At 63.1% G+C, this 55,264-nt stretch carries 58 protein-coding genes and 1 pseudogene (2 of these 59 running past the window's edge); 27 read left to right on the top strand and 32 right to left on the bottom strand.

The genetic code is table 11. The features are described from left to right. From FHT02_RS03210 to FHT02_RS03180, 7 genes are all read right to left on the bottom strand, one after another. A protein-coding gene (locus tag FHT02_RS03210; RefSeq protein ID WP_184084118.1) for a phage head closure protein crosses the window boundary here: on the bottom strand, nt 1-59 show its 5' portion. 256 nt of this gene lie to the left of the window's left edge; 59 of the gene's 315 nt are visible here — the first part of the coding sequence; it begins with the start codon at nt 57-59; the stop codon falls past the left edge of the window. Further along, nucleotides 56-334 carry a head-tail connector protein gene (locus tag FHT02_RS03205; protein WP_184084116.1) on the bottom strand — a complete coding sequence of 93 codons (279 nt, stop codon included), beginning with the start codon at nt 332-334 and terminating at the stop codon, nt 56-58. Before FHT02_RS03205 ends, FHT02_RS03210 begins: the two co-directional genes overlap by 4 nt. A gap of 651 nt (nt 335-985) precedes the next feature. After that, on the bottom strand, nt 986-2,143 hold the full coding sequence (locus FHT02_RS03200) for a phage major capsid protein (protein WP_184084114.1): 1,158 nt from the start codon (nt 2,141-2,143) through the stop codon (nt 986-988). Between the two features lie 91 nt (nt 2,144-2,234). Then, nucleotides 2,235-2,906, bottom strand: coding sequence for an HK97 family phage prohead protease (locus FHT02_RS03195; RefSeq protein ID WP_184084112.1), 672 nt, complete (start codon nt 2,904-2,906; stop codon nt 2,235-2,237). Next, nucleotides 2,903-4,177 (bottom strand): phage portal protein, encoded by a 1,275-nt coding sequence (locus tag FHT02_RS03190; protein ID WP_184084110.1) that lies wholly within the window; start codon nt 4,175-4,177, stop codon nt 2,903-2,905. Before FHT02_RS03190 ends, FHT02_RS03195 begins: the two co-directional genes overlap by 4 nt. 21 nt (nt 4,178-4,198) lie before the next feature. Continuing rightward, complete coding sequence (locus FHT02_RS03185) at nt 4,199-5,890, bottom strand: terminase TerL endonuclease subunit (protein WP_184084108.1); 1,692 nt, start codon at nt 5,888-5,890, stop codon at nt 4,199-4,201. A 2-nt stretch (nt 5,891-5,892) separates the two neighbouring features. After that, nucleotides 5,893-6,192 carry a hypothetical protein gene (locus tag FHT02_RS03180; protein WP_184084106.1) on the bottom strand — a complete coding sequence of 100 codons (300 nt, stop codon included), beginning with the start codon at nt 6,190-6,192 and terminating at the stop codon, nt 5,893-5,895. 132 nt (nt 6,193-6,324) lie between these two features. Here FHT02_RS03180 and FHT02_RS03175 point away from each other — a divergent pair, with 132 nt between their 5' ends. Beyond that, nucleotides 6,325-7,935, top strand: coding sequence for an AAA family ATPase (locus FHT02_RS03175; protein WP_184084104.1), 1,611 nt, complete (start codon nt 6,325-6,327; stop codon nt 7,933-7,935). A 72-nt stretch (nt 7,936-8,007) separates the two neighbouring features. Here the strand turns inward: FHT02_RS03175 and FHT02_RS03170 are convergent, their stop codons facing one another. Together FHT02_RS03170 and FHT02_RS22175 are read right to left on the bottom strand one after the other, a co-directional pair. Next, nucleotides 8,008-8,712, bottom strand: coding sequence for a hypothetical protein (locus FHT02_RS03170; protein ID WP_184084102.1), 705 nt, complete (start codon nt 8,710-8,712; stop codon nt 8,008-8,010). Between the two features lie 353 nt (nt 8,713-9,065). Next, nucleotides 9,066-9,362 (bottom strand): HNH endonuclease, encoded by a 297-nt coding sequence (locus FHT02_RS22175; RefSeq protein WP_184084100.1) that lies wholly within the window; start codon nt 9,360-9,362, stop codon nt 9,066-9,068. 159 nt (nt 9,363-9,521) lie between these two features. Here FHT02_RS22175 and FHT02_RS03160 point away from each other — a divergent pair, with 159 nt between their 5' ends. The 3 genes from FHT02_RS03160 (at nt 9,522) to FHT02_RS03150 (ending at nt 11,460) form a co-directional block, all read left to right on the top strand. Further along, on the top strand, nt 9,522-10,268 hold the full coding sequence (locus FHT02_RS03160; RefSeq protein ID WP_184084098.1) for a hypothetical protein: 747 nt from the start codon (nt 9,522-9,524) through the stop codon (nt 10,266-10,268). Between the two features lie 135 nt (nt 10,269-10,403). Beyond that, entirely contained in the window at nt 10,404-10,808 is a 405-nt protein-coding gene (locus tag FHT02_RS03155) for a hypothetical protein (protein WP_184084096.1), read from the top strand. A 106-nt stretch (nt 10,809-10,914) separates the two neighbouring features. Further along, nucleotides 10,915-11,460, top strand: coding sequence for a hypothetical protein (locus FHT02_RS03150; protein ID WP_184084094.1), 546 nt, complete (start codon nt 10,915-10,917; stop codon nt 11,458-11,460). Between the two features lie 53 nt (nt 11,461-11,513). Here FHT02_RS03150 and FHT02_RS03145 read toward each other — a convergent pair whose 3' ends face one another. Then, nucleotides 11,514-11,864 (bottom strand): DUF2958 domain-containing protein, encoded by a 351-nt coding sequence (locus FHT02_RS03145; protein WP_184084092.1) that lies wholly within the window; start codon nt 11,862-11,864, stop codon nt 11,514-11,516. Between the two features lie 181 nt (nt 11,865-12,045). Between FHT02_RS03145 and FHT02_RS03140 the strand changes: the two genes are divergently transcribed. Together FHT02_RS03140 and FHT02_RS03135 are read left to right on the top strand one after the other, a co-directional pair. Further along, nucleotides 12,046-12,222, top strand: a complete 177-nt coding sequence (locus tag FHT02_RS03140; protein ID WP_184084090.1) for a hypothetical protein — start codon at nt 12,046-12,048, stop codon at nt 12,220-12,222. A gap of 94 nt (nt 12,223-12,316) precedes the next feature. Beyond that, nucleotides 12,317-12,493, top strand: coding sequence for a hypothetical protein (locus FHT02_RS03135; RefSeq protein WP_184084088.1), 177 nt, complete (start codon nt 12,317-12,319; stop codon nt 12,491-12,493). Here FHT02_RS03135 and FHT02_RS03130 read toward each other — a convergent pair. Further along, entirely contained in the window at nt 12,490-14,184 is a 1,695-nt protein-coding gene (locus FHT02_RS03130) for a recombinase family protein (protein WP_184084086.1), read from the bottom strand. The genes FHT02_RS03135 and FHT02_RS03130 overlap by 4 nt on opposite strands. A 49-nt stretch (nt 14,185-14,233) precedes the next feature. Further along, nucleotides 14,234-14,497: pseudogene (locus FHT02_RS03125) on the bottom strand (PA0069 family radical SAM protein); the annotation flags it as partial. A 54-nt stretch (nt 14,498-14,551) separates the two neighbouring features. Between FHT02_RS03125 and FHT02_RS03120 the strand changes: the two are divergent. Beyond that, on the top strand, nt 14,552-14,890 hold the full coding sequence (locus FHT02_RS03120; RefSeq protein ID WP_184084084.1) for a VOC family protein: 339 nt from the start codon (nt 14,552-14,554) through the stop codon (nt 14,888-14,890). Between the two features lie 36 nt (nt 14,891-14,926). Here FHT02_RS03120 and moaB read toward each other — a convergent pair whose 3' ends face one another. Genes moaB through FHT02_RS03105 form a run of 3 tightly spaced genes read right to left on the bottom strand, consistent with a single transcriptional unit; the run spans nt 14,927 to nt 17,962 of the window. After that, complete coding sequence (gene moaB / locus FHT02_RS03115) at nt 14,927-15,454, bottom strand: molybdenum cofactor biosynthesis protein B (RefSeq protein WP_184084083.1); 528 nt, start codon at nt 15,452-15,454, stop codon at nt 14,927-14,929. After that, the gene (locus FHT02_RS03110) at nt 15,444-17,240 is read right to left on the bottom strand and encodes a lytic transglycosylase domain-containing protein (RefSeq protein ID WP_343056808.1); all 1,797 of its coding nucleotides are present in this window, start codon (nt 17,238-17,240) and stop codon (nt 15,444-15,446) included. Before FHT02_RS03110 ends, moaB begins: the two co-directional genes overlap by 11 nt. After that, complete coding sequence (locus tag FHT02_RS03105; protein WP_184084081.1) at nt 17,237-17,962, bottom strand: uracil-DNA glycosylase family protein; 726 nt, start codon at nt 17,960-17,962, stop codon at nt 17,237-17,239. The genes FHT02_RS03110 and FHT02_RS03105 overlap by 4 nt, the downstream gene beginning before the upstream one ends. A gap of 131 nt (nt 17,963-18,093) precedes the next feature. Here FHT02_RS03105 and FHT02_RS03100 point away from each other — a divergent pair, with 131 nt between their 5' ends. From FHT02_RS03100 to FHT02_RS03065, 8 genes are all read left to right on the top strand, one after another. Then, entirely contained in the window at nt 18,094-19,749 is a 1,656-nt protein-coding gene (locus tag FHT02_RS03100) for an electron transfer flavoprotein-ubiquinone oxidoreductase (protein WP_184084079.1), read from the top strand. A 10-nt stretch (nt 19,750-19,759) separates the two neighbouring features. Next, nucleotides 19,760-20,566 (top strand): 4-(cytidine 5'-diphospho)-2-C-methyl-D-erythritol kinase, encoded by an 807-nt coding sequence (locus tag FHT02_RS03095; RefSeq protein WP_184084077.1) that lies wholly within the window; start codon nt 19,760-19,762, stop codon nt 20,564-20,566. A gap of 150 nt (nt 20,567-20,716) precedes the next feature. Then, nucleotides 20,717-21,445, top strand: a complete 729-nt coding sequence (locus FHT02_RS03090) for an enoyl-CoA hydratase/isomerase family protein (protein WP_184084075.1) — start codon at nt 20,717-20,719, stop codon at nt 21,443-21,445. After that, nucleotides 21,442-22,176, top strand: coding sequence for an N-formylglutamate amidohydrolase (locus FHT02_RS03085; protein ID WP_184084073.1), 735 nt, complete (start codon nt 21,442-21,444; stop codon nt 22,174-22,176). The genes FHT02_RS03090 and FHT02_RS03085 overlap by 4 nt, the downstream gene beginning before the upstream one ends. Nucleotides 22,177-22,187: 11 nt before the next feature. Further along, nucleotides 22,188-23,909: a dihydroxy-acid dehydratase gene (gene ilvD / locus FHT02_RS03080; RefSeq protein WP_184084071.1), complete on the top strand. Its 1,722-nt coding sequence runs from the start codon at nt 22,188-22,190 to the stop codon at nt 23,907-23,909. A 39-nt stretch (nt 23,910-23,948) separates the two neighbouring features. Next, on the top strand, nt 23,949-24,347 hold the full coding sequence (locus FHT02_RS03075; RefSeq protein ID WP_343056807.1) for a hypothetical protein: 399 nt from the start codon (nt 23,949-23,951) through the stop codon (nt 24,345-24,347). Further along, nucleotides 24,344-25,747, top strand: coding sequence for an NAD(P)H-hydrate dehydratase (locus FHT02_RS03070; protein ID WP_184084067.1), 1,404 nt, complete (start codon nt 24,344-24,346; stop codon nt 25,745-25,747). The genes FHT02_RS03075 and FHT02_RS03070 overlap by 4 nt, the downstream gene beginning before the upstream one ends. After that, nucleotides 25,738-26,934, top strand: a complete 1,197-nt coding sequence (locus FHT02_RS03065) for a class I SAM-dependent RNA methyltransferase (protein ID WP_184084065.1) — start codon at nt 25,738-25,740, stop codon at nt 26,932-26,934. Before FHT02_RS03070 ends, FHT02_RS03065 begins: the two co-directional genes overlap by 10 nt. Here the strand turns inward: FHT02_RS03065 and truA are convergent. Together truA and fmt are read right to left on the bottom strand one after the other, a co-directional pair. Next, entirely contained in the window at nt 26,931-27,671 is a 741-nt protein-coding gene (gene truA / locus FHT02_RS03060; protein WP_184084064.1) for a tRNA pseudouridine(38-40) synthase TruA, read from the bottom strand. The genes FHT02_RS03065 and truA overlap by 4 nt on opposite strands. After that, nucleotides 27,668-28,573, bottom strand: coding sequence for a methionyl-tRNA formyltransferase (fmt, locus tag FHT02_RS03055; protein ID WP_184084062.1), 906 nt, complete (start codon nt 28,571-28,573; stop codon nt 27,668-27,670). Before fmt ends, truA begins: the two co-directional genes overlap by 4 nt. A 53-nt stretch (nt 28,574-28,626) precedes the next feature. Here fmt and recR point away from each other — a divergent pair, with 53 nt between their 5' ends. From recR to FHT02_RS03040, 3 genes are all read left to right on the top strand, one after another. Next, nucleotides 28,627-29,223, top strand: a complete 597-nt coding sequence (gene recR, locus FHT02_RS03050; protein ID WP_184084060.1) for a recombination mediator RecR — start codon at nt 28,627-28,629, stop codon at nt 29,221-29,223. A gap of 48 nt (nt 29,224-29,271) precedes the next feature. Continuing rightward, nucleotides 29,272-29,796 carry a peptide deformylase gene (def, locus tag FHT02_RS03045; RefSeq protein WP_184084058.1) on the top strand — a complete coding sequence of 175 codons (525 nt, stop codon included), beginning with the start codon at nt 29,272-29,274 and terminating at the stop codon, nt 29,794-29,796. Between the two features lie 94 nt (nt 29,797-29,890). After that, nucleotides 29,891-31,300 (top strand): DNA recombination protein RmuC, encoded by a 1,410-nt coding sequence (locus FHT02_RS03040; protein ID WP_184084056.1) that lies wholly within the window; start codon nt 29,891-29,893, stop codon nt 31,298-31,300. Nucleotides 31,301-31,339: 39 nt separating this feature from the next. Here the strand turns inward: FHT02_RS03040 and FHT02_RS03035 are convergent, their stop codons facing one another. From FHT02_RS03035 to FHT02_RS02990, 10 genes are all read right to left on the bottom strand, one after another. Next, nucleotides 31,340-32,020, bottom strand: a complete 681-nt coding sequence (locus FHT02_RS03035) for an META domain-containing protein (protein WP_184084054.1) — start codon at nt 32,018-32,020, stop codon at nt 31,340-31,342. A gap of 62 nt (nt 32,021-32,082) precedes the next feature. Next, a complete protein-coding gene (locus tag FHT02_RS03030; RefSeq protein WP_184084052.1) occupies nt 32,083-32,886 on the bottom strand; it encodes a TrmH family RNA methyltransferase in 804 nt (267 codons plus the stop codon). A gap of 49 nt (nt 32,887-32,935) precedes the next feature. Continuing rightward, complete coding sequence (locus FHT02_RS03025) at nt 32,936-33,208, bottom strand: HPr family phosphocarrier protein (protein WP_184084050.1); 273 nt, start codon at nt 33,206-33,208, stop codon at nt 32,936-32,938. Further along, complete coding sequence (locus tag FHT02_RS03020; RefSeq protein ID WP_184084048.1) at nt 33,205-33,612, bottom strand: PTS sugar transporter subunit IIA; 408 nt, start codon at nt 33,610-33,612, stop codon at nt 33,205-33,207. The genes FHT02_RS03025 and FHT02_RS03020 overlap by 4 nt, the downstream gene beginning before the upstream one ends. A gap of 1 nt (nt 33,613) precedes the next feature. Continuing rightward, the gene (gene rapZ, locus FHT02_RS03015; RefSeq protein WP_184084046.1) at nt 33,614-34,546 is read right to left on the bottom strand and encodes an RNase adapter RapZ; all 933 of its coding nucleotides are present in this window, start codon (nt 34,544-34,546) and stop codon (nt 33,614-33,616) included. Between the two features lie 135 nt (nt 34,547-34,681). After that, the gene (locus FHT02_RS03010) at nt 34,682-36,256 is read right to left on the bottom strand and encodes a sensor histidine kinase (RefSeq protein ID WP_184084044.1); all 1,575 of its coding nucleotides are present in this window, start codon (nt 36,254-36,256) and stop codon (nt 34,682-34,684) included. Then, on the bottom strand, nt 36,225-36,932 hold the full coding sequence (locus FHT02_RS03005) for a response regulator transcription factor (RefSeq protein ID WP_184084042.1): 708 nt from the start codon (nt 36,930-36,932) through the stop codon (nt 36,225-36,227). The genes FHT02_RS03010 and FHT02_RS03005 overlap by 32 nt, the downstream gene beginning before the upstream one ends. 106 nt (nt 36,933-37,038) lie before the next feature. After that, on the bottom strand, nt 37,039-38,853 hold the full coding sequence (locus FHT02_RS03000) for a DUF885 domain-containing protein (protein ID WP_184084040.1): 1,815 nt from the start codon (nt 38,851-38,853) through the stop codon (nt 37,039-37,041). Between the two features lie 18 nt (nt 38,854-38,871). Beyond that, the gene (locus FHT02_RS02995; protein WP_184084038.1) at nt 38,872-39,327 is read right to left on the bottom strand and encodes an NfeD family protein; all 456 of its coding nucleotides are present in this window, start codon (nt 39,325-39,327) and stop codon (nt 38,872-38,874) included. After that, entirely contained in the window at nt 39,327-40,313 is a 987-nt protein-coding gene (locus FHT02_RS02990) for an SPFH domain-containing protein (RefSeq protein WP_184084036.1), read from the bottom strand. Before FHT02_RS02990 ends, FHT02_RS02995 begins: the two co-directional genes overlap by 1 nt. Nucleotides 40,314-40,365: 52 nt before the next feature. On the opposite strand from FHT02_RS02990, the gene FHT02_RS02985 reads away from it, so the two are divergent. The 5 genes from FHT02_RS02985 to FHT02_RS02965 all read left to right on the top strand — a co-directional run bounded on the left by FHT02_RS02985 (nt 40,366) and on the right by FHT02_RS02965 (nt 45,629). Beyond that, on the top strand, nt 40,366-41,178 hold the full coding sequence (locus tag FHT02_RS02985; RefSeq protein WP_184084034.1) for an HpcH/HpaI aldolase/citrate lyase family protein: 813 nt from the start codon (nt 40,366-40,368) through the stop codon (nt 41,176-41,178). Between the two features lie 457 nt (nt 41,179-41,635). Then, a complete protein-coding gene (locus tag FHT02_RS02980) occupies nt 41,636-42,358 on the top strand; it encodes an ATP-grasp domain-containing protein (RefSeq protein WP_184084032.1) in 723 nt (240 codons plus the stop codon). Between the two features lie 86 nt (nt 42,359-42,444). Continuing rightward, the gene (gene guaB / locus FHT02_RS02975; protein WP_184084030.1) at nt 42,445-43,902 is read left to right on the top strand and encodes an IMP dehydrogenase; all 1,458 of its coding nucleotides are present in this window, start codon (nt 42,445-42,447) and stop codon (nt 43,900-43,902) included. A 3-nt stretch (nt 43,903-43,905) separates the two neighbouring features. Further along, a complete protein-coding gene (locus FHT02_RS02970) occupies nt 43,906-45,090 on the top strand; it encodes an RsmB/NOP family class I SAM-dependent RNA methyltransferase (RefSeq protein ID WP_184084028.1) in 1,185 nt (394 codons plus the stop codon). 32 nt (nt 45,091-45,122) lie between these two features. Next, nucleotides 45,123-45,629 (top strand): tetratricopeptide repeat protein, encoded by a 507-nt coding sequence (locus FHT02_RS02965; protein WP_184084026.1) that lies wholly within the window; start codon nt 45,123-45,125, stop codon nt 45,627-45,629. Here the strand turns inward: FHT02_RS02965 and rsmA are convergent. The 4 genes from rsmA to FHT02_RS02945 all read right to left on the bottom strand — a co-directional run bounded on the left by rsmA (nt 45,626) and on the right by FHT02_RS02945 (nt 51,229). Continuing rightward, entirely contained in the window at nt 45,626-46,441 is an 816-nt protein-coding gene (gene rsmA / locus FHT02_RS02960; RefSeq protein ID WP_184084024.1) for a 16S rRNA (adenine(1518)-N(6)/adenine(1519)-N(6))-dimethyltransferase RsmA, read from the bottom strand. The genes FHT02_RS02965 and rsmA overlap by 4 nt on opposite strands. Next, on the bottom strand, nt 46,438-47,460 hold the full coding sequence (gene pdxA / locus FHT02_RS02955; RefSeq protein WP_343056806.1) for a 4-hydroxythreonine-4-phosphate dehydrogenase PdxA: 1,023 nt from the start codon (nt 47,458-47,460) through the stop codon (nt 46,438-46,440). The genes rsmA and pdxA overlap by 4 nt, the downstream gene beginning before the upstream one ends. A 4-nt stretch (nt 47,461-47,464) precedes the next feature. Beyond that, nucleotides 47,465-48,838: a peptidylprolyl isomerase gene (locus tag FHT02_RS02950; RefSeq protein ID WP_184084263.1), complete on the bottom strand. Its 1,374-nt coding sequence runs from the start codon at nt 48,836-48,838 to the stop codon at nt 47,465-47,467. A gap of 87 nt (nt 48,839-48,925) precedes the next feature. Continuing rightward, the gene (locus tag FHT02_RS02945) at nt 48,926-51,229 is read right to left on the bottom strand and encodes an LPS-assembly protein LptD (protein WP_184084261.1); all 2,304 of its coding nucleotides are present in this window, start codon (nt 51,227-51,229) and stop codon (nt 48,926-48,928) included. Nucleotides 51,230-51,388: 159 nt separating this feature from the next. Here FHT02_RS02945 and FHT02_RS02940 point away from each other — a divergent pair, with 159 nt between their 5' ends. Continuing rightward, the gene (locus FHT02_RS02940; protein WP_184084020.1) at nt 51,389-51,829 is read left to right on the top strand and encodes a DNA polymerase III subunit chi; all 441 of its coding nucleotides are present in this window, start codon (nt 51,389-51,391) and stop codon (nt 51,827-51,829) included. A 3-nt stretch (nt 51,830-51,832) separates the two neighbouring features. On the opposite strand, the gene FHT02_RS02935 is transcribed toward FHT02_RS02940, so the two are convergent. Continuing rightward, nucleotides 51,833-52,129, bottom strand: a complete 297-nt coding sequence (locus FHT02_RS02935; protein WP_184084018.1) for a PilZ domain-containing protein — start codon at nt 52,127-52,129, stop codon at nt 51,833-51,835. 242 nt (nt 52,130-52,371) lie between these two features. Between FHT02_RS02935 and FHT02_RS02930 the strand changes: the two genes are divergently transcribed. The 3 genes from FHT02_RS02930 to FHT02_RS02920 all read left to right on the top strand — a co-directional run. After that, a complete protein-coding gene (locus FHT02_RS02930; protein WP_184084016.1) occupies nt 52,372-53,106 on the top strand; it encodes a response regulator transcription factor in 735 nt (244 codons plus the stop codon). Next, entirely contained in the window at nt 53,103-54,425 is a 1,323-nt protein-coding gene (locus tag FHT02_RS02925) for an ATP-binding protein (protein ID WP_184084014.1), read from the top strand. The genes FHT02_RS02930 and FHT02_RS02925 overlap by 4 nt, the downstream gene beginning before the upstream one ends. A gap of 269 nt (nt 54,426-54,694) precedes the next feature. After that, a protein-coding gene (locus tag FHT02_RS02920) for a SulP family inorganic anion transporter (RefSeq protein WP_184084012.1) crosses the window boundary here: on the top strand, nt 54,695-55,264 show its 5' portion. Its footprint extends 939 nt past the window's final position; the window shows 570 of its 1,509 coding nt (coding positions 1-570); it begins with the start codon at nt 54,695-54,697; its stop codon lies beyond the right edge, outside the window.

Here is a 55,264-nt window from a genome sequence, read left to right as displayed (position 1 = left end):
ACGCTGGTGGTGGCCGCTCGGATCGTAATGCGGTGGTTGAGGGAGCCCGCCGCGATCACAGGACGCTCGTCCTGAAAGGGTTCAGCAAGCGGTGGAAGGTCGCTACGCCGACCGTTTGACCTTCGCGGTTGGCGTAAAGGTCAGCGACGAAGACCGCGATTGCCTTCTTGATGCTGGAGGGGCACGTCTCAGGATCGAGCGTTAGGCCCGTATAAGCTGCGGCCTGCTCCTGAGCGGTGAGGATGAGGAGTTCAATCGCAGCGTCTTCTGCATCGCTGTCGATGCGGCACCAGTTCTTGACCTCGTCGGCGGTGATGATGAGACGGGTTTCCATCTCATACTTAGCAGAGACAGACGAAGCGGACGTTTAGTCTTGTTTAAGATCTGACATCCAGAAAGGCCGCGGGAGGCGTCTATGAGAATGGATGAGATCAAAGTCCCGATGGATCTAGACGGTCCCGGGTGCTACGTTTGGCGGCATGATGTAGCGGACCGCGCGATTTGGGAACTCACGGGCAACCACGGTTTGCACGTCTTGAAGGTGGGCTATTCAACAAACGTAGCTTTCAGGGCGGATGAAGGCGCACTTGGGCAACCTACCCTTAGAAGCCAAGGCAGCTACAAGCCATACGTGTATGCCAGCTTACCAGGTTGGAAGCCTTGGCGCTGTGCGAAGTGGACTGAACAGGAAACTTTGAAGGAACAGGAGGGGCGCTTGTCAGAGCATCTGAAAGCCCCGACGGATGAGCAGCGCGCTGCCATATACGCTAGGGTCTCACCAGGTATAACGAGAATACCTGCGGGCACTGAGATATTCCTGGGCTCGTTGGCAGATTTGGCCGCGCTGTTTCCATATTGTGCGCTAACGGGCGAGTGGAAGAGGGCCGTTTACGGGCCCATACAGAACGTTGAAAAGGTCGGGTTAAAGGTCCCGAGAGGACGCTAAGCCACTTAGGGCGGCCAATGTTGGCCGCCCCAAGCGTGTTTAAGCTTGGACGAGGAGCTTGATGAAAGCGTTCTTGTCCTTGACCATGCCGCCAACGCGCTTGGTGCTGTAAAACAGCACGAAAGGCTTCTTGGTGAACGGATCGCGCAGCACGCGAACGCCGATTCGATCAGCGATCAGGTAGCCCTGCTTGAAGTCACCGAAGAGGAGAGGCGACTTGCCAGCGGCAATCGCGTCCATTTCGCTGATTTCGGAGTGGGAGTAGCCTGCCAGGGTAGCTGGCTCGCCAGCGATGAGCGAAGGCTGCCAGATGTAGTTGCCGTTGCCGTCCTTGATGGTGCGGAGCGAAGCGGTCACTGCGGAAGCCGAAGCGAAGCGTGCGTTCTGACGATAAGCCGAGTTTAGGCCGTAGATCATCTTGAACACGAAGTCCGCATTGGCAGGCAGATCGGCAGCAACGCCGGTCTTGATCGAAGCAATACCAGCAGTGGTCATGATGCCCTGCGGCTTATTCACGCCATCGCCGTTCACGAACGCTGCGTTCTCCTTGATCGCGATTGCGCGAGCAACTTCCTCTGCCAGCAGTGCTTCCACGTTGACCGAGAGGTCATCGAGAGCGCGCTGCGAAACGCCTGGGTTTGCGTAGATTTCGCCCATTGGAACGCGGGTCTCAGCCAGGGCTGGGCCTGCGGTCTCTGGACGGGCATCGGTCTCACCAACCCAGCCTGCTTCAGTGCCGTGCAGGTTGGAGAGGAAGCGGTAGTCGTCGGTGGAGACGGAAACGACCGAAGCCAGTGCGCGCAGCGGGCTCAGGGTTTCCAGAGTGGTGAACAGGCCAGCTTCGACCTGCTTTGGCAGCAGATAGCCACCTTCAGCTGGAACGGCGGTGTTCATTGCCTTCTGCTCAAGCTCACCGAGGTTGCCGTCGATGCCCTTACGCATGAAGCTGTTGAAAGCGGCGTCATGTGCCTGCACGTCTGCGTTGGACTCAACTGCGCCGAGGCGGTTGGACTTCTTCGCCACGTCAGTGACGGAAGCCTGAAGTGCGCTCAGATCAGCGTTGATCTTGTCGAGCTTGTCGGTGGTAACGTAGTCTGCGCTGCCCTTGATCTCAATCTGAGCGAGGCGGCTGTCGTTAGTGTTCTTGAACTCCTCGAAAGCACTTGCGAGCGAGTTGATGTCGTTGAGATCGGCCATTATGGGCTCCTTTGTCTCGGTTGTTCACATGCAACCTCGTCAGCAGAATCCCTCCGTGCTTGGTTTGCTTTTTACTTATGCTTTGACGAATTTAGGCTGCGCGCATCTTGGCAGTCAGACTTGCAATGGCGGCACTCACAGCCTGCTTCTCAGCAAGTTCCTTCTTGCTCTCGAATTGGCTTGCGACTGCGATGCTCTCACTCTTGCTTAGGCCGCACTCGCGTAGAAGCTGCTCCAGATCGCGGACCCTTAGTTCTTCGACCAGGCTCTTGACCGCCTGAACACGAGCCTTCGCGTTTGCCGGTAGACCGACAACCGAAACCTCTACGATGTCCACTTCCTCAAGGGTGCGGCGCGGCTCGTCGGCTTTAGTGCCAAGCGTGAATTTAACTGGATAGAAGCCGATGGACAGGCCGGTGATTGCACCTGCCTTGAGTGCGACGTAAGTGTCACGACCCATGCTGGTGTCGAGTAGTTCACCCGATACCTTCAGGCCGTATCCATCTTCCACCATATCATTCCAGCGACCGATAGGCAGCGAGTTGAATGCGTCATGGTTCAGGAACATCATTGGCGACGTTCCAGCAGCCGCATGGACGGCTAGGCTCTTTGCGAATGCTCCCGGAGCGATGACATCGCCGTAGCTGTCTACGTTGCCAAAGACAGCGCCATAGCCGCTGAACACCATCTTACCGTCGGTGTCGTCTACGCTGTCGAATTTGCATTCGAGGCGGGCGACCGCCTTCTGTTCGATTGGGTTCACTTCTCTACCTCGTTATTGTTGTTGTTCTGAGAGGTGGCCGGGCTGGCCGAGTTCGGGGCTTTGTTCGCTCCGCCAAAGATGTTTGCAGCTGGTGCCAGCTGATCCGCCGTGGGATCGTTGCTGCGAGGCATGTCTTCCTTCGCGCGGACCTCGTTTGCGGTCATCGCGCCAATGGAGCGCATGGTCTGGTAGAAGGTGGCTCGCTCTGCGTGGCTGGCGCGTAGGAGTGCGTTTGCGCTCAACTTGATGCTGTAGCCGTCGAGCAATTCCTGGCGGGTAAGCAGTGAGACTTCCGCGCTCTGCTCAAAACGCTCATACCAGGGCATCAGCGTGTGCATGAGGTGGTTGAGGAAAAGCTGTTCAACCGATGCGTAGCTGGTCGCGCCGCTCTGCATGACCATGATCGGCTGCACACGGAAGAAGCGGCAAATCTCTTCGATCAGGAACTTGCGGTTCTCGATCCACTGCGCTTCGTTGGCGGTGCTGTGAACCGGAGTGAACTCCAGGTCGAAGGGCAGCATGATAGTCTTGTGGGCGTTCGTCGCGCCCGAGTGCTGCTCAGCCCACAGCTTCTTGATTTCGTTGCGCTGCTCCTGGGTCAGCTGTTGTGCGCCAGGGCGAGTGGTCAGCATGCCGCCTGGACGTGCGCCGTTCTCGAATAGCTTGCTTCCGAAGGTCTCGGTTGCCTGGGCCAGTCCGATGGTCTTGCAAGCCAGCTGAACCGCGTTCAGGCCGGTGATGCCGTCCAGGCTTGGACCCTTGATGTGCCAAATGTCATCGGCTGGGATTTCAACCCGCCTGCCGCTCTTGAAGGTGACAAGGTAGGTGATGGTCAGGTCGTCATGCTGCTTGACCTCCACCGCATTGGGCTGAAGCGCGTATAGCTCTGCTACTCGACCGTTGACCTTGTTCTTGTAGATGTAGGCGTTGAAGCGCAGCGCGAGGTGAAGTCCGATCTGCTCGCGGAACTCGAAGCTAGTTTGCCAGTCGTTGGGCTTGCGGTTCAGCAGGAAGTAGAGCGGGTGGTCCTTGGCCTCTACAGGTGAACCGGCGCCGTCCTCCTTGTAGACCTTGCAGGGAACCTGAGCCAAACCCTCTGCGATAACTCGGGCGCAGCACATCACGGCGCTAACTTGCAAAGCAGTGAACTCGTTGACCGTCTCACCTGCGCTCGTCCGTGCGTCGCCAATGGCGCGCAGGAGGTCAACGGAGGTGGTGATAGGCTCTGCGCTCTTGCGCTCGAAACCAAAGAACTGTGCGATACTACCCATGCGATTACTTATCGCTGGGCATCAATCCAGAACGTCCAACCACACTTCCACTGGTGCAGGAGCGTCAACACTCGCAAGTCCAAGTGCCATCATCAACGACACAAAGGCGTCGATCTTCGCGTGGTCCATGCGCGGCGGCTTAGTGGGCCTAATGAACTCCCCGTGGCGGCCAGCAACCACGTTGCCAGTCATCCAGCGCATCATTCGGTTGCCGTTGTGCTTGAGCTTGCCAAGTGCGATCAGCTTCTCGAACTTGCTCATTGGCGGGTGCATGTTTTGGAAGTTCTGCGGGTAAGTGAGCACGGGAACATCGTAGTGAGCACGAAGGCGCTGGCTCAGGCTTGCGGCCTGCCACTGGTCAACTGCTACGCCTTGAACTTGGAACTGGCCGCACAACTTAACTAGTTTTGCCTCCACCGCCGCGAAGTCAGTTTCATCGTCAGGTGTGAGGACAAGTTCGTCGGATGCGGCCCACTCTCGATAAGCGACAGCGTTCTTCGGCTGGCGCTGGATCGCCATTTCGGGAAGCATGATCGTTGGATAGGCGTGGTAGGTAGCTTCGCCGCCGTCTAGGCTGGGCACTTCAACGAGCGCGACTATGGCGGTGGTGTCGAGCAAGCGCGAAAGGTCGGCTCCGATCCAAGCGCGGTAGCCCTTGTCGATGACCTCTTCCCACGGCAGCGCGTCCGCATTGCCGTCCCAATCCTTCATGTTGACCCAAGCGGTGCTGCTCGACTGCCAGACGTTCAGGTGCTTGGTCAGGAGGACCGGCTTCTCGCTCGGCACGTCCATGGCGGTCTGATAAAGCTCACGAAGACGGGCTTCCGAGAAGCTGATGCCGACGTTTGGGTTCGCCTTCTTCCAGACCTCGAAATCGCGCCAGTCGTCCTTGGGGTCGATGGTGTAGATCGCGGAGAAGCGGCGAATGTCCGTAAGCTCGCCAGACAGGATTTGCTCGCACTGCGCCTGGAGCAAGCGGCAGTCGCCGGCTTCGTTGAAACCTGCCGTGGTGATCGTGACGAGCAGGGGTTGAGTGCGAGCGCCCATGCCTGTTTGCATGGTGCCGCGCTGACGAGCGAAGTTATGGTTCTCGTGCGCCTCGTCCAGAATAGCGAGGTGCGGGTTCGATCCGTCGGGCGGATCGCCAATCATGCGCTCCATGAACGAGCCCTCGCGGGTCTCGATCTTCTTCTTGGTGATGGTCGTGCCCCAATGGCCGACGAAGCCGGGAGCGCGGAGCGCCATGTCGCGGCAGGGCTGGAAGCAGAAGTCGGCCTGGTTAAGCGCGGTCGCGCCGATATAGACCTGCGCTCGTGGCTCGTAGTCAGCCACCAGCATGTAGAGCGCGATCACGGCGGCGAAGGTGGATTTGCCGTTTTTACGCGGGATTTCGATGAAGGCTTCGCGGTGCTTGCGGTGGCCGTGCTGGTCCACAAGGCCGAAGAGGGCGGCCAAAATCCAGACCTGCCAGGGCTCCAGCTTCAGCTTGAGTTTTTTAGAGGCTAAAGGTCCTTCCAGGTAGGGGAAGGTCTCTGCAAAGCGACAAACGCGCTCCACCTTGGCCGCGTTGAACGTCCAGGTGTCGCCCTCAACATCGGCCAGGAAAGCCCTGCACGAAGCGACGATCTGCCAGCAGGCGGGGATCTCGCCCGCGACAATCTGCTCTGCGTAGTGGATAGCTACGTCCGCGAAGTGGCCCTTGCCCTGGCGCACGGTTACGCCTCGGGCAGAGAGCCGTAGGGGTTAGCTTCTGCCTGGAGTGGGTTGGCTGGAGTGCCGTTGGTCGTGCGTGCCGCAATGCCGCTGATGCCCAGCAGCTCGGCCAGCTTTCGCTTCTCGCTCAGGTAAGCTGCGCGGGGAACCTCGCCGGTTGCGAAGATCGCGCGGCAAGCCGCTTCCATCGAGCAGTAGGTTGCGAATGTGCTGGAGTGGCTCGCGTTGATGCCATTGGAGACGACGAACTCGATCTCTTCGAACCACACGTCCTTGGCCGCTGCCGTGAGGTAATCCGGCATGACGGGCTTGCTGGACGAGCCAGTTTCATGGGGCTGCTTGGGTTTGGGTCCGCGTTTCACTCATTACTTAGCGGACAACTAATAAACGCCGGGATTTGCAAAACGTCCCGTTTGCAAGGTATCTGGAATCTAATGAATTCCTTCCACTTCTCCGTTCCTGCGACCGACTCTCCTCCCGTGGAGTTTCAGCTGTCACCCGGTCAGGTAATCTTTGCGGTCGGCGCAAACGGAACCGGCAAGTCCTCCTTGCTGCAACGCTTCGTGGGCGCTGCTCACGGCAGAGTCAGGCGGATCACCGCGCATCGACAAACCTGGCTTCAGTCGAATGCGCTGATGTTCTCACCGTCACAGAAGCTATCCGTAGAGCAGCAGGCATCGAGTTGGGACTCACAGCCGCAGTCCAGGTGGATGGACAACTCCGGCGGGCAGCGAGCCGGAATTACTCTTTATGATCTCATCGATGCGGAAAATGTTGATGCACGAGAGATCGCAGGAGCATTGCGGAGTGGGGACGTTGATCGTGCAACGGACCTCGCGCGCCGCGTGGCGCCGCTAGCCAAAATCAATGAGCTTTTCGCACAAGCCAATATCCCCGTGGAAATCAGCGTTGAAGGGGGAGACCGGCTGATGGCCTCCAAGGAGGGAGGGCCAGTCTACGGGGCTTCTGAACTCTCCGACGGCGAGAGAAACGCGCTTCTAATCGCTGCTGACGTCCTGACCGCGAAGCCCGGAATGCTCCTAGTCATCGACGAGCCAGAACGGCATCTACATCGATCGATTATATCCCCTCTGCTGACCCAGTTGTTTAATTTTCGCGACGACTGCGCTTTTATCGTCGCTACTCATGACCTCAATCTTCCAGTTGATAATCCAGATGCGCGGGCGTTGCTCGTCCGATCCTGCACATACGCTGGTCAATATACGCAATCATGGGTGGTAGATTTGCTGCCTGCGAACGCGCCAATGGACGAAGAGCTTCAGCTCGATGTGCTCGGAGCACGTCGCCAAATACTTTTTGTCGAAGGCCAAGCAACAAGCCTCGATGTTCCATTATACAGCCTACTCTTCCCGACGGTGTCTGTTCGGCACAAGGGAGCATCACGCGACGTCATCCACGCAGTAGGCGGTATACGCGAAACGCGCGACATCGCGTGGGTGTGGGCATGGGGTATTATCGATAGAGACGGTCGCGCTGCCGCTGAGGTTGAGGAGTTGCAACAGCAAGGCATATACGCCCTGCCGTTCTACTCGATTGAGTCGATCTATTATCATCCAAGCGTCGTGAGAGCGGTCGCCGTTCGTCAGGCTCAGGTTCTCGGCCGGGACGCGAATGATGAAGTGGCTGAGACGCTGGCTGACGCTGTCAAAGCTGTGACGCCACACGTTGACCGGCTCGCCGGCCGGGCTGTCGAGAAACGGGTCCGGCGCAAGATATACGAGCAAATGCCCACGCTGGCCGAGGTCACCTCAGGCTTACCCGTCGTGATCAACGTGGAAACGCAGTCCTACATCGTGGAGCAAATATCGAAGCTGACAGATGCGACTTCGAATTTGGATTGGCTGACGATTGTTAGCGATTGTCCCATCAGGGAAACGCCCGCTCGTGATGTCATCGGTCGCGGGTTGGGATTTCAGAGCCGGCACGACTTCGAAGCCGCTGTCCTCCATATGCTCCGAACCGATCCAGCCATGTTGGCCGAGGTCAAAAGCTTGTTTGGCGGACTGTCCGACGAGTTGGATTGACGGAATCGCAGGTATTTTAATTCGCTCAGGCGTCTTTTTGAGGGGGGTGTTGTCGCTGTAGGAGCGCGTTCCTCAGATTTTGACTGCCCCTTTTTCATCCGGCCGACTGCGAGCAGGTTGGGGAAGGGTGCGACCGTTCGGATGGCCTTCATCTGAGTTCGGCAGGTATGGGCGCACTTTCCAAATTGAGGCAGTTGGGAGTAGTCGAACACCTTTTGAGGTGACCACGGCTGTGTTCTGTGCGTTTTGCATCAACAGCTTACCGACGACGCCAACTCTCCCGTCGTCGTAGACGTAACAGCCTGTATGACATCCATTACGGACTTCTTCCTTCAGACTGCCGGCAGCGATGTTGCCGAACCAGAAGCCGATACCAGTCGCGACACTGATTGCCGCAAGGCTCGCGAACGCGAAGCCAATCCTGTCTGTGAGGTCGACTGTGAAGAGCCCGTTGAACATGTCACGTACCTTGTCTAAGACATCCCAAAAGCGCGAAAGAAATAGCAGAACGATGTTGATCACAATCCAGCCGCCAAACAGCAGTAATCCATACGGATTGACTAGTGCGCTTATAGGGAGGACGCCCCACGCGATAATCTCTTGCAGGCTTCCGGTGAATAGCCCTTCATGAATTCCGAACGAGTTAAGCAGCGATGCGCGAAGCGTGTAGCCAGCGAAGTATAGTAACGCTCCGCCCAACAGCGTAACGGGTGCAACCAGCGCCGCTAGTGAGGTCAAATGGCGTTGCATTCGATCGGCAGAGGCTGCTTGTTCCATACTAGAGGTATTTCCTCCATTTCAGATGTATTTCGTCAGAGTAGCTAAGCTTCCAAGACGCGGCAATCGAGAAGGTGGTCAGTTCAAGGAGAGCTTAAGCAACAGGGCTGCCGTTCGATCGCTAAGATGGACGGATAACATTCGATATTGCTCTACGGGAGTGGGCGTGTCGATCCGCAAAAGGTACTTGGCGCGACAACTGTCCGCCAGCCACGCCTCGATCTCCAAGCGAGCCTCTAACGCCACACCACTCCAGACGGAGGAAGCCGACAGGGGGAACCAGTCAATCGTGTCCTTGCGGCTCTGACTTAGCTGGAGTGGTATGCGGACCGAGTAGGTGGTGGGCTCTGCCATCAGTAGCCCCGCCTAATGGATCTAATGTCCTGGCGCGTTTTGTCCTGGTGACATGGCTTGCAAAGGCTCTGCGTGTTGTCCCAAGTGTCGCCGCCGCCAAGTGCCTTGGGCTTGATGTGATCCACTTCAATTGCTGGGGTAACGAGGCCCTCGCCAGTGCAGTGTCGGCAAAGCGGTTCTGCATCCAGCCGCTTGTTCCTGAGCTTCTTCCACTCGCTTCCGTAGCCTGAGTTGCGACTGACTACGGCTGAAGCGGTCCGAGGAGCGATATTGAAGCGAGGTGTTCTCTTAGGCACCTCATACTTAGTGCGACCGCATTCCTTCTGAAGTCGCGACGGTGCAAGGAAGTCTAAAGCGGAGCAGGCCGCTGGTCACCCAGGCCCAAGTGAAGTCTAAGGCAGCCGGAATGAGATTTCTTATTGCCAGCTTCGGTGCGGGAGCGTTAACTTCGGGGCATGAGCATACTCGACTTCGTTACACAGGACGAATTGGACCAGCTGGACGAAGATCCTCGTCTCGCTTTCATGGAGCTGATCAATATCGCCCAGCGAACCCTCAGTAGTAAGCTGGGAAGGTTCAGCCACAACGATGAGGATGACTGGCGAGAAATGGAAGACCTGCGTCACTCATTCATGAATGTGGTGGTTGCATCGTCGAAGCGTTTCGAAATTGAGCCATTCGCGTCGATGGATATCCCCAGGGTTGATGACCACCTCCACTTCAAGCAGTTTAAATCCGATCTTGATCACTACATCACCCAGCTAGTTTTAGATAACAGCGCGCAATCCCGGCGTGACTCTGTGATGATCCTGCCCAAGTCTAAGGACAAGATACGCAGCTACATTCACGGCCTTCGGGAGTGCATCGAGAAAGGCAACATGACGGACGCCAAGCGGACCGCATTGCTCAAGCGCCTTGATGAGCTAGAGAAAGAGCTGGAGAAGCGCCGAGCAAACATGCTACTCGTTGCCAAGCTCGCTTTCGAAGTGCTGGCGATCCCAGGCGGAACATGGGCGTCTTACGAAGTCGCTACGAAGTTGATCACGAACATTTCGCAGACGGTCGAGGAATCGCGGCAAGCAGAACAGGCAACGAAGCCCTTACCTGAAGCGAAGCCGATACCTGCCCTTTCTCCGCCCAGAAAGGCTCCATCCTATGGAGGTGGATTCCCGGATGACTTGGACGACGACGTTCCCTTCTAGGGGCTTCGTAGAAGAACCGCCGCACCAGAAACGTTGCTGCCAACGCCATTGATAGGTAGGAATGAGGTTCAGGCGGTGTCTTTACGATGCGAAGTCGGAGCAACGGTGCTTTCGACTTAGATCGGAGACTACAACATGGCTGCCTTCAACCCCGCGTCGATCAAGCCCGCTTCCAAGTCCGCCGAGTTCAGCAAGCAAGGCAATGGTCGCGCTGCCAAGGACGTGCTTCTCAGTGCAATCGACACTCAGCTGGCCTTGTTCAAGGACCCCAAGAAGGAAGGTCGCCGCTGGTTCACTGTCGGCAAGTCGGAAACGCTGCTCACCCTGCGCTACAGCAACCGCGCACTTGTCCTCAAGGACGGTGAGAAGTCGGTCGCTGTCCCGAACGATCAGTTCGTAGGTGCGATGGCCTACTTCAAGGGGGAGGTTGAGAAGGGTACCTACGCTGACCAGCTGACCGAACTTGAGGCGGCCAACGAGGAGCGGAAGACCAAAATGCGGAATACGCGCGCTTCGAAGAAGGCCGAAAAGCCCGCTTAATACTCGACCCACTCCAACCCACGGCCCTCGCAATGCGGGGGCCTTTTCCTTGACTGCGCGTTGCCTCCGCGTGTGTAACTGCATTCACCCGCAATAGGAGACAACAATGGCCCTGGCTGACCTGTTCAAGTTCTTTACGTCCGATGCGACTGAGAAGTATCACGAACCTGCCTTTGATCCTGCGAAGGCGCGCAAGCCACTGCTTAAGGGCATTGAGCGGTCTAAAATCCAGTTCGAGAACGACAGCCTGAAGTCGCCCAATCGCTGGTTCTCGATCAAGAATGGCGTCGTGGCATTTCATCCCAAGCTGGATGGCCGTCCGCTGGTTATCAACGGCCTGGAAGAGAACCACATGCCCAGCGAACGCTTCGTGGAGTTCCTGGAACTCATGCGTAAGGAGGTTGAAGCTGGCGAGTTTGACGAGGTGATCGCTGCTCACGGCAAGGGCAACGTGGACGTTCACATCGGCAAGACCCGCAAGGCTTCTGCGGGTGGTCGCAGCATGGTCTCCAACGTGCGTAGCAGCGTGAGCAGCAAGCTCCGCAAGGGCAAGTCGCTGGACGAGATCGAAGCGGAGTTGAAGGCTGACGCCAAATTCAGCGCAGCTGACATCGACACCGTGTTGGCTGAGCGTCGCGCAGCGAACAGCTAAGACACGAAAGCCCTGGGTGGATCGTCACCCAGGGCTTCTTTAGCCTCTAAAGATCATGCTTGGATGCGACCCAGCCTCCTCGCTTCCTCAGAATACTGGCTCAGCGGCTTCTCGGCTTTGAAGTGCAAATCCTGCTCCACAGTGAGCCCGCCTGGACCTCGCAACTCTGCTAGTTCGTCCAGGCTAATGTAGCCGAGTTCCGGTGATCCAAAGCCCAGGTCCGCGAGACCGAACGCAAGCCCGTCAGGATCGCACTCGCTAATCAGGAAGGTGGCCGCACCCCAGGGCACAAAGAGCTTCACCACCGGGTGCAGATCGAGTTCGCTCTTCGTCCCTTTGACCCTTTGCTGCTCCCGATGATTTCTGATCAAGTCGTCCAACTTGTGCGGCTCTAGCAAGTTCATCCAAGACACTGTGGCAATCTCCTTCGTTGTGCCACAGCCCGATAAGACTTCAACTGGTGGATAGAGCAACCGCTTTGTTAAATTGCTACCGGAACTCAGAATGCGACGACCTGCCAACTCTGGTGTAGGAATAGGCGTCCGGCGATGTCGTTAGTGTGGTCATCGGAAACGGAGACCAAACATGCAGATCGACTTGAACTCACTCGCAAACTACGTTGAAGCAGCCCTGGACGTTTCGCCCGACTTCGAAGATGACCAGTTTGCCTTCACCTTCGAAGGTGCGCGCATCTACTGCGAACGTAAGCGCACTCACTTCAACCTGCACATCGGTGCAGAGCGCGTGCAGATGCCCCGCTAAGGTAGCCTACAGGGCGGATAGGTGAGGGGAGCAACCCGAGTGCTCCCTTTTCCTATCTCTCCTCACAAGGGCTCGTAGGCCCTATCTCTACCCTATGCGGGACGTTCTCATTCCACCCGATATGGAGGCGGTGCTCAACAGCCCTGAGTGTGTGAACTGGTTGCTCGACAACACACATGGCAGCGTCATCGGCCATGTCCAAAACGGTAAGCTGGCGCTGCGCTTCGATGATGACGAGGAAGCAGCCGCCTTTGAGGCGCGCTGGCTCTAAGCCGCTTCCGTCGCGCTTTGTGCAACCTCGTCCAGCTTGGTCAGTCGCATAGGGTTGTCACCGGCTAAAACTCGGTTCCAATTATCCACGTTCGCATCCAACGTGACCTCGCGCCCTAGTTTGTCGATGATGCTCTGATCCTTGAGCATGTGAGCAGTGTTCACGTCGCCGATCACCTTGCCATGCTTGTCCAGCTTGATAACGCGGAGCCCCCCCATGACCACGATGGTTGCGCTGCGGTCGCTCGGGTCCATGAAGATCACGTCGATCAGCTGACCCAAATAGCTTTGCACCTTGATACGGGCATCGGCATCCGTGGCCATCTGCTCGCGCAGTGCCAGGGCCTGCTCTGCGACCGCGTGAGGATCGGTCGCATGGGTGCGCTTCTCCTCATGTGCCTCAAGGGCTTTCAACTCTGCCGCTTCGACATCGACCTTGGCTTTGAAGCGCCGGAATGCCGCCTCAAGCACCTCGTCATCCTGCTCCATCAACCTGTCGGCCATTTCCTCCAGCCGCTTCCGCTTAGTGGTCAACTCAGCACGCAGGACCGGAACCCGGCTGTGCTGGCCGATGGTGGAGGGCGCAGGCATCGCGAGGGAAAGCAGGTTGTCGAGCACGCCAGCGAGGATATCATCGTAGCGGTAGGCGGCGTTGCAGGTGCATTCACCGGCACGGGAGAAGTCGGAGCAGGTAATCTGCGCTGGTCCGCGCTTCTGCCGTCGGAGCGTCATGCGAGAGCCACAGGGCAGGTTGGAACCTGGGGCGCGATAGGTGCAGCGGCATAGGTTAGAGAGGACGTTGGCGCACTTCTGGCGCGGACCTCCTGTGCCCTTGCGGCTTTCCAGACCGCTCATGACCTGGTGCCACAATTCGAGCGTGACGATTGCCGGATAACGCTTCACCGCCTCGCCAGCTTTGGAGCGGCCCCCGTTCTCGGTTCTCATCATAGGCTGGTATTCACCAAGGACGCGCCGGTCGTGCAGCATGTTGGTGACGTTGCGAATATGCCATGTGGCTTTGGGCCAGCCGAGGCGCTGCCGTTCCTCCTGCGCCCACTTGGCAATCAGCCTCAACCCGTAGCCGTTGGCCGACCGCTCGAAGATACCGCGGATAATATCTGCGCGGTCCTCAATTACGGTGAACTTGCCGTCGATCACCTCCATCCAAGCGGGACAGAGGCGCGGGTCGTCAGCGCCCTTCTTGGTGGTGAGATCGGTTTGCGTCCGACGCCATGCGGCGCTGACGCGCTTGGCTTTGATACGACTGCTGTCATGGGCTTCACCCGCACGAGCAAATGCGATCAGGAGGTGGGCCCAATGCTCGCTAATCCGCTGAGCGTCATAGATCGTGCCTGTGCTGCTCTCGCAGATCGTGAGGCCGCGTTTTGCCAGCCTGTTGAGCAGCGTGACGCTCTCTAGGGGTTCCTGGCGCGAAAGTCGGTCCATCGCTTCTACGATGAGGACCTTGCCCGCGAGTTCGCCGCGCGCTGCTCGTTCCTCTACCTCGTAGAGCTTGCCGCCCTCGGCACGGTTCCTGCCGTGGTAAGCGGACTTGCCGTTCTCGATCAGCGTTTCGGCGAGGGTCCAGCCGCGCTGCCGACAAATGGACGCGCCTAGCTCGATCTGGCGGCGTTCAGTATCGCCTTTGCTTTGATCCTTCGTTGACCAACGAACGTATAAAATAGCTTCCATGGGCTCCCTCGCAGCTGGGCTGCGCGAGCCGTGCTATCGCAGGAACAGTTACGCAACCGTTGCGGGGTTGGTCGCACCCGCGATATGGGTTCACCGACTGGTCGAAGCGCACGTCGGGCGAGCTGTTGCGGGTAAGAATGGTGCGCGGCTTCTCAACCGTCACCGTGGTGCGCAGCGGCGGGGGAGCGCCATCGATATCGGCCTGCGCATCGAGCCAGTCGCCATCGGCCTCACGCTGGGCGAGGTTGAAGCGCGCGCTCTCTGCGTTCAGCGTGGCGCCGCGAGTGGCGCGAGTGGCGCGAGTCTTTGCCATTGCCACAAGCTAGATCGCTGAATAGAACATAGCAAGAACAAGAAAGGAATGATGATGGCGCGGATCAGCTATGTGGAACTGCCGGTAACGGGCACGGCGCCGGCGCGCGACTTCTATGCGCAGGCGTTCGGCTGGAACTTCACCGATTTCAGCCCGAATTATGCCGCGACCACCGGCGGCGATGTCGATCTGGGGCTGAACGGCAGCGACGATCAGGCGATCACCCAAGTGCTGGTGCTGGTCGAGGTGCAGGACCTAGAGGCCGCGCTGGCGAAGGTGGAAGCCGCGGGCGGCGAGATCGTGGTGCCGGTGTTCGCCTATCCTGGCGGTCGGCGGTTCCATTTCCGCGATCCGGCGGGGAATGTGCTGGGCGTGTTCGTCAACGAGGGGTGACTTAAATCCTGCCCGTTTCCGGGGGGGATTTGAAGGTTAGCGCTCCGTCAATCTCGGCATCAGCTCCACGAAGTTGCAGGGCTTGTGGCGGATGTCGAGTTGGCTGGAGAGGATGCCGTCCCATGCGTCGGTGACCGCGCCGGTCGAGCCAGGCAGCGCGAACAGGTAGGTGCCACGTGCGACGCCGGCAGTGGCGCGAGACTGGATGGTCGACGTGCCGATCGTCCGATAGCTCAGCCAACGGAACAATTCGCCGAAGCCGGGGATCTCCTTGTCCCACACGCGGGCCATTGCCTCGGGGGTGATGTCGCGGCCGGTGACGCCGGTGCCGCCGGTGGTGAGCACCACGTCGATCTCGGGATCGTCGATCCAGGCGTGGAGCTTGCCGACGATCTGGTCGGGATCGTCGCGGACGATCGCACGGTCGGCGAGTTCGTGGCCGGCGCTGGTCAGCCGTTCGACCAGCCGGTCGCCCGAGCGGTCGTCGGCGAGGCTTCGGGTGTCGGAAATGGTGAGCACCGCGATCCGGACCGGCCGGAACGCGATGCTAGCGTCAATTGGCACGGGCGAGTTGCCGCCCACCGGCCGAATTGCGGCCGCTGATCTTCACGGCCGGGGCGCCGGGGAGGCCGGGGAATTTGGGCCACATGCCCTGGGCGAGTGCGGCGCGGCTGACCGATTTGCGACCCGCCTGCTGCTCGTACATCCAGTAATTGCGCAGCACGATCATGACATAGCCGCGCGTCTCCCAATACGGGATGCTCTCGATATAAAGCAGCGGATCGCCATTGTCCTTGGTGAGGCTGTTCCAGGCCTGCACCGGAGTGGGGCCGGCATTGTAGGCGGCGATCACCTTGGGCAGCAGGCCGCCGGTGAAGGGCTGGTCCCGTAGCTGCTCGAGATAGGACTGGCCGATCTCCATGTTGACCGCCGGCTTGGTAAGATCCGACGCGGCATAGGTCACGCCGCGGCGGCGGCCGACGTCGGTGGCCGCGCCGGTCTTGACCTGCATGAGGCCCATGGCACCCGCGGCGCTGCGGATTTCGGAGTTGAAGCGCGATTCCTGAAGCGTGTGGGCGTAGACCAGAGCCTTGTCGACGCGCCAGCCGCCCGCAGGCGTCCAGTTGGGCGCCGGGTAGCGCGCCTGGACCAGCGGCTTCGCACCGACCGGGCCGTTGTGCGACAGCCAAAGTTGCGTAGAGGCAAGATCGAAGCGGCCCGCCAGGCGGCTGAGCGCGGCGTGCTCGGTGGGGGTAGAGAAGCGCGCCTGGTGTCGCAACACCTTGTCGGCCAGGCCATTTTCGCCAATCTCGATCAGCGCGGCAACGACGCGAATATTTGGACGCCGGGCGAGAACCTGCCAATCCTGGGCGACGAGCTTTTCGCCCTTGCCCGGCTTGTCCTCGATCGCGAGAGCCGCCTTGGCGAGCAGGCCGTAATAGGTTTCGCTATACTGCGTAGCGGCGCGAAGCTTCTGCCCCACCTTGTCCGGGCGACCACACATCATGTCGGCGCGCGAGCCCCAATAGAGCGCGGCCGAACGCATCTCGACATCGGAGGCGCGTGTTGCGACCCGTTCGAAGGAAGTACCGGCGTCCGCGCAATCCTGTTGACGCCAGGCGGCCAGGCCGCCGACCCAATCGGCCTGCGCAGCCCAATCGCCGACGCCCTGCTGCGCCTGGGCCGCCATGCGGCGGGCGTTGCCGTCATCGCCGGCGACATAATAGATCCAGGCGACCTTTTGCTGCCATTCGGTGAGTGCTTCGGGCGTCAGGTCGGCGGCGAACTTCTCTACCACGGCTTCGGCCTGGACGCCGTCATCGGCCTTTACGAAGGGGGAGATCTCGATGGCCACCGCAGTTGCGGCAGTGTCGCTCTTGATCGATCGGGCGCGCTGGCGAACCGGGGCACCGTTGAACCAGACCAAGCGTTGTGCCTGGGGCAGCACCGGGAGATCGTTCGCACCGCGCGTCTTGGCCAGGCGCGCGAGCTGTTCGGCCTCGGGAAGCTCGGGCGCTTCTTGGAGCAGTGCCATCAGCGGCGGGAGATCGACCTTGGGCGAATTCTTGGCCGTGTAGAGCTCGGCACGGGCGATCGCATGAAGCGGGCCGGGCTTCATCGAATCGAGCTGAAGCTGCGCGTCGCTCCAATGTTCTGCGCGAATCGCAGCGAAGACGCGGCGATAGCCTTCCTGCTGATCCTCGTCGAGCTGGTCGGGAATGCCGTCGCCGTCGCGTAGGGCCGCGGCGGAATCAAGCATGGCAGGCGGCGCGCCTGCGGGTAGAATATCGGCATGCGCCGTTGCCGGTACCGCGACGATAGCCGCGGCGATAAGGATACGCTTCTTCACTCGCTGGGCCCCCGGCTCAAAAGCAGCAGATGTTTCCAGGCTTCACTCTTGGCAACCGGCCGCTCCAACAAGAAGCGCGGGTGGAAGGTCGCCACGGTCATCGTCTTTGCCCCAAATTGGTTAATGACGTGTATACTATCCGTTCCACTGACGCCGTTCATCCCGGCTAGAACACGGCTCGCCGCTTGACCGAGCAGGAGCAGCTTTTTGGGACGGAGCAGCGACAAGTGGTGATGCGCCAGTTCGATCAGCAGCGCCTCTTGTTCGGGCGGAATTCGACCGGTCATTGGCCGGGCGACGGCAAGACTGGCCAGATAGACCGACTCGCGCGACAACCCGATCGCGGCGAGCATGCGGTCGAGCAGTCCGCCGGCCGGGCCATCGAGCAGGCGCGCTTCATCCCCGGTTTCGGGCATGTCGGTAAGCAGGACCCATTCGGCGTCGGCAGGACCGGTCGGAGCAAGGCGCGGCGACATCCAGCCCGCTTCGGGAGCCGCATCGCCCAGCCGCCAGGCGATGAACGCATCGAGCGTGTCCGGGAGTGTCTCGGCTGCGGGTGCCGCTACGGCAGCCGAACCCGCTTCGGCAACGGCAACCGGCGCGGCGCGCGTCAGCCATTCGCGCGGATCGTCCTCCACCAGCATGTCGACACCAGCGTCGCGCCACCATTCCAGCGCGCTCGCCACTATTCCCTGCCAATCGTCTAGCGGTTCCGCCCCCATACCCTATCTTTGAATCCCTGTTGACGCCGCGGTCAATCTGCCTTCATCGACGCGGCAGGCAGGACGTGGCGGACGCGCGACGACAAGCGCGACCTGTACGGCCTTTGATGAGTTTCGCGAGGATAAAGAGGATGAGCGAGCGGGAGTCGATGCCCTATGACGTCGTGATCGTCGGGGCGGGCCCATCGGGCCTGTCGGCGGCGATCCGGCTGAAGCAGCTGGCGGAGCAGGCGGGGCAGGAGCTGTCGGTCTGCATCCTGGAGAAGGGATCTGAGGTCGGCGCCCATATCCTGTCGGGCGCGGTGATCGATCCCAAGGCGCTCGACGAATTGCTGCCGACCTGGCGCGAGGATGGCTGTCCGCTGGCAAGCACGCCGGTGACCGAGAACCATCACTGGGTGCTGAGCGAGACGGGCAAGTCGAGCTTTCCCGAGTTCCTGACCCCACCCTTCCTGCACAACAAGGGCACCTATACCGGGTCTCTCGGCAATTTATGCCGGTGGCTGGCCGACAAGGCGCAGGAAATGGGCGTCGAGATCTTCCCCGGCTTCGCCGCGGCCGAGATCCTCTTCAACGAGGATGGCAGCGTGAAGGGCGTCGCGACCGGCGACATGGGCGTGGCGCGCGACGGCACGCACAAGGGCGATTATCAGCCGGGACTGGAACTGCACGCCAAATACACCTTCTTTGCTGAGGGCGTGCGCGGGCACCTGTCCAAGCAGCTGCAGCGCCAGTTCGACTTGTGCAGCGACGCGCAGCCGCAGGTCTATGGCATCGGCATCAAGGAATTGTGGGACATCGATCCCAAGAAGCATGTGCCCGGTAAGGTGGTGCATACCCAAGGCTGGCCGCTGAAGGAAGGCGAGTCCAACGGCGGCGGCTTCCTGTACCATCAGGCCGACGGGCAGGTGGCGCTCGGCTTCGTTGTGTGGCTGAGCTACAAGAACCCGTATCTCTCGCCCTTCCACGAGATGCAGCGTTGGAAGACCCATCCCGAGATCGCTGCGCTGCTCGAAAGCGGCAAGCGTGTGTCCTATGGTGCGCGGGCGATCAGCGAGGGCGGATGGCAGTCGGTGCCCAAGCTGGTGATGCCGGGCGCGGCGCTGATCGGCGACACGGCAGGATTCCTCAACGTGCCGCGGATCAAGGGCACGCATACCGCGATGAAGAGCGGGATGATGGCGGCCGAGGCTGCGTTCGCGGCGGTAGCGGCGGGCCGCACGAGCGACACGCTCGATGCTTATCCGCAAGCATATGAGAAGAGCTGGGTCTACAAGGAGCTGCGCACCGTTCGCAACGTCGCGCCGCTGGTCAAGAAGTTCGGCGATACCTGGGGCACGCTGGCGGCGGGCGCGGCGATGTGGATGGAGACGCTGGGCCTGCGCTGGCCGATCACTATGAAGCACAGGCCCGATCATGAGAGCCTGTGGCGGGCCGAGCATGCCCGTAAGATCGACTATCCCAAGCCCGATGGTGTGCTGACCTTCGACCGGCTCTCCTCGGTGTTCATCTCGAACACCAATCATGAGGAGGATCAGCCGGTCCATTTAACGCTGAAGGATCCGGACGTGCCGATCCGATTCAACCTGCCGGTCTATGCCGAGCCGGCGCAGCGTTACTGCCCGGCGGGGGTGTATGAAGTGGTGGAGGAAGCTGGCGAGCCGCGCTTCCAGATCAACGCGCAGAACTGCGTCCACTGCAAGACTTGCGACATCAAGGACCCTACCCAGAACATCAACTGGGTAGTGCCTGAAGGCGGGGGCGGGCCCAATTATCCCAACATGTGAGGACGGTGTGGTGATCGTCGAGGAAGCGCCCGCCAAGCTCAACCTGGCGCTGCATGTCCGGGCGCGCCGTGCGGACGGGTATCATGAGCTGGAAACGCTGTTCGCATTCGTGGACTTCGGCGACACGGTTCGGGTAGCGCCTGCCGCTCAGGCGAGCTTGATCATCACGGGGCCGTTCGGGGCCGCGTTGTCGGACGAGGGCGACAACCTTGTCACGCGAGCGGCGACGCGCTTTCGCGAGCGCTTTGGCGGGGGCGAGTACGCCATCGAACTGGAGAAGCACCTGCCGGTCGCCTCGGGGATCGGCGGCGGGTCGGCGGATGCCGCGGCGACGCTGCGGGCGCTGGCGCGGCTGCACGGGATCGCGCTCGACGATCCGGCGCTGTTCGGGATCGCCGATGCGCTAGGGTCGGACGTGCCGGTTTGCCTGCTTGGGCGCACGGCGATCGGGCGCGGGCGTGGCGAGCAGCTGGAGCCGGTGCCGGGCCGACCCGGTACCCCGGCGCTGCTGGTCAATCCCGGAGTAGCGGTATCCACGGCGGAGGTTTTCCGCCGCTGGGACGGCGTCGATCGCGGCGAGCTTGGCTCCAATCCGCTGGAAGGGCGCAACGATCTTGAGGCGCCTGCGATCACCGTGGCGCCCGTAATTGCCGAAGTTCTTCATATCTTGTCTGAACAATGCGGCGCAATGCTTTCACGGATGTCGGGTTCGGGAGCGACGTGTTTCGCGTTGTTCGACACCGAGGTGGAGCGTGGTGCGGCTCACATTGCGCTGCGCAGGACCGGCTGGTGGAGCGTCGCCACGACGCTGCGCTGAGCGTTTACCACGCGTGCTAAGCCGGCGTTGAGAGTTCGAGGGCAAAGCTCAGGACAGCGGATCAGACGGGCTGTCCCGGATCGTCCGCCGATGGCCCGGCATGTCCCGCGCCACCGTGACAGGCTCTGCCCGATCGGGCAGAGCCGTCACATGATCCACGTCACGCACGATGGCCCCGTCGCCTGCATCGCGCTGCATCGCCCGGAAGCCCGCAATGCGCTGCCGATCGCCGGCTGGGAAGCGCTAGCCGAGGTCACCGCGCAGGTTGCCCAGGCGCGGGCCGTTGTCCTCCATTCCACCAGCCCGGGCGTGTTTTCGGCCGGGGCGGACATCGCTGAATTGGCTACGCTTCAGACCGACCCGGCGCTGCGTCGGCGCTTTCGCGAGGCGATGCGCGGCGCGATAGAGGCCATAGCCGCGCTGCCGATGCCATTGATCGCGGCCGTCGACGGCGGCTGTTTTGGGGCGGGCGTGGCGCTTGCGCTCGCTGCCGACCTGCGCATCGCCGGCGACGATGCCGTGTTCGCCGTCACCCCAGCCCGGCTGGGGATCGGCTATCCTGCGCAGGATGTCGCGCGGTTGGTGCGCCAGGTCGGACGCGGGCGTGCCGCGGCGATGCTGTTCAGCGCCGCGCGAGCCGATGCCGACACCGCCGCGCGATACGGGCTGGCCGAACTGCGCGCGACCAGCGCCCTCGACGCCGCACGCGAACTTGCCGGAACCATCGCCGGCAACGCGCCCGGCGCGGTGCGGCTGCTCAAGCGCACTCTGGCTGGCGGCGCAGGGCTGGACCGGCAGTTCGACGAGGCGTTCGGCGGTGCCGAGTTCGCCGAGGGCCTTGCCGCGTTTCAACAAAAGCGAAGGGCCGTGTTCCCATGACAGCACCAGCCGAGATTCTTGAAGGATCGCAGCAGGATGTGTTGCTCCTCTGCGATCACGCCTCAAATGCTGTGCCGCCCGGCATCGCGCTGGGGATCGCCCCGGAGTTGCTCGACCTCCATATCGGCGTGGACATCGGCGCGGGCCCGCTAACCCGCAGCCTGAGCGCTGCGCTGGACGTGCCGGCGATCCTTGCGACGGTGTCGCGGCTGGTGATCGACCTGCATCGCGAGCCCGACCACATCTCTTTGATCCCGCACGTTTCGGACGGGCATCCGATACCTGGCAACGAACAGGCTGATCGGGGCGACCGCATCGCCCGTTTCCACGCACCCTATCACCGCCTGCTCGCCGCGCGGGTGCGTGCACAGCGCCCGCGGCTGATCTTGTCGATTCACAGCTTCACGCCGAGGCTGGAGCATGGCGGCAGCGATCGTCCGTGGGAGGCCGGGATCCTCTACAATCGCGACGCCCGAGCCGCGCTGCCGGCGATCCGCTGGCTGGAGGCGCAGGGATGCGTCACGGGTGACAACGAACCCTATTCGGGGCGGCTTTTGAACGCGACACTGAACCGCCATGCTGAGGCGAACGGAATCGCGTCGATCGCCATTGAGATCCGCAACGACTTGATCGACGACGATGCGGGCCTGGCGCGGTGGACGGTCCTGCTCGCCGGCCTCGCAAATTCTTTGCGCAATAGTCTTGCGTGCGGGAGTTCTCCCGCGCAATAGCCTGTCGCGCTATGACTCACCAGTTCGACAAGACCAAGCTCCCCAGCCGCCATGTCTCGGTAGGGCCCGAAAGGGCGCCGCACCGCAGCTACTATTATGCGATGGGTATCCCCGAAGAGGATATCGCCAAGCCGTTCGTCGGCGTCGCCTCGGCCGGCAATGACAGCGCGCCGTGCAACATCACCCTCGACGCGCAGGCCGAAGTGGCACGCCGGGGGGTGATCGCAGGCGGCGGCATGCCGCGGCGGTTCAACACCATCACCGTGACCGATGGCATCGCCATGGGCCATCAGGGCATGAAGTCGTCGCTGATCAGCCGCGAAGTGATCGCGGACTCGGTCGAACTCAGCGTGCGCGGGCACTGCTATGACGCGCTGGTCGGTTTCGCTGGGTGCGACAAGTCGCTGCCGGGCATGATGATGGCGATGCTGCGCCTCAACGTGCCGTCGATCTTCGTCTATGGCGGGTCGATCCTGCCGGGCCGCTTCCACGACAAGGACGTCACCGTGGTCGACGTGTTCGAAGCGGTTGGACGCTACGCTGCCGGCGCCTGCCCCTTGTCCGAAGTCCATGACCTTGAAAAGGTCGCGTGTCCGGGTGCCGGCGCGTGTGGCGGGCAGTTCACTGCCAACACCATGGCATGCGTCGCCGAGGCTATCGGATTATCATTGCCGAACAGTAACATGGCGCCGGCACCATATACCAGCCGTGAACAAGTGGCGCATGCCGCCGGCGCGCAGGTGATGGAGCTGATCGCCCGCAATCTGCGCCCGCGCGACATCTGCACGCGCGACGCGTTCGAGAATGCGGCGCGTGTGGTGGCAGCGACCGGAGGCTCGACCAACGCCGCGCTGCACCTGCCGGCGATGGCCAGCGAGGCCGGGATCGCGTTCGACCTGTTCGACGTGGCCGAGATCTTCAAGACGACGCCCTATATCGCCGACCTGAAGCCGGGCGGCCGCTATGTCGCCAAGGACATGTACGAAGCGGGCGGCGTGTACATGCTGATGAAGACGCTGCTGGCGGGCGGGTATCTGCATGGCGATTGCATCACTGTCTCGGGCAAGACGCTGGCGGAGAATATCGATCAGGTCACCTGGAACCCGGATCAAAAGGTCATCTATGACGTCAAGACGCCGCTGACCCCCACCGGCGGCGTGGTCGGCCTGCGCGGCTCGCTTGCACCCGATGGAGCGATCGTGAAGGTGGCGGGCATGCACCGGTTGCAGTTCGAAGGGCCGGCGCGCTGCTTCGATTGCGAGGAAGACGCCTTTGCCGCGGTCGAGCAGCGCGCGATCCGCGAAGGCGAAGTGATCGTCATCCGCTATGAAGGGCCCAAGGGCGGCCCCGGCATGCGCGAGATGCTGTCGACCACCGCGGCACTCTATGGCCTGGGCATGGGTGAGAAGGTCGCGCTGATCACCGACGGGCGCTTCTCGGGTGGCACCCGGGGCTTCTGCATCGGCCATGTCGGTCCGGAGGCTGCCGAAGGCGGGCCGATCGCACTGGTCGAGGACGGTGATAGCATCCGAATCGACGCCGAGGCTGGGACCATCGATCTCGACGTGCCTGCTGCCGTGATCGCCGAGCGGCGCGCCCGGTGGCAGCCGCGCGTCAACGACTATCAATCCGGCGCGCTCTGGCGCTTTTCCCGAACCGTCGGCCCGGCCTATAAGGGCGCGGTGACGCACCCGGGAGCCAGCGCCGAACGCCATGTGTACGCCGATATCTGAATCAAGGTTGCCCGCTTCCCGGGCGGGGAGCAGGCGCGCGTGAAGCTGGCGATGATCGGGGGCGCTCTGCTGGCCTTGTCAGCGTGCCACCCGGCGCTTCCCGACAAGCCGGCCGAGGCGCAGCGTGCGGCGCAGCAACAGGCGATCGCCAACGCTGAAGGCAAGATCGATTGTGCCCCGCCGGGGGCCGACGCGTTCACCCGCAGCTGTTCGGTGGATCGGGTGCAGTCGCAGGACGGCCTTTTCCTGACCCTGCGCCAGCCCGAAGGCGGCTTTCACCGGCTGTCGGTCACCAGCGATGGGCGCGGCGTGGTCGCGGCCGATGGGGCTGAGCCGGCCGTCGTGACGGTGACCGGGCCGGACACGATCGAGGTGGCGCTGGGTGGTGCCCGCTATCGTTTGCCGGCGACGGTCCGCGCGCAGGGCGCCGCGCGATGATCCCTGCCAACGCGCCGATCCTTACCGCCGAACAGATGGTCGACGCCGAACAGGCAGTCTTCGCATCGGGCGTGTCGCAGGATGAACTGATGGAGCGGGCGGGTGAGGCGGTCGCCCGCGAAACCGCACGTTTCGCAATGGGGCGACCGATCCTGATCCTCGCAGGTCCTGGTAACAATGGCGGCGATGCCTATGTTGCTGCTAGGCTTTTGCAGCGTGAGGGGCTGGACGTCAGCGTCGTCGCGACCGGTGCGCCAAAGGCCGGCGCCGCCGAGCGGATGCAGGCGCTGTGGCACGGCGCGACGACGTCGCTCTATGCCGCGCGTCCGCGCCCTGTATTGGTCGACGGGCTGTTCGGCACAGGGCTGATGCGGCCGCTGGAGCGCGGTCTCGCCGCGGTGTTCGCTGATCTGTGCGCCCAGGCCGAGTTCACGCTGTCGATCGATGTGCCCTCAGGGCTGGATAGCGATACGGGCGCGGATCTCGGCGCTCCCGCCGGCATCGACGTGACGCTCGCCCTGGGCGCATTGAAGCCGGGTCACCTGCTCGACGCCGGGTTAGAGCGTTGCGGGCGAATCCTGCTCGCCGACATCGGGATCGACAGCGATACGGGGTGGCGCACGGCCGGGCGGCCGCAACTCGTTACCCCCCACGCCCATAGCCATAAATATAGCCGCGGATTGGTGGTGGTGATCGAAGGCGCGATGCCGGGCGCCGCGCGCCTGTCCGCGTTGGCCGCGATGACGGCAGGTTCGGGCTATGTCGTGTTGGCGGGGGAGAAGCCGTGGCAGGGCGGCCCCGACGCCCTGGTTCGCCGAGCCTTTGGGACCAGCACCGATCTTGCCGAGTTCCTCGAATGGGACCGGATCGATGCGGTCGTGCTCGGCCCCGGATTGGGGCGCGACGGCAATGCCGATGGGTATTTGCGCGCGGCATTCGCGGCGGAAAAGCCCTTGATCCTAGATGGTGACGCGCTGAGCCTGCTGGGCACCAACGCCGCTTCCTGGCTTCAGTCCCGCCAGGCGCCGACTTGGCTCACGCCACATTCGGGCGAGTTCGACCGGATGTTCGGATTCGATGGCAGCAAGATCGAGCGCACATTGGCCGCCGCACGCGCGACAGGCGCGACGATCGTCCACAAGGGCGCGGACACCGTGATGGCATCGCCCAAGGGGGCGGTGCGGGTTCTGGCGGGCGGGTCGTCCTGGCTATCGACGGCGGGGACGGGCGACGTCCTGGCCGGCGTGCTGGCGGCGCAAGTGGCGCAGGGTAGCAAGGGCGTTCAGGCTGCGGAGGCCGCGGCATGGCTGCATGGCCGCGCCGCACGGTTGGCGGGTCCGGCGTTCTATGCTGACGACATGATCAAGCATATTTCTGAAGCGGTTGGCGAATGTCTTTGAATCAGGATGAGATCGTTCGCGTCGCCGGACGGGGCGATGGCGTGACAGCGGATGGCCGGCACGTGCCCTTCGCCGCGCCGGGCGATATCTTGCGTGCCGATGGCGGCTTGACCCGCGGCGCACATTACCAGCAGCCGCCTTGCAAGCACTTCCCCGCATGTGGCGGTTGCCAGCTTCAGCACCTGGACGATCACGCGTGGAGCGGCTTCATCGTCGACCGGATCGCCGGCGCGCTCGCGGCACAGCGGCTGGAGACCGAGATTCGCACGCCCTTACTGTCGCCGCCGAACACGCGCCGACGCGCGACGCTGCATGCTGAGCGGCGTGGCCGGCAGGTGCGGATGGGCTTTACCGAGCAGAACAGCCACACGCTGATCGATATCGAGGAATGCTGGATCCTGGCTCCGGAACTGTTCCAGCTGGTGGGTCCTTTGCGGGGCATGTTGGCCGCGCTGATCCCGGGCAATCGCCGGATCAACGTGCATCTGGCGCAGACCGATCAGGGCCGCGACGTGCTGATCGACGGGCTGGAAGCCGAAGGACTTGCGGCGGCCGAGGCGATCACGGCCTTCGCGCATCGCCATCAGCTGGCGCGCTTTTCGATGGATGAGGGTTTCGGCCCGACCGCAAGGTGGGAACCCGAGCCGGTCACCGTCACGCTGGGCGGCGTCGCGGTGCCGTTCCCACCTGGCAATTTCCTTCAGGCGACGCGCGAAGGCGAGGCAGCACTGGTGAAGGTGGTGCGCGAGATCGTCGGCAGCGCGCGCGCCGTGGCCGATTTGTTCGCGGGGCTTGGGACCTTCACCTTCGCCTTGCCTCAGGCGCGCGTCTATGCCGCCGAAGCGGCGCGCGATCCGATCCTGGCGCTCAAGGCTGCTGCGGCGCGGGCGCAGCGCACGGTCTTCGCCGATCACCGCGACCTGTTCCGGCGGCCGGTGGCGCCAAGCGATCTCGATCACTTCGATGCGGTGGTGCTTGATCCGCCTCGCGCCGGCGCGCGGGAACAGGCGGCGGAGATCGCCGCGTCCAAGGTTCCGGTGGTCGCCTATGTTTCGTGCAATCCCAATACGTTCGCGCGGGATGCGGAGGCTTTGTGCAAGGGTGGGTATCGGCTCGACTGGGTGCAGCCGGTGGGGCAGTTCCGCTGGTCGACGCATGTCGAACTGGCGGCGCGGTTCAGCCGCTAGGGATAGTCGGCGCGGACGAAGAACAGGCCGTCGGGCGGCGCGTTAAGGCCGAGACGGGCGCGGTCCTTCGCGTCGAGTGCGGCGCACAGATCGGCCGCGCTCCACCGGCCTTGCCCCACCAGTGCGAGGCAGCCGACCATCGAGCGGACCTGGTGATGCAGGAACGAGCGGGCCGACGCCCGGATCACGACGCGGTCGGCGTCGCACGCGACGTCGAGGCGGTCGAGTGTCTTGACCGGGCTGGCGGATTGGCAATGCACCGAACGGAAGGTCGTAAAATCGTGCAGGCCGACCAGGTGCTGCGCGGCTGCGCACATTGCATCCGTGTCGAGTGGATTGGCTAAGCGCCAGGCGAGTCCCTTTTCCCAGGTCAGCGGCGCGCGGCGATTGACGATGCGGTACTCGTAATGCCGTGCCCGGCACGTGAAGCGGGCGTGCCAATCGCCGGGCACGGCGACGCAGTCCAGGATCGCTACGGGATGGGGGCGCAGGCGAGCGTTGAGCGCCTCCATCAGGCGGAAGGGCGTGATTTCACGCGCGATGTCGAGATGTGCGCGCATGCCAAGGCCATGGACGCCTGCATCGGTGCGTCCGGCGGCGTGGACGATCGCGCGCTCGCCTGTGACGAGATGTGCGGCATCCTCAATCGCCTGCTGAACGCTCGGGCCATGGGCCTGGCGCTGCCATCCCATGAATGGCCGCCCGTCGAACTCGACGGTCAGGGCAAATCGAGTCAAAGCTGCGAACCTGCGGGGATGGCGAAGCCGCGGAGCAGTTCTTCGGTGGTCATGACCCCGCGCCCGGCGCGCTGCACCAGCGTCGGCCGGATCGCATCGGCGCCGCAGGCGACGGTGAGCGCGGTGTCGAGCACGGTGCCGGGAGCACCTGCCTCACCTTGCACGACGCTCGCGGCGTGGACGCGGATGCGTTCGCCGCTCCATCCGAAGAACGCGCCAGGTGCCGGGTTGAACGCGCGGACCTGGCGCTCGACTGCGGCTGCGTCCCGCGTGAAGTCCAGCCGTGCTTCTGCCTTGTCGATCTTGGGCGCGTGGGTAATACCCTGCTCGGCTTGGGTCACGGGCGGGTAGGCGTCGGGATCGGCCAGGACCTGCGCCATCAGCCGGGCGCCCATGGCGCTGAGTTCCCGGGTGAGGTCGCCGGCGTTCTTGCCGGCAATGGGCGTGCGGCCTTCCAGGCGAACCGGTCCGGTGTCGAGCCCCGTTTCCATCTGCATGATGCCAACGCCGGTTTCGGCGTCGCCGGCCAGGATCGCGCGCTGGATGGGCGCCGCGCCGCGCCAGCGCGGCAGCAGCGAGGCGTGGACGTTCAGGCATCCGAGACGCGGCGCTGTGAGTACGGGGCGGGGGAGGATCAGGCCATAAGCGGCGACGACCGCCACATCGGCGTCGTGCGCCGCAAATGCTGCCTGCGCATCGGCGTCGCGCAGACTGGTGGGAGTAGACACGTTCAGTCCCAGCAGGTTAGCACGCGCATGCACCGGTGAGGGGGTGAGCTGCTTGCCCCGTCCGGCCCGGCGCGGCGGCTGGCTGTACACCGCGACGACATCGTTTTCCGCGTCGACCAGAACGTCGAGCACGGGGACGGCGAATTCGGGAGTGCCCATGAAGATGATCCGCATGGAACCCCTCAACCGCTTGGCAGGGCCGGGCGCAAGTCCCTATGTCGGGTTTCATGGCTTCTCCCGAAATCGAGGCACTCACCCAAGCCCTGTCGCGGCTCCCAGGACTTGGACCGCGCTCTGCGCGCCGTGCGGTGCTGCACTTGCTCAAGAAGCGTGAGACCGCGCTTGAGCCGTTATTGTCGGCGCTCGGCGCGGTCAGCCAGCGGCTGAGCACGTGCCAGGTCTGCGGCAATGTTGACACCTTGGATCCCTGCGCGATCTGCGCCGACCCGCGCCGCGACGCGCGTGCCTTGTGCGTGGTGGAGGAAGTCGCCGACCTGTGGGCACTCGACCGTGCGCGGCTGTTCCCCGGCAAGTTTCACGTGTTAGGTGGCCGGCTCTCGGCGCTGGAGGGAGTGCGGCCGGAGGATCTGCGCATCGACAGCCTGGTTCGCCGTGTGTCGGGCGGCGGCGTGGATGAAGTGGTGCTGGCGATGAACGCAACGCTGGATGGGCAGACCACGGCGCATTACGTAGCCGAGCGGCTGGAGACCTATCCGGTGCGGATCACCCAGCTTGCGCATGGGCTGCCGGTCGGGGGGGAGCTCGACTATCTGGACGAGGGAACGCTGGCCCAGGCGCTCCGCGCGCGGCGGCCGGTTGCCTGACGCACGCAGCCGCTTGCGGCAGGCCGGGACCGCGACTATTTCGGCGCCATGGCCATTCTCCCTATCGTCGAAGTACCCGATCCGCGCTTGCGCCTTGTCTCCCAGCCCGTGGCGGAGGTGGATGATGGCGTGCGCCAGCTCATCACCGACATGTTCGACACGATGTACGACGCACCCGGCATCGGGCTGGCAGCGATCCAGATCGGCGTCGCCAAGCGGGTGGTAGTCATGGATCTTCAGGAGGAGGAAGACGAAGAAGGCAAGCCGATCCGGCATCCCCGCGTGTTCATCAATCCCGAGATCTCGGAGCCGTCTGAAGAGCTGTCGGTCTACACCGAAGGCTGTCTGTCGATCCCCGAGCAGTTCGCCGACATCGAGCGCCCCGCACGGTGCCGCGTGAAGTGGCTCGACGACAAGGGCGAGTCGCATGATGAGGTGTTCGACGGACTGCTCGCCACCTGCATCCAGCACGAGATGGATCACCTGGAAGGCATCGTCTTTCTCGACCATCTCTCGCGTCTCAAGCGGGACATGATCATGAAGAAGCTGGCAAAGCTGCGCCGCGCCGCCTGAACCTTCGCGGCAGGCGGAGGCCTGCCGTGTCAGCTTGCGCTTGCTCCCTTCGCACCCGACGGCTAGGTTCGCCTTCTGTTCTTGGAGGCTTGCGTTGGAACCCGTTGCTTTCGTGCTGATCGTCGTTGCCCTGCTGGCCGGCATCCTTGTCGGCTGGCTGCTTGGCGGCCGGGGCGCGGCGCAGCTACGCGTCGAGCGCGACCGGCGGGAGGCGGACTTCAAAGCCGCGATCATGGATCTCGCCGCGGCGGAAGAACGGGCCGGCGAGTTGCCCGGCCTGCGCGCTGAGCTTTCGCGCATTCGCGACGAGCGCGACCTTGCCCGACTGGAGCACGCCGAGCTGAAGGCGAAGGCAGGCGCGTTCGAAGAGCGGCTGGCGGAGTTCGTCGGCGCGCGCGAAGTGATGGCGGGGCAGTTCCGCGAACTCGCCGCGAACATGCTGGGCGAGGCGCAGAAGAGTTTCCTGGAACGCGCCGATGCGCGGTTCAACCAAGCCGGCGAGAAGAACGAAGCCAAGCTCAAGGCACTGCTTCACCCGGTCGAATCAACGCTGAAGCGCTATGAGGAAGGCTTGCAGCGCGTCGAGAAGGACCGCCACGACAGCTATGGCGCGTTGAAGGAGGCGATCTCCGCAGTTCAGGCGGGGCTTGGCGAAACGCGAACTGAAACTGCCAAGCTGGTCAACGCGCTACGTGCCGCCCCCAAAACGCGCGGACGGTGGGGAGAGCAGCAGTTCCGCAACCTGATCGAGCTTGCCGGACTGGACGGACATGTCGATTTCGCCTCCGAGGTATCGGTCACCACCGAAGACGGTATGCTTCGGCCCGATTTCATCATCCGCCTGCCGGGCGATCAGCAACTCATCGTCGACGTGAAATGCGTGCTGGACGCGTATCTGCAAGCTGCGGAGGCTACTTCTGCCGAGGAGCGGCAAGCGGCGCTGGCGGCACATGCCCGCGCGGTGCGCAACCATGCCGACGCGCTGTCGCGCAAAGCCTATTGGGCGCAGTTCGATAAGGCGCCCGACTTCGTCATCATGTACATTCCTGGGGACAATTTCCTGTCGAGCGCGCTGGAGATCGACATGGAGCTTTGGGAGCGCGCGGCGCGCAACCGCGTGATCATCGCCGGGCCTTCCGCGTTCCTGCCGCTCGCCCGTACGGTCGCGGCGATGTGGCGGCAGCAGAAGCTGACCGAGGATGCGCGCGAAATCGGCAAGCTGGGCAAGGAGATGTACGAAAGGCTCGCTACTGCGGCGACTCACCTGAAGCGTGTGGGCGGCGGGCTCAACAGTGCGGTCGAGAATTACAACAAGTTCGTATCGAGCTTCGAAGGCCGTGTGATGGTGTCGGCGCGGCGCTTCCAGGCGCTGAATGTGGATACCGGCAATTCCGAGCTTACTGCGATCGAAACGGTGGATGTCGTGGCGAAGGCTCCTGCTGTGGAATTGCTGCCGGCGCCCGGAGCGGATGCCGAGGATGTCGGGGCGCGGGCGGCGGAGTAGGGTTGCTGGGGCGCTTCTCTAGTGCGTGCCTACCCGGCGTTAGCGGGGCGCCAGGACCAGTCCGCCACCGTCCGGGGCAGTCAGGACCAGTTTACTCGCCGGGTTGCGGCTGACGCTGAGCTTTCGTGATAACAAGGTTAGCAGCCGGCGTTCCTGTGCGGCGACGCCATTGCCGACACAGGCACGGCGTGTCGTCGCGAGCGCACCGGCTTGCACACGCCCTTGCGCGAAGCCGAACCCACCGCTGAAGCGGTTGCAGCCGGTATTGCCACTTAGCCGTGCACCGCGGAAGGCGATATACGGGTTGCTCCGCGCGGCAGGAGGACGCCCGTCAATGGCCTCGATGTTCCACTCGCCTTCCAGCAGCGTAGCGGCGGCCGCGCCGATCGGGTTGCCGCCACAGCCTTTGCGGACGAGCTTGCCCATTCGAATGGCGACTGTGTCTGGGTAAACGCGGTCGCTCATACCGTCGCTGCAGCGAAGATGGGTGATCGACACCGTCATAACGCGGGTCTGATAGCGGTCGCCGGCCGCGCTGGTGTGAACGCGAGGCGTAGCGACGGTAACAGGACGCCCATCGGCGGGCTGATAGCGCATCTTGTTGTTGTCGATCGTCAGCGACCAGAATGGCTCCGTGCCGAGCGCGCGATAGGATTGCGGCTGCGCTTGCGCGGCAAGCGTTACGATCAGGCCAAAGGCGATGGCGGCAGCTAGGCGCATGGGCGTCTCCTTCACTGGCCACCGTAGGACCGCTGGGCTGAACCGGCGATGGCGATCGAGGATTAGCCACAGCGTTGCTGATTGAGCACTTCATACGCCATTACGGCGGTGGCAACGGCGGCGTTGAGGCTGTCGGCCTTACCCAGCATTGGGATCTTTACGAGTAGGTCGCATTCGGCCGCCATGAAGTCGGGCATGCCCTGTGCCTCATTCCCGGTAAGGAGGAAAGTCGGCGCATCGTAGCGTGGCACCTGGTAATCATGATCGGTATCCAGACTGAGCCCGACCAGTTGCCCGGGCCCTGAACGCAGCCAGGGTTGGAATGCGTCCCAGCTGGTGCGCACGACGGGTACGGTAAACAAAGCCCCCATGCTGGCACGCACCGCCTCGACGGAAAACGGATCTACGCAATCATCAATCAGGATCAGCCCGCCCGCGCCGGTCGCATCGCCTGTGCGCAGGATCGTGCCAAGGTTGCCGGGATCGCGCAGCCGTTCGGCCACAAGCCAGATGGGTGCGGTGCTGCGGTCCAGATCGTCGAGCGCCGGGCCAAACTCCGGGTAAACGCCGACGACCGCACCGGGGTTGTCCTTGCCAGACAACTTGGACAGGATGTCGGCGTTGGTCTCGATAGCGTCGCCGCCTGCCGCCTCGGTGTCCGCGACCAAGGCGCGAACCAGCGGGTGATGCGCATTGTCACGCGCGAAGAACAGGAACTCGGGCAAGCGCCCCGCCTCGCGCGCCTCGGTGAGGATGCGCAGTCCTTCGGCGAGGAACAGGCCTTCTTCCTTGCGGTGACGCTTCTCGCGCAGCTGGCGGACGCGCTTGATCAGCGGGTTGGAAAAGGCAGTGATTTCGCGGGGCATTGGCCGCTCATGCCCTCCTGTCACGCGTCTCGCAAGCGGGTGGGGCAGGTCAGTCCTCGCCGAAGCGAGCTTCGACCAGTTCGGCGAGCGCTTGCACGGCGGTCTCCGCGCCATCGCCTTCGGCGCTGATCGTGATCGAGTCGCCCTTGGCGGCACCCAACATCATCAGGTCGAGGATCGAAGTGCCTGAAGCGCTGTTCCCGTCCTTTTCAACGGTCAGCTCGACAGGCTGAGTAGAGGCAAGGGTGACGAATGCCATGCTTGCCCGGGCATGCAGCCCACGGCGGTTTTCGATGGCGACGGTGCGCGAGCAGCGGCTCACGCGGCGGCTTCCCCAAGCACCTCGGACGCGATGGTGATATACTTGCGGCCTGCATCGCGGGCAGCCGACACTGCGTCGGTGACCTTCATCGTCTTGCGCGCGCTGCCCAGGCGGATCAGCATGGGTAGGTTGATACCGGCGATCACTTCGATCCGTCCGGCTTCCATGAGCGAGATGGCGAGATTAGACGGCGTGCCGCCGAATAGATCGCTCAACACGATCACCCCTTGCCCTTCATCGACGCGGGTAATCGCGTCGGCGATGTCGGCGCGGCGGCCTTCCATATCATCCTCGGGGCCAATGCAGATCGGTGCGATCCGCTCCTGCTGGCCTACCACATGCTCCATCGCGACGACGAACTCCTCGGCGAGACGTCCATGCGTCACGAGTACCAAACCTATCATTTCAAACTCCGCCCCCCGAAATAGTGACCGGGGCTCCTTCCAGCGAGTCCTGCGGTGCGGTCTGCAAATCGCGGTGTGTCACCGTGAGCGAAAATCCTTCTTCGCGCAACCGGCGCGCCATCCGTTCGGCGACATGTACCGACCGGTGTCTCCCGCCGGTACAGCCAAACGCCACCGTAACGTAGGACTTCCCCTCCGCCTCGTAGCGGGGGAGCAGCAGGAGCAGCAGCGCCTCGATCTGTGCCATCGCAGGGGCGTAGGCAGGATCTTCGACGATATAGGCAGAGACATCGGCGTCCTTGCCAGTACCGGGGCGTAGCAGGGGCTCCCAATGGGGATTGCGCAGGAAACGCATGTCGAAGACGAGATCCGCGTCGCGGGGCAGGCCGCGGGCGAAGCCGAATGAGGCGATCGTGAGTACCGTCTTGCCCAAGCCATCCCCCGAAAAAGTGGTGCGAATCTGGTGCGCCAGTTCGTTGGATGACAAATTGGTGGTGTCGATCAGCCGGTTTGACCAGCGGCGAAGCGGGATCAGCAGCTCGCGCTCACGGGCGATACCGTCGCTGGCCGGGCGGTCTTGCGCCAGAGGATGGCGACGGCGAGTTTCGCTGTAGCGGCGCTCGAGCTCGGACCCCGAGCATTCCAAATACAGCGTGCCGACGTGATGGCCGTGGTCTTCCTGAAGCTTCTTGATGCGCCGTACGATGCTTTCGGCGTTGAAGCCCCGTGTTTGCGTGCCGATGCCAATCGCCAGTGGGCGGTCGTCGTCGCCCTGAGACCCAGCGGCAGGGGCGGTGTCGAGCAGGCGATCCAGCAGCAGGAGGGGGAGATTGTCTACCACCTCCCAGCCCAGATCTTCCAGCGTGCGAAGCACGGTCGACTTTCCGGCGCCGGACATTCCGGTGACGAGCAGAATATGCTTGGGGTGGCTCACTGGTCCAACTGCTCCTGTTTCACCGTCGCGCAGGCAACTACCGAGAGGCGCAACCGGACCACTCCCTATATCGAACCCGAGAAATGCCCAACCCAGCGACTTCGATCCCCTGGGAATTCCCAGGCATGCAAAGGCTCACCTTCCTTCTGCGCGCGGCAAACGCACGAGGAACCGTGCCCCGGTCGTGCGTTCTTCGCGCGTCTCCACCGAAATGCTGCCCTGGTGGGCCTCGACAATGGTCCGCGCGATGGCAAGGCCGAGACCGGAATGCAGCCCGAACGCTTCGGCATCGGGACGAACCGAATGGAAGCGGCGGAAAATCGCCTCGCGCGCTTCTTCAGGAACGCCGGGACCTTGATCCTCGACGCTGACGGTCAGCGCATCACTTTCAAGCTGTGCGTCAATGCGGATGAGGCCATCCCGGGGTGAGAAGGAAAGGGCGTTCTCCATCAAATTCTCGAACACGCGCTCCAGGCGTGCACCCTCGCCCAGCACGAGCAGCGGCACATCGCCTTCCTGATCGAAGCGGATGTGAACTCCCGCAGGCACGCCTCGCGCTTCGCGCTGCGCGATCAGCGCAGCAATCATCGCGCCTATATCGACCGGCTCGAACGTCGCGCGACTGAGTTGGGCGTCGAGCCGCGAGGCCTCGGAAATATCGGTGATCAGGCGGTCCAGCCGGTGCACGTCGTCCTGAACGATCGCCAACAACCGAGCCTGCAATTCGGGGTCTTTGACACGGGCAAGCCCATCCACTGCCGAGCGAAGCGAAGCCAACGGGTTCTTCAGTTCATGGGTGACGTCGGCGGCGAACGCTTCGGTAGCGTCGATCCGCGCGCGGAGTGCCTGCGTCATGTCGGATACGGCACGGGCGAGCAGGCCGATTTCGTCGCGGCGCTCGGGCAAGCGGGGCACCACCACTTCGCGGGCCCGGCCCAGCCGGACGCGGATCGCCGCGCGGGCGAGGAGCTGAAGGGGGCGAACGATGGTGCGCGCCAGGAACAGCGACAGAAAGACTGAGGACAGGGCGACGATGGCGAGCACCACGCTCAGCCGCCACCGTTCGGTACGCACGGTGCGAGTGATGTCACGCGCGTTGGTGGTAGTCATCACCACGCCCAGCTGCGTGATCGGAGCTCCGGCGGTGATGATCGGCGTGCGGTCCGGCGCACGCCACACAGTTGCCGGGGTGCCGAGCGTTTCGCGAGCGGTTCGCACGTCCGGCCAATCCAGCCCTTGATCCCGGGGCTGTTCGCGGAACAGCGGCGCACGGTCGGCGCCGGCCACGGTGTCGATGACAGCATCTAGAAAGCGCGCGGTGGACTGGTTCCACGGGTCCTTGTCCGGATCGCGCAGGATGACGTTGCGCAGGCCGAGTTCCTGGCTGTCTGCCAGCATCTTGCCGTCCTCGTCAAAGAGGCGGATCCGGTTTCCGGTGTCGCGGGCGAGACTGAGCACCAGCAGGTTGCGGCGCTCGTTGGTCGCGGATGCAAGCGCCTGGGCGATCAGCCGCACCTCACGTTTGGCCTGGGCGACGCGGCTGTCGACCATGCGGCTGCGGTAGGAATCGAGATAAAAGAAGCCGCTGCCGAGCAGGGCGAGTGCAAAGATATTCACCGCCAGGATCCGAACGGTGAGGCTGATCCGGTTCGACCAGGTGAGCGCGAGGTCGCGCTCGCTATTCGTCCGAGAAGCGATAGCCCGCGCCATATAGCGTTTCGATTGCATCGAAATCAGGATCTACCTGTCGAAATTTGCGTCGCACCCGCTTGATGTGGCTGTCGATGGTGCGGTCATCGACATAGATGTCATCTTGATAAGCCGCGTCCATCAGCTGGTTGCGCGTCTTGACGATTCCCGGGCGCTGCGCCAGCGTTTCCAGGATCAGAAATTCGGTGACCGTCAGGGTCACGTTCGCGCCGTCCCACGTGACCTTGTGCCTTGCCGGATCCATGGCCAGCCGCCCGCGTACCAGCGCCTCTGCTGGTTGAGGCTGTCCGCCTTCCGCCGTCGGCAGCGCGGTTTCGGTGCGGCGCAGGATCGCCCGGATTCGGGCGATCAGCAGGCGCTGGCTGAAGGGCTTGGCAATATAATCATCCGCCCCCATGGCCAGGCCGAGCGCCTCGTCGAGCTCATCGTCCTTGGAGGTTAGGAAGATCACCGGGATCTGGCTTTTTTCTCTCAGACGGCGGAGCAGTTCGAGCCCGTCCATGCGGGGCATCTTGATGTCGAGCACGGCCAGATCGGGGGGATTGTCGATCAACGCCTTGAGCGCGCTCTCACCTTCCGAATAGACACGGGTCAGGAAACCTTCGGTCTGAAGGGCGATCGACACCGAGGTTAGAATGTTGCGGTCGTCATCGACCAGCGCGATCGTGGCGGTCATGCGGCCTTGGGTGCTTGGCTGAACGGCATCGAGGCGATCGGTAAAGCAAAGCATCCACCGGCTCAATCGCTGCTAACCTGCGACCATCACAAATCTCGACGGATCGTCATGCCCGCCGCGTCGACACGTGGCGAGCGACAATGTGCCCAAGTACGGTCATCGGAACGTTGCCGCCAAGCACCACCGCATCGTTGAACGCGCGAAAGTCGTAGCGCGTGCCGAGTGCGGTCTTGGCATGGTCGCGCAAACGATTGATTTCGCTGTGACCGACCTTGTAGCCGCAGGCCTGACCCGGCCACGAGCAGTAGCGGTCGACTTCGCCCTGCACTTCGTCCTCGCTCGAGCCGTTGGCCTCGACAAACCAGCGGATCGCCTGCTCGCGGGTCCAGCGCTTGGCGTGGAGGCCGGTATCTACCACCAAGCGGCAGCAGCGGAAGCCAAGCGACTGAAGATAGCCGAGCTTCTCGACCGGGTTGCCAGCGTATACCCCGAGTTCGTCGGCAAGCTGCTCGGCGTAGAGCGCCCACCCTTCGCTATAGGCGTTGAACTGCAACAGCGAGCGGATCAGCGGCATTGAGAAGGTGTATTCGCCTTGCCACGCATGGCCAGGGATGGACTCGTGATAGGCGAGGTCCGGCAGGCTGTATCTGGTCCAAAGGCCCGTGCTGCGCAGGTTGATCCAGAGCCTTCCGGGCACCTTGCCGTCGATCGTTCCTGGGCCGCCATAAGCGCCAGGCGCGCCGGGCTCCTCGGCTAGCGGCAACCGCTTCACTTCGACATTGCCTTTCACCAAGGTGTGGAGTGCTTGGGGCATCTTGCCGCGGATGTCTGCAATACGGGTTTCAAGCAGCTTGATGATCTGCTTGCGGCCTTCATCGGTATCCGGGAAGCTGTAGCGTGGATCCTTGGCGAGCGCTGTCATCCGCGCGCCGACGCTGCCCTGGCTATATCCCTCCTTCTTTAGAATAGCGTCCATTTCCGCTTGGATGGCGCGCAACTGTTCAAGGCCCATCTGGTGGACCTCGTTTGGGGTCATCGTCGTAGTGGTGCCGGCGCTGAGCGCCCAGGCGTAATAGGCATCACCATCCTTGAACTTCCACACGCCAGCATCCGGGGTAGCGCGGGCGCGATGGCGCTCCAACTCGGCGATCTGGCGGTCAAGCGCGGGAACGATCCTCTTGTTGCAGATCTCCCAAGCGCGCTGGCCGAAATCGCCTTCCATGCCGGCGGTGCGATTGGCGAGCGAGGTGACCAGGCTCCAGCCTGCGGTGTTGCCGCCCCGCGCGAGCTTGATCTGCTTAAGCGCCTTGTCGAGCAAGAAATCGGGCGCGATCACGCCCTTGCCAGCAGCGGATTTCAGGCGCTCGGTCTCGCCGTCGAGCTGAATGGCATAGGATTGCAACCGATCGACATACGCCTCGGCATCGCTCGTCGCTTCGATCTGGTGCTCGTTCTCAAGCATGCGCGGAATGTCGATGAATGCGCCCACGTTCTGGGCAACCGCATAAGGCGAGTTTCGCCAGCCGCCGACCGAAACGTCGCCAAAGCCAAAGCCGAAGCCCTTCAGTGAATTGGCATAAGATCCCTGGATCACGTCAACATGGACGCGCATCGCTGGGCTGAGGGCGTTCATGTCGAGGCCAGCGATGTCCGTCAGGGTACGCTGAAGATGCTCCGCCATCCTGTGCTGGCCCGTGGGGCTGCGATCGGCGAGGCGGTGCTTCAGTCCGGCGCGCTTGTCCTTGTCGATGCCCAGACTGGTCGCACTTTCGGGCGAGAGCGTGAGCAAGGTTTCGGCGGTGCTGTCGATCAGCGCCTCGGCTTGGTCATCGGCACTTGCGGCGAGCACCTGCCCGGGAAGAGCCGTGGCGGCAAGGGTTGCGCCGGTGCCTAGGAGCAACTGGCGACGAGTGGTTTGCATGGAGACGCTCCGGTACGGTCAGGCGGTGAGGGTGCGGACGGGTTCGACGGTAAGGCTGCCGCCAGCAGCGCCCGTGATACGGACGCGTGCGCCGACGGGCTGATCCGGGCCGTGCGCGATCCATTCGCCATCCCCAACGCGAACACGGCCTTCACCGCCTTCGAGCGCTTGCACCACCGTGACGGTTTCGCCCACCAGCCGGGCCAAGCGGTCGTTGAGTAGCGGGTCGGCAGTGGCGACGGGGAAGTCGCGGTACCAACGCTTGCCGACTAGCACGGTGGCGAGTGACCAGGCGGCGAAACCGGCCAGTTGTGCGCCGAGCGAAAGCTCGGGAAACAGCAGGGCCAGCGCGCCGGTGATCGCTGCCGCGGCTGCGAAGAACACCAGGTACACGCCTGGAACTAGCAGTTCAGCGGTCGCGAGGAGTACGCCCCCGATCAGCCAGAGCACCGCCGCGTTCTGGAACGAGTCCATCAGACCTGTTGCTCAAACGGCCCGATCCGCTGGCGGGTCGGAACTGGTGGGGCAGACGGTGCGGAAGGCTCAGCCTTGCCCAAAGCCTCCTTGGCAAGTTCGCCAATGCCGCCAAGTGTTCCGATCAACTGGGTCGCTTCGACGGGAAACAGGATGGTCTTGGCGTTGGGCGATGTGGCGAACTTGCCGACCGCTTCGACATATTTCTGTGCAATGAAATAGTTGAGCGACTGGGAAGACCCTTGTTCGATCGCGTCCGACACCAGGCGGGTCGCCTTGGCTTCGGCTTCTGCCGCCCGTTCGCGAGCTTCGGAGTCGCGGAAGGCGGATTCCTTGCGCCCCTCGGCTTCGAGAATGCGCGCCTGCTTCTGCCCTTCTGCGCGCAAGATTTCGGAAGCGCGGCTGCCCTCTGCCTCCAGGATGTTGGCGCGCTTTTCACGTTCGGCTTTCATCTGGCGCCCCATAGCGTTGACGATGTCAGCAGGCGGGCGAATATCCTTGATCTCGACGCGGGTGATCTTGACGCCCCACGGCGTGGTGGCGTGATCCACCACCGAAAGGAGCCGGGCGTTGATCTCGTCGCGCTTTGACAAAGTTTCGTCCAGGTCCATCGAGCCCATCACCGTGCGCAGGTTCGTGGTGGTGAGCTGAAGCAGCGCGACATAAAGGTCGGAGACCTCATAGGCGGCCTTGGCTGCGTCGAGCACTTGGAAGAACACCACGCCGTCGGTGGAGATCATCGCATTGTCCTTGGTGATGATCTCCTGCCCAGGAATGTCGATCACCTGCTCCATCATGTTCACCTTGCGGCCAACACGATAAAAGAACGCGGGATAGAAGTTGAAGCCGGGGGCAGCGACGGTCGTGAACCGGCCGAAATGCTCGATCGTATACTGATATCCCTGCGTGACGATCTTCACGCTGGAGATCACATAGATGAAGACCAACACCGCCAGTGCGACCAGAAATGCCGAAATCACGTCCATTGCCCCCGAGTCCCCTCGCCATAGATTTAACTTGCTAGCATAGAGCGGTACCATGACCACAGCCCGCTTGGCACCGCGCACCGCACTGTTTCTGCCCGCATCGAACCCGCGCGCGATCGCCAAGGCACGGGCGCTTGCCGTCGATCTGGTGATCCTCGATCTGGAGGACGCGGTGCGCGACGATGCGAAGACTGCGGCGCGTGCGGCAGCGGTAGCCGCTGTTGCAGAGGGGTTCGGACCGCGGCTGTGCGCGATACGAGCCAATGGTAGCGGATTTGGAGAGCATGTGGAGGACCTTGCCGCGATTGCCCGGTCGGTGGCGGATTTCGTCGTGCTACCCAAGACGGAGACTGCCGAGGAGGCAGCGGATGTGCATGCCGCGTGCAGCAAACCGGTGCTGGCGATGATCGAAACGCCATTGGGGGTGCTCGCCGCAGCTGATATCGCCGCAGTACCGGGTGTGTCGGGGCTGATCGCGGGTACCAACGATTTGGCAGCCGCCCTCAGGCTGCCGCCGGCTAGCGGGCGAGAAGGCTTGTCGGTTGCACTGCAAACCATCGTGCTGGCGGCGCGGGCGAACGAGGTGTGGGCCATCGACGGCGTATTCAACGGGCTGGACGATGCCGAGGGGCTGGCGGCCGAGTGCCGCGACGGGCGCATGCTGGGCTTTGACGGCAAAACACTGATTCATCCGGGACAGATCCAGATCGCGGCGCGCGCTTTCGGTGCGTCACCTGAGGAGATCGAAGACGCGCGCGCTATCGTCGAAGCGGCTCGCGGCGGGGCCGAGCGCTTTCGCGGACGGATGATTGAGGCGATGCATGTCGCCCAGGCGCAGGCGTTGATCGAGCGGAACAGGGCGTGAGCGACACCCGCCTGCTGCACTAGGATTTGCTTGAGCCGGCCGGATCGCTTCATGAACTGAGGTCTTGTTCGAGTCCGGACGAAGCGGCCCTTGCGACCATGCGGTACCGCCTGTCGCGGCTGAGCAGCGAGCGCCGGCGCTTGGTGGAAGCGCCATGTGCGGACATCTCCGCCAAGGTTCCGCTTGCGAGGCGCAGGCACTCCGGGCGTTGCGCGACGACACTGCGGGCGCTCGGCGCGAATCCTCGGCGCAGGTTAGCGGCTCGAGCCTGCGCAACGCGGTGAAGGACTGGCGAGGCCATCGCGCAGCGTCCGCGAAGATGCGCCAGAATATGGCCGAGCAGATCGAGCGAGAGAAGCATCTACGCTATTCACATCTCTAGGCTGGAGCCAATCAGCCATCACAGGGTTCGTGCGTTATGCTCCCGCAAATCCTGTTCGGATATCATTCCACCCAGATGCCGGCGATCGCCCGGTTCATTGATCATCACCGTTTCCAGGTGAGCTTCGCACCATTTGAAGCCGTCGACCCCGATCACTTCGACCTGATCGTCCCTCTCCGGCTCGATCAGATGCCGTCGGCGCGTGCGGCGGTGGCTCGGAGTTCTGGCAATAGGCGTGCAGTACTGCCTTCTGCCGAGATGGTGGCGTTGGTCGACGACAAGCTGCAGTTCAACCTGTGGCTGGTCGAGCAAGGCTTTGGTGCGTTCGTGCCCGAGTTGCTGACCGACCCTCCGGCGAGCTATCCCTATATTCGCAAAGCACGGCACGGCACCTTTGGCCAAGGCATCAGGATCGTGCGCGGCCCCGGGGATGGGGACACGCCCGACTCGGAAACCTTCGTCCAGCGGGTCGCGGAGGGGCGGTACGAATATGTGCTGCATCTGTTGCGGATCGACGGACGGATCCGGTTTCAGCTCTGCTACCGCTACGACATGGTCGAGACGATGAGCGTGCGCGGGCAGGAGCAGGAGGCCAGGACGACCGAGCCTGCGGAACCGGGCGTGGCGCTGGCGCCGTGCTTGGCGATCCTCGACGCGCTCGATTTCGAGGGCACCTGCTGCTTCAACTACAAGGTCGTTGACGGCACTATGCAGATGATCGAGCTCAACCCGCGCTTCGGCGGCTCGCTGGTGGGTGCGGTGACCGACTACGTCGCCGCGCATCTCGACGCGCTGTGACCAGAACGCCTCCGACCCCCTAGCGCATTTACCCCCTCGCGGTTACATGGGCCGCCAACTCCCGACTCAAGGACTTGGCGCTCTCCATGGATATCCCCCTCGGCCTCACCTTCGACGACGTCCTTCTCTACCCGGGCGAGTCCGAGGTGCTGCCGAGCATGGCCGACACCCGCACTCAGGTGACGAAGGGCCTGGCGCTCAACATACCAATCCTGTCCTCGGCGATGGACACCGTGACCGAGGCTGACATGGCAATAGTCATGGCCCAGCTGGGTGGCATTGGCGTGCTTCACCGCAACCTTGACATCGAGGAGCAGATGGAGGCGGTTCGCGCAGTCAAACGTTTCGAAAGTGGGATGGTCGTCAATCCCATCACCATGAGCCCGACCGGCACGTTGGCCGACGCGCAGGCGCTGATGGCGCGACATAAGATCAGCGGCGTGCCGGTGGTCGAGGAAGACGGCAAGCTGGCTGGTATCCTGACCAATCGCGACGTGCGCTTCGCTGGCAATCCGAACCAGCCGGTGTCCGAGCTGATGACGCACCAGAGCCTAGTGACGGTGAAGGCCGGCGTCAGCTCGGAAGAGGCGCGTAGGTTGCTGCACCAACGCCGGATCGAGAAACTGCTGGTAGTGGATGACGCCTATCGCTGCGTCGGGCTGATCACCGTCAAGGACATCGAAAAAGCCGTCAATTACCCGAACGCCACTAAGGACGCGGCCGGGCGGCTGTGCGTCGCGGCTGCAACCACGGTGGGCGACAAGGGCTTCGCGCGAACCGAGGCGCTGGTCGACGCCGAGGTCGACCTGATCGTGATCGACACCGCGCATGGCCACAACAAGGAAGTGAGCCGCGCGGTCGAACGCGTGAAGAAGTTGTCCAACCGCGTGCAGGTAATCGCCGGTAATATCGCCACCGCCGAAGCCGCACGGGCGCTGATCGACGCAGGCGCGGACGGGATCAAGGTCGGCATCGGCCCGGGTTCGATCTGCACCACCCGTGTGGTCGCAGGGGTCGGCGTGCCGCAACTCACCGCGGTGATGGAAGCCGCGAACGAAGGCGCAAAATCCGGCGTGCCGGTGGTCGCTGATGGCGGCATCCGCACCTCGGGCGACGTCGCCAAGGCGCTTGCCGCCGGCGCCTCGACGGCGATGATCGGTTCGCTTCTGGCGGGCACCGAGGAAGCGCCCGGCGAAACCTTCCTGTACCAGGGTCGCGCCTATAAGTCCTATCGTGGCATGGGTTCGGTGGGCGCGATGGCGCGTGGATCGGCCGATCGCTATTTCCAACAGGATGTGAAAGACCAGCTCAAGCTGGTACCTGAGGGTATTGAGGGCCAGGTGCCGTACAAGGGCCCGGCGCGTGACGTGATCCACCAGCTAGTCGGCGGCGTGAAGGCCGCGATGGGCTATGTCGGCGCGCCGACCATCGCCGAACTGCAGAAGAAGGCGCGCTTTGTCCGCATCACCAATGCCGGACTGAAGGAAAGCCACGTCCACGACGTGACGATCACGCGCGAGGCTCCCAATTACCCGACGCGCTGAGCCATGACGCCGGCTGCGCGATCTCAGGCGGCGGTCGATCTGCTCGACCGGATCATCACCGCCGCGCGCGAAGGCGGGGCGGCGGCTGACACGCTGATCGCCCGCTGGTTTGCCGAGCGGCGCTATGCCGGGTCGAAGGACCGCCGCGCGATTCGCGAACTGGTGTATGACGCGATCCGCCTGTGCGGGGAGCGGCCGGAGAGTGGGCGTGCGGCGATGGTGGCCCTTGCGCGGACCCGGCCTGAGCTTGGCGCGACGTTCGATGGTTCTTCCTACGGTCCTGCGGCGCTCGAGGACGCGGAGCCTGTTGCTGCGGCAGGGGTGCTGCCAGCCTGGCTGCGCAAGCGGTTTGCGCAGTCGGGGCTGGGCGACGCAGAGCAGGTCGCATTGCTGGAGCGAGCGCCGCTCGATATTCGCCTGAATCGGTTGAAGCCGGATTCGGACTCCCTTGCCGGCGCGTTGGCAGGGGCAGTGCCGATAGCGCATGTGCCCGACGCGCTGCGCCTGCCCGGCGATACCTCGCTCGAACGGTTGCCGGCCTATGCCGAGGGCCTGTTCGAGATCCAGGATGCCGGCAGCCAGATGGTCACCGCAGCGGGCGGGGCCCGCCCGGGCATGAAGGTGGTCGACCTATGCGCCGGCGGTGGGGGCAAGACGCTGACGCTAGCCGCCGCAATGGCGAACCAGGGGAGCATCCTGGCGACCGACATCGATCGGGCGCGGCTGTCGCGGCTCGCGCCGCGTGCTGAACGCGCCGGCGTGACGATCGCCGAAACGCGGTTGCTTGATCCGGGCTGTGAGGGCAAGCGGCTGAGCGACTGGCACGGGGCTGCCGACCTGGTGCTGATCGATGCGCCATGTTCGGGCACCGGCACCTGGCGACGCAATCCAGAGGCACGGTGGCGGCTCACCGATGCGCGGCTGAAGCGGTTGACGCAAACACAGGCGGCCCTGATCGATATCGGTGCGGCGCTGGTCGCGTCTGGTGGGACGCTGGTCTACATCGTCTGCTCGCTGCTCGACGCCGAAGGGGCAGACCAGGTTGCGGGCTTCCTTGAGCGGCATCGAGACTGGCAGGCGGTGCGACCTGCGTTGGATGCCGGGCGACCGCGCGGCGAGGGGGTGCGGCTGACGCCGCTGCACGACGACACCGATGGCTTTTTTGTCGCGAAGCTGGTTCGCGCATGATAGCCCTAAGCCGTTCAGTTTCGGAGATTTGGATGCGGGTCACTGCGATTTCGGCTGCGGTTGCGCTGATGGTCTTGTCGCTTTCGTCTTCGTTGATGGCGCAGCGTCCCGGCGATGAGATCGACCCGCGTTCGCTGATGCTGCTGCAACAGGGCCGAGCGGCACAGGCGGCGGGCAATATCGACGGCGCGCAGGACGCGCTGGAAAGCGCGTTGGCGGTCGACCCGCGCAACCGAGACGCGTTCATCGTGCTGGCGGAGATCTCACGCGGGCGCGGCCTGCCGGGCAAGGCGATCCGTCTGTACCGCGAGGCTCTGGCGCTCCAGACAAACGACTTGTCGGCGCTGCGTGGGCAGGGCGAGGCGATGGTCGCAAAGGGCGCAGTGGAAAAGGCCAAGGAAAACCTGACCAAGATCCAGGCGATCTGCAAGGGCCAGTGCAACGACGCCACCATGCTGTCGGCGGCCATCGCGAAAGGACCGCCGGCAACCACCACTGCGCAGGCCGATGCCGCGGCCCCGGCTTCGGCCAAGCCTTAGCTCAGCAGCCGCGCGAGGCTGACAAACTCGTCGACCGACAGCGTTTCCGCGCGGCGGCTGGAGTCGATACTCAGCCGCTCCATAGCATTGATCGCGCCGGGCACAGGCTTGAGGCTCTGACGGAGCATCTTGCGGCGCTGGCCAAAGGCGGCGGCGGTGAGCGCTTCCAACACCTTGAAGCGGACGCCGTCGGGAGCGTCGGCCGGCGTGATGTGGACCACCGCCGACATCACCTTTGGCGGCGGCGTGAACGCAGAGCGATGCACCGCCATCGCAATCCGGGCGTGCGAGCGCCACTGGCTGAGCACAGCGAGCCGGCCATAAGCGTCGGTCCCGGGAGCGGCGACGATGCGTTCGGCGACTTCCTTCTGGAACATCAGCGTCAGGCTTGCCCACCAAGGCTTCCAGTCGGCCGAGAGCCAGCCGACCAGCAGGGCCGTACCGACATTGTAGGGCAAGTTGGCAACGATGTGTGGCTTGCTTCCGAACAGCGACGGCGCGTCGATTTCCAGCGCGTCCCCTTCGATCACCCGCAGCTTGTCCGGAAAAGCCTCGCCCAGCTCAGCAAGCGCTGGGATGCAGCGGCGGTCGCGTTCCACTGCGATGACGTTTGCTCCCTCGCCAAGCAGCGCGCGGGTGAGGCCGCCTGGCCCAGGCCCGACCTCGAATACGTTTGCGCCGGCAATGTCTCCGGGCACGCGCGCGATCCGGCCAAGCAGCTGCGAATCAAACAGGAAATTCTGGCCGAGCGCCTTGCTGGCGCTGAGGCCATGGCGCTGGATGACGTCACGAAGCGGAGGCAGGGTGGTCATGGCAGTCCGATCGCGGAGGTGGCGCTGCGGCGTTCTGCCGCGGACTGCGCCATGCGGAGCGCGGCAATCATCGCACCCGGATCCGCCTGGTTGCTGCCCGCGATGTTGAACGCTGTGCCATGATCGGGCGAGGTGCGAACGATCGGCAAACCCAACGTGATATTCACGCCATCGTCGAAGTGCAGCGTCTTGATCGGAATCAACGCCTGATCGTGGTACAGGCATAGTGCTGCGTCATAGCCGGCACGCGCGCGGGGGTGGAACATCGTGTCGGCCGAGAATGGCCCTACTGCATCAACCCCCTCGGTCCGCAGCTGTGCAAGCGCAGGAGTCAGAATGTCGACCTCTTCGCGGCCGATGGCACCGCTTTCGCCCGCATGGGGGTTCAACCCGGCGAATGCCAGGCGTGGGCGCTCGATCCCGAAATTGCGCAATAACCCTCGTGCCGTGACGCGCGCCTTGGACAAGATCAGCTCCTGCGAGATCATGCCTGGAACTTGGGCGAGCGCCACATGGACCGTCATTGGGACGACACGCAATGTCGGCCCGGCGAGCATCATGACGGCGCTGTCTGCCGAAATGCCACACCGTTCCGCGACGAACTCTGTCTGACCGGGATGAGTGAAGCCGACTTGATACAGTTGCGCCTTGGAAACCGGCCCGGTCACCAGCGCACCTGCCGCTGCGGATCGAGCAAGACCAACCCCGATCTCAAGTGCCTGCAGCGCCACCTGAGCGCCGTCGCCGCTCGAAAACCCGGGCACGACCTCGTGGGCCTCGCCGACCGGCAAGACTGGCAGCGTTTCCGCGAATCTGCTGGCTGCATCGTGCGGGGAGCCAATTATCGAAATCGGGCCATCCCACACGGCAGCGATGGCCTTTGGATTGCCGATCACGAAGAAGGGCGCGAGCGAATGTAGCTCGCGTGCTTTCCACGCTTTTGCAATGATCTCCGGCCCAATGCCGGCCGGGTCCCCCATGGAGACGGCGAGCGGCCGAATGGACGTTCGCCCGCTCACACGCTCAGCGATATTCAACCAGAGCGTCGCGTCGCAAATCGCGCAGCATACGCTGAGCGCGGATGTTCACGCGCTGTTCGGCGATCTGGTCCTGCAACTGCTCGACCGAGGGTGCGCCAGGTGTCGCGGGATCGTCGCGGCCGCAAATGACCAGGACGCGCACACCTTCTTCAACGGATCCGAACGGGCGGCTTACCTGCCCAACCTGAAGCGGCATGATCATGGTTTGCAATGCCGGGGGCAGATCACGGATCACCACGCCGTCGCGATCGACCATCTCGGCGCCCTCGGCTGCCGCGACCTTTGCCGCGTCGCCACAGCCTTGCATCTTTTGCGTGGCGCTGGCGAAGGCGCTGGCCCGCGCAGTCGCCTGCGCTTGACTGACTCCCTTGGGGAAGTTGATCGCAAGCTGCCGGAGGCTGAGCTTGGCGTCGCGGGGATCGGCCATGCCGACCTGACGCTTCTCGGCCAAGTACAGGATCGAGAAGCCCGTGGGCAGCTCGATCGGCCCCGCGACCTGACCAGACTGCATCTCCTGTGCCGCCTTGGCCAGCGGCTCAGGCAGCATGGCCGGACGGACCCAGCCGAGATCGCCGCCGACCGACTTGGTCGATGCCTCTGAATAGGTGCGGGCGAGATAATCGAAAGGGGCGCCTTCACGCATCTGTTGGATCATGCGCTGCATACCGGCATGCACCTCCTGTGCACGGTCCGGCGTCGCGTTCTGATAGATTTCGTAGACGTGGAACTCGTCGCTGCCCTTCTGCTTGGTCCAGCGGTCAATCCAATCCTTAACCTCGGCTTCGCTGACGTTCACGTCGACACGGCGGCGCAGCAGCCGGCTCCAGGCAACTTCGCCTTCAATCTGCCGGCGGATCGAGCGCTCGGAAGAACCTGATTCCTTCAACCAGGCGCGGAACTGTTCCGGTGTCTTTTCCAGACGCCGCGCGACGCTGTTGAAGCTGGAATTGATTTCCTTGGGGTCGACGGTGATCTCGTTGGCCTTGGCCTCCTGGATCTGCAGCGTCTCGTCGATCAACTGGCGCAGCACGGTCAGTCGGAGCTGATCGAGTTCCTGCGCCTTCAGGTTGAGCTTGTTGAGGCCGACGATCAGAGCGACCCGCTGGTCCACGTCCGTGCCAGTGATGACCACATCGTTCACGATCGCGGTCGGCTTTCGGACGTTGGGATCGGCCTTCCCGAAAATCTGGAGGTTCGCCGGGAGGTCGAGCCCGGTATTCGGCGCGTCCTGTCGATCGGGCACAGTCTGAGCAAGCGCCACCGACGCAAGCCCTGCAACTCCAAGCGCCAAAACAGTTTTACGGCCCAAGCGGACCGCCTTCGCAACACCAGTGTTCACGTGAGCCTGAACCCTCATCATACAGATCGGTGGCGCTTACTCGCCAATTGTGCCTGAACCAAGGCTTAGCGGAATTGGGTTCTGCCGACTCTCAAGCCAGATTTCTTAGCGGCCAAGATTCTTGAACGCCAGCGCCAAGAGGAAGCTGTTGCCGCGTCGAGCGTCGCCCGTCGTCTGATAATCACGCCGCCAGGTGAGGCCTAGCCGCAAGCAGTCGTCTTCATAGGCGACGCCGAGACGATGCCGGACCGGATCATATCCATCCGCCTGCGACAGGATGTCTTCCTTGCTGTCGGTCAGGTCGATCAGGATGGAGCCAGACGCAGACCAGAAACGGGTGAGTTGGACGCGCGCGCCGAGCCGGGCCTCTTCCCGGTCCTGAAGGTCCTCCAAAATAAGGCCGATGTTGCGGTCCAGCCGGAGATATCCGACCTGAACATAGGTGCTGCGTGAGCCCACGGTCGCGTCGACCTCGTTGCGTCGGATCGCGAGATCGTCCTTGTCGAGCCGATAGCGGTGGGTGAGGCTGACGAAATCGCGGAAGCGGACTACCGTACGGCCGACAATGTCGGACGTTCGGTCGCTAAGGCCGGTGCCGTCCGGCAGGATCGAATCCTGCGACGACAGGCGGTAACTTTGCCCGATATTCGCATCCACGCTGATGCCGGGCAGATAGAGGGCATAGTCGAGGCCGACCGTTACTCGCGTGGAATCATCGAACCGATCATAGCCGGAGAAACGGTTCAGTGCGAAGAGGTTGGAGTCCTCAAGATCAACGGCGCGCGCGTCTTCGTTGGGTACGTCCATGTTGTTGGTCTTGGGTGAGGCGACGATTTGCACCCGCGGTGTGAGCCGTTGGGTGCCGCCAAATGCCGCGCCGATCAGCGGCCATTTCACGTCCAGCGCGAGAGCGCCGATGCCGCGGAACTGAAAACCTTCCAGCCCGCGATAGCTCTCCACCGTCTCGAGCGTATCGTGCGTGTTGTAGGCGTCGGCGCGGCCGTAGGCGGTGAGCGTCACTTCCTGGCCCCACGGCGTCAGCCGTCGCATATCCCACTGCGCGCTTGCGAACGCACGCTGCGAATCTTGTCCGTCGGTGCGGGCGATAGCGAGGGTGTTGAGCTGAAATTGCAGGCGGCCGCCCAGAATGCCGTCGTCCATGCGGCGCCGATAATCGATCTCCGGCAGCGCGATCGGCTGCGCCCCCTGGCGTTCTCCCACGCGGAGCGTCTGCACTGCCCAAGCGTTGATCGAGAAGTAGGAGTCTTGATCGATCCGCTCCACCCGGAGGTTGTTGCGCAGGCGGTCGTCTCGGGAAATGTCGTACCGCCGTAGGAAGGTACGGTCGCTCGCGGTCCGAATGGAGGCGCTGGCACTCCAGTTTGTGTCGAGCTGGAAGCGGCCGACCGCATCGATATAGCCGCGGAAGTCGTTGCGCGACGTTTCGTCCGTCAACGGCACGGTAAGGTCGTCGGCGCGCCGGCTATAGGTTCCGTATCCGGTGACCCGATAAGAGCCGATATCCGTCAGCGCCCGGTATTCGGCCTGCAACATTGGCAAGGCGCCGGTGAATACCCGCGGCGTGACCGTCAGGTCGCGATTGGGCGCCAGGCTGAAGAAGTAGGGCAGGGCGAACTGAAAACCGTTCGTTCGGCTGATGCGGAGGTCGGGAGCCAGAAAGCCGTCGTCGCTGCTGCCGCCAACCGGGTGAGAGAAGGAAGGAAGGGGGAGCGACAGCAGACCAAACATGGACACACGCGCGCCGGTATAGCGGATGCGTCCGATAGTGGGGTCGTAGACGACGCGTTCCGCGGTGATTTTCCATGAAGGCTCTTTGGGACAGCCTGCCATGTCCGTAACGGCGCATGGGGTATAGGCGGCCTTTTCGACGGTGATCACGCCATTGTCGCGGCGCCCGCGCTCGGCCGCGACGCGACCGCCGGCATCGAGCACCACCAGCATGTTCTCTACCACGCCATCCTTCAGCGTGTCGGTGAGTTCGATCCGGTCGCCATAGGCGGCATCGCCTTCAGGATTGATGACGACAATATTCCCCTGGGCGGTGACCTGCCCGGTGTTGCGGTTCCACACCACGTTATCGGCACGCAGCCGGTCGCTGCGGCGGTACAAGCGAACATCGCCGGTCGCCGTCACTATATCCTTTTCATAGTCATAGTCGATCCGGTCAGCAGTGAACTGGACCTGGTCCGGATCTTCCGAGGCCATGGGCGAGGGGGGCAACGCCGTGTTCGAAGGCGCCTGGAACGAAGGCGATCCGGTTTGCCCGGCCGTCGCGGCCGTTGCAGCTTGGGGCGTGTCCGCCGGCGCAGACTGCAGGTCAGGCTGCTCGGCAGGCGAATCCTGAACGTCGACCGTCTCCTGCGCGCGCGCTTGCGCCGCCAAGCACATCCCGAGGGCGCCCGACAGCAACATAGCCTTGCGCGTCACCTTGATTCCCACCTTTATCTTCACTCCCGGCACGCGGCATCGTCCGCCCTATCGCAGCACCTTCTGCACCGCAACGCTGTCGGCGTTGGCCGGAACGCTCAGCATCGCTAAAGAACCGGAATGCAGGTCGACTTCTATCATCTGAGCCGCACCCCCCTGGAACGCGTGCTGCCGCGCATCGCCGAACGAATCCTCGCCACCGGCGGTAGACTGCTGGTCGTCGCGATCGACGAGCAGACGCGTATGGGGCTTGATCAATTGCTGTGGACCTATGCCGCCGCCAGCTTCCTGCCGCACGGGCTTGCTGGTGGGGAAGACGATGCGAGCCAGCCGGTGCTGATCAGCCGCGTGCCGGACGGAGCCAACGGGGCGCAAAACGTCGCACTAGCCGACGGCGTCTGGCGTGACGAGGTACTGGCGTTCACCCGCGTCTTTCACTTTTTCACCGAGGACCGCATCCGCGAGGCACGTGCCGTCTGGAAGGATCTCGCGGAAAAGGAAGGGGTCAAGCGCCGATATTGGAAGCAGGATGACGCGGGGCACTGGGAACAGGCTGTCTGACGGTCAGTGGGGGCGATTAAGCACTACAATCCGCTCCAAGACCAGTGGATGCAGCGGTGTGGCGAAGCGCAAACCCAGACCACCTTGGCGGCTCCAGCGCACTTGCGCGCTGATCGGGGACAGGCTCGGCATGGTCAGCACGACATGGGTCCCGGTTGGAACGTCGAGCGAGCACGACACGCGGCATCCAAGATTAGAGATGTCGAGCAACTCGACCTTCCGCTTACCTAGCATCGAACTGCCCATCACGCTTTCGATACATACCTGCACCCGCAACTCTCGACGAAGGTCCGAATGCATCAAAGCATGGGTGCTGGCTGGTCTTTGGTAGGGCATTCCATCCTCTACGGCTGGGAGGCAACATGCCTCCGCCAACCCCTCCACGGAAGCTGGCGGGCCGAGCAACCAGGATAAGGACCAAGTTATACCAACATGTTAAGGCGAATGCAGCCCTGCGAGACGGGCACTTTCCGCAGTGCCGTTGTTGCCTCGCAACACGATGCGGCGTTGACCCGTGCGTGTCCGGTTTTTAGGGCGGGCAAATGACCCAGACACCAGCCACTGCGGCGGCACCTACGATCGTCCTGGTCGAGGATGATCCGCCGCTTCGGACGCTCACTTCGCGCGCGTTGCAAGAACATGGGTACAGGGTTCGTCCAGCTGCTACCGGCGCCGAGATGTGGGTGGCGCTGGACGCCGGACCGGCAGACCTCGTCATTCTGGACGTCATGCTGCCTGGTGCCAGCGGCATCGATCTTTGTCGCACGCTTCGTGAGAAGAGCCAGATCCCTGTGATCTTCATATCGGCAAAGGGGAGCGAAACCGACCGAGTAGTCGGGCTTGAGCTCGGCGCCGACGATTATCTTGCCAAGCCATTCGGCACGAGGGAGCTGATTGCGCGGGTCCGCGCAGTGCTGCGCCGCGGCAGCGGCCGGTCCGAGGGCGATGCGCAACCCGCTCAGGGCATTTTGCGCTTCGACGATTGGACTATCAATCTTCCGCGGCGCGAGCTGATTTCGCCAACCGGGGCGGTGGTGGACCTGACCGGTGCCGAATTCGACCTTCTCGTCAGCCTGTGCGATCATGCCGGCCGGGTAATTGCGCGCGAGCGGCTGATCGAACTATCCCGCACCCGCCTGGGTGACAGTTCAGATCGCAGCGTCGATGTCCTGATCAGCCGGCTACGGCGCAAGCTTTCGACGACCGGCGGCAAGGCGCCGATAATCACCGTCCGTGGCGTTGGCTACATGCTGAACGCTCCAGTGACTCGCAATTGAGAAGGTCGCTGCGGCCTTCGCTCGGGCTGATCGGCCAGATCTTCGCGATCCTGCTGCTTGCGATCCTGATCGAATTCGGCGCGAGCACCTTCTTCTACGAACGCGCCAGCCAGCTCTCGGTACGCGAGGACGAGGCCCGGAGGCTGGCTGAGCATCTGATCATCGCTCGCAAGCTGCTGGATGACTCCCCGGCGGATACCCGAGTCACGCTGGCGCAAGATTTGACCACGTCGCGGTACAGTATCGGCTGGACGCCAAAGCTTCCGTCATATTTGGCCGCCGCACAGACGCTCGACCGCATCCACGAGCAAGTGCTTGTGTGGGAGCCGAGCCTCGCGTCCTCCAATTTGCGGCTGCGCCTGAGCGGCACGCCGCGCCGGGTCGTCATCGCCGGCGGATTAACGCTCGAAGACGGCACCTGGATGGAGTTCGGTACGCGCGAGCCGATCCAGCAGCTTGGATTTTCCATCGAGCGGATGCTGCTTGCGCTCGGCCCGGCGGTCGCGATCATCCTCGCGGGCGGTGTGCTCGTACGTCAGACGTTGCTGCCGATGCGCCGACTTGCCCATGCTGCCGAGCATGTCGGCAGCGATATCGCCGAGGAAGTACCCGAAGGGGGAGCCCGCGAAGTGCGGCGGGTTATCCGCGCCTTCAATCGGATGCAGGCCCGTATCCACCGTCTGATCGACGATCGGACTCAGGCGCTGGCGGCGGTGGGCCATGATCTTCGCACGCCGCTGGCGCGGCTGCGGCTGCGCGCAGATGCGATCGGAGATCCCGCAGTTCTGGACGCGATCCAAGGGGACATTGGCGAGATGGAGGCAATGATCGGATCTTTGCTTGCCTATCTGAGCGGCGATGTTGACGTCGAACCGCGGGTATCGACCGATCTGGCGGTGATGTGCGCAACGATCGCCGATGACGCAGCCGATCACGGCCACGCTGTGACGTATGACGGGCCTGAACATCTGGAGATGATGATTCGCCCGACCACGCTGAAGCGGGCGATGGTAAACCTCGTGGAGAATGGCGTTCATTATGCCGACACCGTTTGGTTGAAGCTGGAAGCTGGAAACAATCACGTCGCGATCTGCGTCGAGGACGATGGACCAGGGATCCCCGAGGACGCTTTGCGTACCGTACTGGAGCCGTTTGTGCGGCTTGATCGCGCTCGGGCACGTGACACGCTGGGTCTCGGTCTGGGCCTTTCGATCGTTGCGAAGGCCGTGGACAGTGAAGGCGGAACCCTGAAGCTGGGCAACCGCCGAGAAGGCGGGCTGCGGGCGCAGATCATTCTTCAGTACACTCATTCCGCATAGCAACAATTCCTTACAGCGCCGCTGCGTCGGAGCAAAAGAACGCGCCTACTTACTACTCGATTACCCCGTGTTCCCCCGCGGGTGGTGAGAGGAATTAAGCGGTGAATGACATAATCGCACGCGTTGTCGGCTGCGAGAAGCAAGTCTTCTCGAGTCAGAGTGCCTTATACCGGCCGGTTCGTACCGATGCGTGACGATCGTCCGCTGCTGGTTGCATCGCCCGCTGCAAAGCGGATCGCGTCCGAAAACTATGCACTGGAAACTGCAGAATGAGCCCCGCTCCATCGGCCAAGTCCGGCCCGCTCGTGCGGGACTTTACGGCTTCCATCGTCGTCTTTCTGGTTGCGATGCCGCTTTGTATGGGCATTGCCATCGCGTCAGGCGTTCCACCTGAAAAGGGCCTGATCACCGGCATCATCGGCGGTATCGTCGTGGGCGCCTTGGCCGGTTCGCCACTTCAGGTGAGCGGCCCCGCGGCGGGTCTGGCCGTGATCGTGTTTGAACTAGTCCGCGATCAAGGGCTGTCGGCGCTGGGGCCCATTCTCGTGTTGGCTGGTGCCATTCAGGTAGTTGCGGGTATCTTTCGTCTCGGCGGCTGGTTTCGCGCCATCTCTCCAGCGGTGGTGCATGGCATGCTTGCTGGCATCGGCGTGCTGATCGTTGTGGGGCAATATCACGTCTTGTTCGACGCCAAGCCGCTCTCGAACGGCCTTGCCAATCTTGCTGCAATGCCGGGCCGCCTCCTGGGGCTGTCACCCAACAACATCGCGGCAACCGAAATCGCCCTGCTGCTGGGTCTACTGACGATCGCCGTCATGCTCGCGTGGGAGAAGTTCCGG

Source organism: Sphingomonas xinjiangensis, from assembly GCF_014199255.1.
Classification (GTDB): domain Bacteria; phylum Pseudomonadota; class Alphaproteobacteria; order Sphingomonadales; family Sphingomonadaceae; genus Sphingomonas; species Sphingomonas xinjiangensis.
Note: the sequence above shows the minus strand (reverse complement) of the source record. Positions and strands in the feature narration are given on the sequence as shown.

Bases quoted from the DNA above. Each gene is read 5' to 3' on its own strand.
- FHT02_RS02940 (WP_184084020.1), top strand. From the start codon at position 51,389: ATGCAGGTCGACTTCTATCATCTGAGCCGCACCCCCCTGGAACGCGTG.
- FHT02_RS03190 (WP_184084110.1), bottom strand. From the start codon at position 4,177: ATGGGTAGTATCGCACAGTTCTTTGGTTTCGAGCGCAAGAGCGCAGAG.
- guaB (WP_184084030.1), top strand. From the start codon at position 42,445: ATGGATATCCCCCTCGGCCTCACCTTCGACGACGTCCTTCTCTACCCG.
- FHT02_RS03020 (WP_184084048.1), bottom strand. From the start codon at position 33,612: ATGATAGGTTTGGTACTCGTGACGCATGGACGTCTCGCCGAGGAGTTC.
- FHT02_RS03175 (WP_184084104.1), top strand. From the start codon at position 6,325: ATGAATTCCTTCCACTTCTCCGTTCCTGCGACCGACTCTCCTCCCGTG.
- FHT02_RS03160 (WP_184084098.1), top strand. From the start codon at position 9,522: ATGAGCATACTCGACTTCGTTACACAGGACGAATTGGACCAGCTGGAC.
- FHT02_RS03135 (WP_184084088.1), top strand. From the start codon at position 12,317: ATGCGGGACGTTCTCATTCCACCCGATATGGAGGCGGTGCTCAACAGC.
- FHT02_RS03000 (WP_184084040.1), bottom strand. From the start codon at position 38,853: ATGCAAACCACTCGTCGCCAGTTGCTCCTAGGCACCGGCGCAACCCTT.
- FHT02_RS03155 (WP_184084096.1), top strand. From the start codon at position 10,404: ATGGCTGCCTTCAACCCCGCGTCGATCAAGCCCGCTTCCAAGTCCGCC.
- FHT02_RS03005 (WP_184084042.1), bottom strand. From the start codon at position 36,932: ATGACCGCCACGATCGCGCTGGTCGATGACGACCGCAACATTCTAACC.
- FHT02_RS03085 (WP_184084073.1), top strand. From the start codon at position 21,442: ATGACAGCACCAGCCGAGATTCTTGAAGGATCGCAGCAGGATGTGTTG.
- FHT02_RS02945 (WP_184084261.1), bottom strand. From the start codon at position 51,229: ATGTGCTTGGCGGCGCAAGCGCGCGCGCAGGAGACGGTCGACGTTCAG.
- FHT02_RS02990 (WP_184084036.1), bottom strand. From the start codon at position 40,313: ATGGACGTGATTTCGGCATTTCTGGTCGCACTGGCGGTGTTGGTCTTC.
- FHT02_RS02970 (WP_184084028.1), top strand. From the start codon at position 43,906: ATGACGCCGGCTGCGCGATCTCAGGCGGCGGTCGATCTGCTCGACCGG.
- rsmA (WP_184084024.1), bottom strand. From the start codon at position 46,441: ATGACCACCCTGCCTCCGCTTCGTGACGTCATCCAGCGCCATGGCCTC.
- FHT02_RS03010 (WP_184084044.1), bottom strand. From the start codon at position 36,256: ATGGCGCGGGCTATCGCTTCTCGGACGAATAGCGAGCGCGACCTCGCG.
- FHT02_RS03180 (WP_184084106.1), bottom strand. From the start codon at position 6,192: ATGCCGGATTACCTCACGGCAGCGGCCAAGGACGTGTGGTTCGAAGAG.
- FHT02_RS03145 (WP_184084092.1), bottom strand. From the start codon at position 11,864: ATGAACTTGCTAGAGCCGCACAAGTTGGACGACTTGATCAGAAATCAT.
- FHT02_RS02935 (WP_184084018.1), bottom strand. From the start codon at position 52,129: ATGCATTCGGACCTTCGTCGAGAGTTGCGGGTGCAGGTATGTATCGAA.
- FHT02_RS02995 (WP_184084038.1), bottom strand. From the start codon at position 39,327: ATGGACTCGTTCCAGAACGCGGCGGTGCTCTGGCTGATCGGGGGCGTA.
- FHT02_RS02950 (WP_184084263.1), bottom strand. From the start codon at position 48,838: ATGAGGGTTCAGGCTCACGTGAACACTGGTGTTGCGAAGGCGGTCCGC.
- FHT02_RS03200 (WP_184084114.1), bottom strand. From the start codon at position 2,143: ATGGCCGATCTCAACGACATCAACTCGCTCGCAAGTGCTTTCGAGGAG.
- FHT02_RS03030 (WP_184084052.1), bottom strand. From the start codon at position 32,886: ATGCCCCGCGAAATCACTGCCTTTTCCAACCCGCTGATCAAGCGCGTC.
- def (WP_184084058.1), top strand. From the start codon at position 29,272: ATGGCCATTCTCCCTATCGTCGAAGTACCCGATCCGCGCTTGCGCCTT.
- FHT02_RS02985 (WP_184084034.1), top strand. From the start codon at position 40,366: ATGACCACAGCCCGCTTGGCACCGCGCACCGCACTGTTTCTGCCCGCA.
- FHT02_RS03205 (WP_184084116.1), bottom strand. From the start codon at position 334: ATGGAAACCCGTCTCATCATCACCGCCGACGAGGTCAAGAACTGGTGC.
- FHT02_RS03065 (WP_184084065.1), top strand. From the start codon at position 25,738: ATGTCTTTGAATCAGGATGAGATCGTTCGCGTCGCCGGACGGGGCGAT.
- FHT02_RS03130 (WP_184084086.1), bottom strand. From the start codon at position 14,184: ATGGAAGCTATTTTATACGTTCGTTGGTCAACGAAGGATCAAAGCAAA.
- FHT02_RS03100 (WP_184084079.1), top strand. From the start codon at position 18,094: ATGAGCGAGCGGGAGTCGATGCCCTATGACGTCGTGATCGTCGGGGCG.
- FHT02_RS02980 (WP_184084032.1), top strand. From the start codon at position 41,636: ATGCCGGCGATCGCCCGGTTCATTGATCATCACCGTTTCCAGGTGAGC.
- FHT02_RS02930 (WP_184084016.1), top strand. From the start codon at position 52,372: ATGACCCAGACACCAGCCACTGCGGCGGCACCTACGATCGTCCTGGTC.
- FHT02_RS03035 (WP_184084054.1), bottom strand. From the start codon at position 32,020: ATGCGCCTAGCTGCCGCCATCGCCTTTGGCCTGATCGTAACGCTTGCC.
- FHT02_RS03150 (WP_184084094.1), top strand. From the start codon at position 10,915: ATGGCCCTGGCTGACCTGTTCAAGTTCTTTACGTCCGATGCGACTGAG.
- FHT02_RS03070 (WP_184084067.1), top strand. From the start codon at position 24,344: ATGATCCCTGCCAACGCGCCGATCCTTACCGCCGAACAGATGGTCGAC.
- FHT02_RS03170 (WP_184084102.1), bottom strand. From the start codon at position 8,712: ATGGAACAAGCAGCCTCTGCCGATCGAATGCAACGCCATTTGACCTCA.
- recR (WP_184084060.1), top strand. From the start codon at position 28,627: ATGGCTTCTCCCGAAATCGAGGCACTCACCCAAGCCCTGTCGCGGCTC.
- FHT02_RS03140 (WP_184084090.1), top strand. From the start codon at position 12,046: ATGCAGATCGACTTGAACTCACTCGCAAACTACGTTGAAGCAGCCCTG.
- ilvD (WP_184084071.1), top strand. From the start codon at position 22,188: ATGACTCACCAGTTCGACAAGACCAAGCTCCCCAGCCGCCATGTCTCG.
- FHT02_RS03120 (WP_184084084.1), top strand. From the start codon at position 14,552: ATGGCGCGGATCAGCTATGTGGAACTGCCGGTAACGGGCACGGCGCCG.
- fmt (WP_184084062.1), bottom strand. From the start codon at position 28,573: ATGCGGATCATCTTCATGGGCACTCCCGAATTCGCCGTCCCCGTGCTC.
- FHT02_RS02965 (WP_184084026.1), top strand. From the start codon at position 45,123: ATGCGGGTCACTGCGATTTCGGCTGCGGTTGCGCTGATGGTCTTGTCG.
- FHT02_RS03105 (WP_184084081.1), bottom strand. From the start codon at position 17,962: ATGGGGGCGGAACCGCTAGACGATTGGCAGGGAATAGTGGCGAGCGCG.
- FHT02_RS03090 (WP_184084075.1), top strand. From the start codon at position 20,717: ATGATCCACGTCACGCACGATGGCCCCGTCGCCTGCATCGCGCTGCAT.